Source organism: Dubosiella newyorkensis, from assembly GCF_001945605.1.
GTDB classification, from domain to species: Bacteria; Bacillota_I; Bacilli_A; order Erysipelotrichales; family Erysipelotrichaceae; genus Dubosiella; species Dubosiella newyorkensis.
This window is the reverse complement of the sequence record NZ_MPKA01000058.1, coordinates 1-57,671: the sequence shown is the minus strand read 5'-3', so window position 1 is coordinate 57,671 and position 57,671 is coordinate 1. Positions and strand designations below refer to the sequence as shown.

General features: G+C 42.3%; 54 protein-coding genes (1 of these 54 running past the window's edge). 26 read left to right on the top strand and 28 right to left on the bottom strand.

The window, feature by feature from the left end; genetic code table 11:
* The 4 genes from BO225_RS04760 to BO225_RS12000 form a co-directional block, all read left to right on the top strand.
* A protein-coding gene (locus tag BO225_RS04760; protein WP_198936098.1) for an Mrp/NBP35 family ATP-binding protein crosses the window boundary here: on the top strand, window positions 1-438 show its 3' portion. Its footprint begins 393 nt before the window's first position; only the last 438 of its 831 coding nucleotides appear in the window; its start codon lies beyond the left edge, outside the window; its stop codon occupies window positions 436-438.
* Complete coding sequence (locus BO225_RS04755; protein ID WP_076341126.1) at window positions 413-1,033, top strand: M48 family metallopeptidase; 621 nt, start codon at window positions 413-415, stop codon at window positions 1,031-1,033. Before BO225_RS04760 ends, BO225_RS04755 begins: the two co-directional genes overlap by 26 nt.
* A gap of 73 nt (window positions 1,034-1,106) precedes the next feature.
* Window positions 1,107-1,274 carry a helix-turn-helix domain-containing protein gene (locus BO225_RS12005; RefSeq protein WP_083632085.1) on the top strand — a complete coding sequence of 56 codons (168 nt, stop codon included), beginning with the start codon at window positions 1,107-1,109 and terminating at the stop codon, window positions 1,272-1,274.
* A gap of 14 nt (window positions 1,275-1,288) precedes the next feature.
* Window positions 1,289-1,549 (top strand): zinc ribbon domain-containing protein, encoded by a 261-nt coding sequence (locus tag BO225_RS12000; protein ID WP_143356768.1) that lies wholly within the window; start codon window positions 1,289-1,291, stop codon window positions 1,547-1,549.
* 19 nt (window positions 1,550-1,568) lie between these two features.
* Here BO225_RS12000 and BO225_RS04745 read toward each other — a convergent pair whose 3' ends face one another.
* On the bottom strand, window positions 1,569-2,123 hold the full coding sequence (locus tag BO225_RS04745; protein WP_083632083.1) for a TetR/AcrR family transcriptional regulator: 555 nt from the start codon (window positions 2,121-2,123) through the stop codon (window positions 1,569-1,571).
* Between the two features lie 229 nt (window positions 2,124-2,352).
* Between BO225_RS04745 and ppk1 the strand changes: the two genes are divergently transcribed.
* From ppk1 to larB, 6 genes are all read left to right on the top strand, one after another.
* A complete protein-coding gene (gene ppk1, locus BO225_RS04740; RefSeq protein WP_076341124.1) occupies window positions 2,353-4,470 on the top strand; it encodes a polyphosphate kinase 1 in 2,118 nt (705 codons plus the stop codon).
* 74 nt (window positions 4,471-4,544) lie between these two features.
* Entirely contained in the window at window positions 4,545-5,528 is a 984-nt protein-coding gene (locus BO225_RS04735; RefSeq protein ID WP_158023787.1) for a FecCD family ABC transporter permease, read from the top strand.
* Window positions 5,525-6,292: an ABC transporter ATP-binding protein gene (locus BO225_RS04730; RefSeq protein ID WP_076341123.1), complete on the top strand. Its 768-nt coding sequence runs from the start codon at window positions 5,525-5,527 to the stop codon at window positions 6,290-6,292. Before BO225_RS04735 ends, BO225_RS04730 begins: the two co-directional genes overlap by 4 nt.
* Window positions 6,289-7,200, top strand: a complete 912-nt coding sequence (locus BO225_RS04725) for an ABC transporter substrate-binding protein (protein WP_076341122.1) — start codon at window positions 6,289-6,291, stop codon at window positions 7,198-7,200. Before BO225_RS04730 ends, BO225_RS04725 begins: the two co-directional genes overlap by 4 nt.
* Window positions 7,197-7,970, top strand: a complete 774-nt coding sequence (larE, locus tag BO225_RS04720) for an ATP-dependent sacrificial sulfur transferase LarE (protein WP_076341121.1) — start codon at window positions 7,197-7,199, stop codon at window positions 7,968-7,970. The genes BO225_RS04725 and larE overlap by 4 nt, the downstream gene beginning before the upstream one ends.
* Window positions 7,957-8,634, top strand: a complete 678-nt coding sequence (larB, locus tag BO225_RS04715) for a nickel pincer cofactor biosynthesis protein LarB (RefSeq protein ID WP_076341120.1) — start codon at window positions 7,957-7,959, stop codon at window positions 8,632-8,634. The genes larE and larB overlap by 14 nt, the downstream gene beginning before the upstream one ends.
* 268 nt (window positions 8,635-8,902) lie before the next feature.
* Here the strand turns inward: larB and purB are convergent, their stop codons facing one another.
* Both purB and purC read right to left on the bottom strand, forming a co-directional pair.
* Window positions 8,903-10,339, bottom strand: a complete 1,437-nt coding sequence (gene purB, locus BO225_RS04710) for an adenylosuccinate lyase (RefSeq protein WP_076341119.1) — start codon at window positions 10,337-10,339, stop codon at window positions 8,903-8,905.
* Between the two features lies 1 nt (window position 10,340).
* Window positions 10,341-11,054: a phosphoribosylaminoimidazolesuccinocarboxamide synthase gene (gene purC, locus BO225_RS04705; RefSeq protein ID WP_076341118.1), complete on the bottom strand. Its 714-nt coding sequence runs from the start codon at window positions 11,052-11,054 to the stop codon at window positions 10,341-10,343.
* Window positions 11,055-11,168: 114 nt separating this feature from the next.
* Between purC and BO225_RS04700 the strand changes: the two genes are divergently transcribed.
* From BO225_RS04700 to BO225_RS04690, 3 genes are all read left to right on the top strand, one after another.
* Window positions 11,169-12,485, top strand: coding sequence for a Mur ligase family protein (locus BO225_RS04700; RefSeq protein WP_076341117.1), 1,317 nt, complete (start codon window positions 11,169-11,171; stop codon window positions 12,483-12,485).
* Window positions 12,482-13,231, top strand: coding sequence for a type 1 glutamine amidotransferase (locus tag BO225_RS04695; protein WP_233120288.1), 750 nt, complete (start codon window positions 12,482-12,484; stop codon window positions 13,229-13,231). Before BO225_RS04700 ends, BO225_RS04695 begins: the two co-directional genes overlap by 4 nt.
* A 95-nt stretch (window positions 13,232-13,326) precedes the next feature.
* Window positions 13,327-14,190, top strand: a complete 864-nt coding sequence (locus BO225_RS04690; RefSeq protein WP_076341116.1) for a DegV family protein — start codon at window positions 13,327-13,329, stop codon at window positions 14,188-14,190.
* Window positions 14,191-14,262: 72 nt separating this feature from the next.
* Here the strand turns inward: BO225_RS04690 and BO225_RS04685 are convergent, their stop codons facing one another.
* On the bottom strand, window positions 14,263-14,775 hold the full coding sequence (locus BO225_RS04685; RefSeq protein WP_076341115.1) for a DUF1836 domain-containing protein: 513 nt from the start codon (window positions 14,773-14,775) through the stop codon (window positions 14,263-14,265).
* Window positions 14,776-14,882: 107 nt separating this feature from the next.
* Here BO225_RS04685 and BO225_RS04680 point away from each other — a divergent pair, with 107 nt between their 5' ends.
* Both BO225_RS04680 and BO225_RS04675 read left to right on the top strand, forming a co-directional pair.
* Window positions 14,883-15,731, top strand: coding sequence for a DegV family protein (locus BO225_RS04680; protein WP_076341114.1), 849 nt, complete (start codon window positions 14,883-14,885; stop codon window positions 15,729-15,731).
* A 51-nt stretch (window positions 15,732-15,782) separates the two neighbouring features.
* Window positions 15,783-16,706 (top strand): hypothetical protein, encoded by a 924-nt coding sequence (locus BO225_RS04675; RefSeq protein ID WP_076341113.1) that lies wholly within the window; start codon window positions 15,783-15,785, stop codon window positions 16,704-16,706.
* 142 nt (window positions 16,707-16,848) lie between these two features.
* Here the strand turns inward: BO225_RS04675 and BO225_RS04670 are convergent, their stop codons facing one another.
* The 15 genes from BO225_RS04670 to BO225_RS04600 all read right to left on the bottom strand — a co-directional run bounded on the left by BO225_RS04670 (window position 16,849) and on the right by BO225_RS04600 (window position 31,662).
* Window positions 16,849-18,075 carry an alkyl sulfatase dimerization domain-containing protein gene (locus BO225_RS04670; protein ID WP_076341112.1) on the bottom strand — a complete coding sequence of 409 codons (1,227 nt, stop codon included), beginning with the start codon at window positions 18,073-18,075 and terminating at the stop codon, window positions 16,849-16,851.
* A gap of 129 nt (window positions 18,076-18,204) precedes the next feature.
* On the bottom strand, window positions 18,205-19,005 hold the full coding sequence (locus BO225_RS04665; protein ID WP_076341111.1) for a M15 family metallopeptidase: 801 nt from the start codon (window positions 19,003-19,005) through the stop codon (window positions 18,205-18,207).
* 17 nt (window positions 19,006-19,022) lie between these two features.
* Window positions 19,023-19,553, bottom strand: coding sequence for a peptide-methionine (S)-S-oxide reductase MsrA (gene msrA, locus BO225_RS04660; RefSeq protein ID WP_083632081.1), 531 nt, complete (start codon window positions 19,551-19,553; stop codon window positions 19,023-19,025).
* A 35-nt stretch (window positions 19,554-19,588) separates the two neighbouring features.
* Window positions 19,589-19,882, bottom strand: coding sequence for an HU family DNA-binding protein (locus BO225_RS04655; RefSeq protein WP_076341110.1), 294 nt, complete (start codon window positions 19,880-19,882; stop codon window positions 19,589-19,591).
* A gap of 1 nt (window position 19,883) precedes the next feature.
* Window positions 19,884-20,879, bottom strand: coding sequence for an NAD(P)H-dependent glycerol-3-phosphate dehydrogenase (locus tag BO225_RS04650; protein WP_076341109.1), 996 nt, complete (start codon window positions 20,877-20,879; stop codon window positions 19,884-19,886).
* A gap of 12 nt (window positions 20,880-20,891) precedes the next feature.
* Window positions 20,892-22,196: a ribosome biogenesis GTPase Der gene (gene der / locus BO225_RS04645; RefSeq protein ID WP_076341108.1), complete on the bottom strand. Its 1,305-nt coding sequence runs from the start codon at window positions 22,194-22,196 to the stop codon at window positions 20,892-20,894.
* A gap of 15 nt (window positions 22,197-22,211) precedes the next feature.
* Window positions 22,212-22,868 carry a (d)CMP kinase gene (gene cmk, locus BO225_RS04640; protein WP_076341107.1) on the bottom strand — a complete coding sequence of 219 codons (657 nt, stop codon included), beginning with the start codon at window positions 22,866-22,868 and terminating at the stop codon, window positions 22,212-22,214.
* Complete coding sequence (locus tag BO225_RS04635; protein WP_076341106.1) at window positions 22,868-23,776, bottom strand: hypothetical protein; 909 nt, start codon at window positions 23,774-23,776, stop codon at window positions 22,868-22,870. Before BO225_RS04635 ends, cmk begins: the two co-directional genes overlap by 1 nt.
* 102 nt (window positions 23,777-23,878) lie before the next feature.
* The gene (gene efp / locus BO225_RS04630) at window positions 23,879-24,439 is read right to left on the bottom strand and encodes an elongation factor P (RefSeq protein ID WP_076341105.1); all 561 of its coding nucleotides are present in this window, start codon (window positions 24,437-24,439) and stop codon (window positions 23,879-23,881) included.
* 289 nt (window positions 24,440-24,728) lie between these two features.
* Window positions 24,729-26,120 (bottom strand): NADPH-dependent glutamate synthase, encoded by a 1,392-nt coding sequence (gene gltA / locus BO225_RS04625; protein ID WP_076341104.1) that lies wholly within the window; start codon window positions 26,118-26,120, stop codon window positions 24,729-24,731.
* A gap of 1 nt (window position 26,121) precedes the next feature.
* On the bottom strand, window positions 26,122-26,961 hold the full coding sequence (locus tag BO225_RS04620; RefSeq protein WP_076341103.1) for a sulfide/dihydroorotate dehydrogenase-like FAD/NAD-binding protein: 840 nt from the start codon (window positions 26,959-26,961) through the stop codon (window positions 26,122-26,124).
* 99 nt (window positions 26,962-27,060) lie between these two features.
* Window positions 27,061-28,038 carry a zinc dependent phospholipase C family protein gene (locus tag BO225_RS04615; protein WP_076341102.1) on the bottom strand — a complete coding sequence of 326 codons (978 nt, stop codon included), beginning with the start codon at window positions 28,036-28,038 and terminating at the stop codon, window positions 27,061-27,063.
* A 2-nt stretch (window positions 28,039-28,040) separates the two neighbouring features.
* Window positions 28,041-29,537, bottom strand: a complete 1,497-nt coding sequence (locus BO225_RS04610) for a DUF2779 domain-containing protein (protein ID WP_076341101.1) — start codon at window positions 29,535-29,537, stop codon at window positions 28,041-28,043.
* A 9-nt stretch (window positions 29,538-29,546) separates the two neighbouring features.
* Entirely contained in the window at window positions 29,547-30,494 is a 948-nt protein-coding gene (locus BO225_RS04605; protein ID WP_076341100.1) for a helix-turn-helix transcriptional regulator, read from the bottom strand.
* Window positions 30,487-31,662 carry an AI-2E family transporter gene (locus tag BO225_RS04600; RefSeq protein ID WP_076341099.1) on the bottom strand — a complete coding sequence of 392 codons (1,176 nt, stop codon included), beginning with the start codon at window positions 31,660-31,662 and terminating at the stop codon, window positions 30,487-30,489. The genes BO225_RS04605 and BO225_RS04600 overlap by 8 nt, the downstream gene beginning before the upstream one ends.
* 123 nt (window positions 31,663-31,785) lie before the next feature.
* Between BO225_RS04600 and BO225_RS04595 the strand changes: the two genes are divergently transcribed.
* The 4 genes from BO225_RS04595 to BO225_RS04580 all read left to right on the top strand — a co-directional run bounded on the left by BO225_RS04595 (window position 31,786) and on the right by BO225_RS04580 (window position 36,635).
* The gene (locus tag BO225_RS04595) at window positions 31,786-33,411 is read left to right on the top strand and encodes a CTP synthase (protein WP_076341098.1); all 1,626 of its coding nucleotides are present in this window, start codon (window positions 31,786-31,788) and stop codon (window positions 33,409-33,411) included.
* 23 nt (window positions 33,412-33,434) lie between these two features.
* Complete coding sequence (locus BO225_RS04590; protein WP_076341097.1) at window positions 33,435-35,519, top strand: glutamine synthetase III family protein; 2,085 nt, start codon at window positions 33,435-33,437, stop codon at window positions 35,517-35,519.
* A 59-nt stretch (window positions 35,520-35,578) separates the two neighbouring features.
* Complete coding sequence (locus BO225_RS04585) at window positions 35,579-36,043, top strand: PQQ-binding-like beta-propeller repeat protein (protein ID WP_076341096.1); 465 nt, start codon at window positions 35,579-35,581, stop codon at window positions 36,041-36,043.
* Window positions 36,044-36,146: 103 nt separating this feature from the next.
* Window positions 36,147-36,635, top strand: coding sequence for a hypothetical protein (locus BO225_RS04580; RefSeq protein WP_076341095.1), 489 nt, complete (start codon window positions 36,147-36,149; stop codon window positions 36,633-36,635).
* A 95-nt stretch (window positions 36,636-36,730) separates the two neighbouring features.
* On the opposite strand, the gene BO225_RS11995 is transcribed toward BO225_RS04580, so the two are convergent.
* The 6 genes from BO225_RS11995 to BO225_RS04550 all read right to left on the bottom strand — a co-directional run bounded on the left by BO225_RS11995 (window position 36,731) and on the right by BO225_RS04550 (window position 41,948).
* Window positions 36,731-37,687: an NlpC/P60 family protein gene (locus BO225_RS11995; RefSeq protein WP_083632080.1), complete on the bottom strand. Its 957-nt coding sequence runs from the start codon at window positions 37,685-37,687 to the stop codon at window positions 36,731-36,733.
* A gap of 196 nt (window positions 37,688-37,883) precedes the next feature.
* On the bottom strand, window positions 37,884-39,194 hold the full coding sequence (locus tag BO225_RS04570) for an alpha-amylase family glycosyl hydrolase (protein ID WP_076341094.1): 1,311 nt from the start codon (window positions 39,192-39,194) through the stop codon (window positions 37,884-37,886).
* On the bottom strand, window positions 39,187-39,630 hold the full coding sequence (locus tag BO225_RS04565) for a PH domain-containing protein (protein ID WP_076341093.1): 444 nt from the start codon (window positions 39,628-39,630) through the stop codon (window positions 39,187-39,189). Before BO225_RS04565 ends, BO225_RS04570 begins: the two co-directional genes overlap by 8 nt.
* Window positions 39,631-39,697: 67 nt before the next feature.
* Window positions 39,698-40,186 carry a Cys-tRNA(Pro) deacylase gene (gene ybaK / locus BO225_RS04560; RefSeq protein WP_076341092.1) on the bottom strand — a complete coding sequence of 163 codons (489 nt, stop codon included), beginning with the start codon at window positions 40,184-40,186 and terminating at the stop codon, window positions 39,698-39,700.
* A complete protein-coding gene (locus tag BO225_RS04555) occupies window positions 40,183-40,764 on the bottom strand; it encodes an ANTAR domain-containing protein (protein WP_076341091.1) in 582 nt (193 codons plus the stop codon). Before BO225_RS04555 ends, ybaK begins: the two co-directional genes overlap by 4 nt.
* Window positions 40,765-40,769: 5 nt before the next feature.
* Complete coding sequence (locus BO225_RS04550; RefSeq protein WP_076341090.1) at window positions 40,770-41,948, bottom strand: glutamine synthetase family protein; 1,179 nt, start codon at window positions 41,946-41,948, stop codon at window positions 40,770-40,772.
* Window positions 41,949-42,161: 213 nt separating this feature from the next.
* Here BO225_RS04550 and BO225_RS04545 point away from each other — a divergent pair, with 213 nt between their 5' ends.
* The 5 genes from BO225_RS04545 (at window position 42,162) to BO225_RS04525 (ending at window position 53,217) form a co-directional block, all read left to right on the top strand.
* Window positions 42,162-44,255, top strand: coding sequence for a glutamine synthetase III family protein (locus BO225_RS04545; RefSeq protein WP_076341089.1), 2,094 nt, complete (start codon window positions 42,162-42,164; stop codon window positions 44,253-44,255).
* A 52-nt stretch (window positions 44,256-44,307) separates the two neighbouring features.
* Window positions 44,308-45,891: an asparagine synthase B gene (gene asnB / locus BO225_RS04540; RefSeq protein ID WP_076341088.1), complete on the top strand. Its 1,584-nt coding sequence runs from the start codon at window positions 44,308-44,310 to the stop codon at window positions 45,889-45,891.
* A gap of 11 nt (window positions 45,892-45,902) precedes the next feature.
* Window positions 45,903-50,375, top strand: coding sequence for a glutamate synthase large subunit (gene gltB / locus BO225_RS04535; protein WP_076341087.1), 4,473 nt, complete (start codon window positions 45,903-45,905; stop codon window positions 50,373-50,375).
* An 11-nt stretch (window positions 50,376-50,386) separates the two neighbouring features.
* A complete protein-coding gene (locus BO225_RS04530) occupies window positions 50,387-51,853 on the top strand; it encodes a glutamate synthase subunit beta (protein WP_076341086.1) in 1,467 nt (488 codons plus the stop codon).
* Between the two features lie 197 nt (window positions 51,854-52,050).
* Complete coding sequence (locus BO225_RS04525; protein WP_076341085.1) at window positions 52,051-53,217, top strand: hypothetical protein; 1,167 nt, start codon at window positions 52,051-52,053, stop codon at window positions 53,215-53,217.
* Between the two features lie 408 nt (window positions 53,218-53,625).
* On the opposite strand, the gene BO225_RS04515 is transcribed toward BO225_RS04525, so the two are convergent.
* The 3 genes from BO225_RS04515 to BO225_RS04505 form a co-directional block, all read right to left on the bottom strand.
* Window positions 53,626-54,477, bottom strand: a complete 852-nt coding sequence (locus BO225_RS04515; protein WP_076341084.1) for an AraC family transcriptional regulator — start codon at window positions 54,475-54,477, stop codon at window positions 53,626-53,628.
* A gap of 241 nt (window positions 54,478-54,718) precedes the next feature.
* Entirely contained in the window at window positions 54,719-55,177 is a 459-nt protein-coding gene (locus BO225_RS04510; RefSeq protein WP_076341083.1) for a RidA family protein, read from the bottom strand.
* Complete coding sequence (locus BO225_RS04505) at window positions 55,178-56,608, bottom strand: 6-phospho-beta-glucosidase (RefSeq protein ID WP_076341082.1); 1,431 nt, start codon at window positions 56,606-56,608, stop codon at window positions 55,178-55,180.
* 102 nt (window positions 56,609-56,710) lie between these two features.
* On the opposite strand from BO225_RS04505, the gene BO225_RS04500 reads away from it, so the two are divergent.
* Both BO225_RS04500 and BO225_RS04495 read left to right on the top strand, forming a co-directional pair.
* Window positions 56,711-57,337 carry a peptidylprolyl isomerase gene (locus BO225_RS04500; RefSeq protein WP_076341081.1) on the top strand — a complete coding sequence of 209 codons (627 nt, stop codon included), beginning with the start codon at window positions 56,711-56,713 and terminating at the stop codon, window positions 57,335-57,337.
* 83 nt (window positions 57,338-57,420) lie between these two features.
* A partial coding sequence (locus tag BO225_RS04495; protein ID WP_143356765.1) for a transposase occupies window positions 57,421-57,671 on the top strand: 251 nt, incomplete at its 3' end.

Genomic DNA, 57,671 nt, shown 5'->3' with positions numbered 1-57,671 from the left:
TATACAGATGTTTTGTGGGAAGATCTTGATTACTTATTGATCGATATGCCTCCTGGAACGGGGGATGTCGCTTTGACAATTTTGCAGGAGTTGCCAGTTGAAGCGGTTTTGATGGTTTCAACTCCACAGCCAATGGTCAGCATGATCGTTACAAAAGCAATCAAAATGTGCGATGAAATGCATGTTCGTGTTTTAGGGGTCATTGAAAATATGGCTTACTTAGAATGTCCATATTGTCATGAACAGATCAAATTCTATGATCAAGAGGAACTCGATCAATTCGAACAAGAGAGTCATACGAAGATCTACGCGAAACTTCCGATGCTTGATCTCATTCGCAATGTCCATCAATATGAAACGTATGATCTTAAAAATCAAGAACATACGCTTTCGATCATGAACGAAGTGGCTGATGAAATCATTTCCGATTTGTCCTGATCTAAAGATCGTTTCCAGCAAGCGGAATAAAAGAATGGTCCTCTCGTATAAAGAGGGCCGTTTTTTCTTAAGCGTTCCGTTGTTTGTCGATGAAAAAACGATCGAAGCCTTTCTACAGGCAAACGCTTCCTGGATCCAAGAAAAGAGAGAATCGAAAGTTAAAGAAGGAGATACGGTCTTCTTGTTCGATCGATCGTATCATGTCTGTTTTGCGGATCAAAGCTGGATCAAGGACGACACTCTTTTTTATGATCCGCAAAGCTGGCTTTCGTTTATAGCGCATTTTGCTCGACCAAGACTGCGCCAAGAATTTGAGGAGACACGAAAAAAATTTGGTTTTCCTTATGTCGAGCTTCGTTTTGGTCACTATCGATCGAAGTGGGGAAGCTGCACGCCTATGAAAAACATCATTGCGTTGAATATTAAGCTCGCTTTCGTTTCAAAAAAAGCAAGAGAGGCGATCTATGTTCATGAATTGACGCATCTTGAAGAAGCGAATCATTCAAAGGCATTTTATGAGCGTTTATATTTGCGGTTGGATGATTATGACGAGAGGATGAAAGAGTTTAAGAATCTTCATCTTCCGCTGCTCTAAGAGGAAACAAACAGTTGCTTGTTTCTTTTTTTTTTGTATGGGCATACTGAAAACATAGGGATGAGGAAAAACTATGAGCACTGGAACAATGATAAAATCACTTCGCGAAGTTTCTTTATTAAGTCAAAATAGCTTAGCGGAAAAACTATGTATCACTAGACAGGCGATCTCTCGCTGGGAAAATGATGAAACGATACCGGATCCTGATTTGTTGTTGAACTTATCGCATATTTTGGAGTGAGTGTGGATGCGCTTTTGAAATCCAAAGAAATTCGATATTGCGAGTATTGTGGAATCCCGCTCGAATATTCGATCATGTCTAAAACGAATGAAGGAGAAATAGATTCTAGGTATTGTCAATGGTGTTTGGACAATGGGAATTTTGTGTATCAAGATTTTGAGCAGATGCTTGATTTTCTTGTATTGAATCTGCCAAGAGAAGGGATGGATGAAGAGGAGTCGAGAAAATATTATTCTGATTATTTAAGAAATTTGCCATATTGGAGAAACCGATAAAAAAAGACCGTTTCCGGTCTTAATCATGCATAGTTAGACAAGGATCGTTTTCGTAGATTCGGATCCAATCTAAGATTTGATCTACAGATTCTTTGCATCCGTTGCGGACCCATCGTGAAATCAAAGACGTCAAACTTCCTGTTTTATAGGTGAGCTCATAAAGCGTTTTAGGATCATCGACATCGGCGTGATCGTATTTCCGCGTAAACTTTTGGACCGTTTCAAACAAGAAGGAATTGCTTGCCTTGGAAAGTTCAGGGGTTTCAAGGATCTTTTCGATCAGCATGCGATCTTCATAAACAAATTCTAACAAAACTCGATACCATTCAATGCGAGGTTTCTTTCCGATAGCCGGGTCGATCTCTGTGATCTCTTGAAGCTTTTCTTTAAAATGCTGGATCACGATATCTTCTTTAGAAGAGTAAGTCCTATAATAGGTCATTCGAGATACGCCGGCTTTGTTAGCAATCTCTGAAACAGTGATCTCTTCATATCTTTTTTGCTGCAGCAAAATCATGAGTGCCTCAAAGATACAACTTCTAAGAAACTGGCTGGATTTTTTCTTTTTAACCATTGGCACCCCTTTCTATGAGTGTGCTAGTGTAAAACGACGAATTTTGCTGTGCTGTGCAATATCTATATTATAACAGACCAAAAAAAGCAGTGTCTGTAAGTGTGACAATAAATTACATATTCCATAAAATGTAACCAAATAAGTTTAAATTGTCGGTTTCATTCAAAAGGCATTTTTGTAGAAGCATGCTATAATTAGATTGAAATCAATGAATTTGGAGTGAGTTATTATGCAGGAACACCTATATCCATATATGCAGAATCGAGAATTATCATGGCTTCGATTCAACCAGCGCGTCTTAGAAGAGGCCGCTGATCCTAGCGTTCCTATCTTTGAGAGATTGAAATTTTTAGCGATCTTTACGAGCAATCTCGATGAGTTTTTTATGGTGCGTGTGGGCTCTTTGAAAGATATGGAATTGTACGATCCCAAGAAGATCGACCAGAGGACGGGAATGAATTCTCAAGAACAATTGTCCGCGATCTATGAGCAAACACGTGAATTATATGCGATGCGCGATACGATCTACAAAGAGCTCAATAAAACGATGCTCGATCTGCAAATGTCGAATGTCTCATGGAAATCATTGAGCAAAAAGCAAAAAAAATATTTTACCCGATACTTTGAAGACGAGATCTTGCCGCTTCTATCCCCGCAGATCATGGATTTTCATCATCCATTTCCACATTTGAACAATAAACAGCTTTATATCTTTATCGAACTGATGGAAAAGGATGTCAAAAAATATGGCATCATCCCGATCCCAGTATATTTGGAACGCATCTATCCGATCCCGGATATGGAAAACAATTTTTTGCTCCTAGAACAAGTCATCTATCATAATGTCGACCGGATCTTTACCCAATCGAGTGTGATCAATAAAACGACGATTCGAGTCACCCGAAACGCGGATATCTCGTTGAACGAAGAATCGCCAGAGGATGAGGACTATCGCAACTATGTAAAAAAAGTATTGAAGAAACGTCCAAGGCTCGCCCCTTTACGTTTAGAGATCTATCGGGATATCCATCCTAGCTCTTTGAACTATTTATGCGAGCACTTGAACATCAGCAAGTCGCAAGTCTTTCTTTCAAAGATCCCATTGGATCTGAAATATGTGTTTTCTTTGATCGCGAAAGCGCCAGACGCACTCCGTTCCACTTTGACCTATCCGCCTTTCGAATCGCAGGGCTCAAAGCGCTACGATCCTAGCCGTCCATTGATCCCACAGATCCTGCATCACGATATTTTGCTCAATTATCCATATCAAGATGTCGGGATCTTCTTAAAACTTCTAAAAGAAGCGGCTGTGGATCCCAATGTCGTCTCGATCAAGATCACGATCTACCGTCTGGCTTCGCCAAGCAAAGTGCTCGAATATTTGATTCGCGCTTTGGACAATGGGAAAGAAGTCACTGTGCTTATGGAGCTAAGAGCTCGATTTGATGAAGACAACAACATTAAAGCCGCCGAATGGCTTGAAGAAGCTGGATGCAATGTGATCTATGGCTTCGAACAATATAAAGTACATTCGAAGATCTGCTTGATCACCTACAAAACAAAACGCGAAACTCGGTGGATCACCCAGATCGGAACAGGGAACTATAATGAAAAGACAGCGAGACAATATACCGATTATTGTTATATGAGCGCAAGAAATGAAATTGGACAAGACGCGGTCGCTTTTTTCCAGAATATGCTCATGTCAAATGTTTTCGGTAAATATGAAAACCTTCTCGTTTCGCCAGTTTCTTTGAAAAAAACAGTCATGGAACAATTGGATGAACAAATCGAACGTGCCAAACAAGGACTTGATGCCCAAGCGTTGTTTAAGATCAATTCCATCACAGATATCGATATCATTCAAAAGATCTCTGAGGCGAGTCAAAGCGGTGTAAAGATCATTTTGATCGTTCGAGGGATCTGCTGTATTTTGCCGCAGGTTCCTGGTTATACGGAAAACGTGAAGATCTTTTCGATCGTAGGACGATTCCTAGAACACTCCCGGATCTATATTTTTGGTCCGCTCAACGCATGCAAGGTCTATATCGCTTCGGCTGACTTTATGTCTAGAAATACGGAACGTCGAGTCGAGGTCGCTGTTCCGATCTTGGATCCAGCGCTTAAACAAGAAGTGATCGATTATTACCAAAGACTTCTCAAAGACAATACCAAGCGAAGAGAGTTGCAAAGCGATGGAACGTATAAAACGATCGATGTTGGAGAAAATGGCCGATACGATTCACAAGAAGAGGAGATCGAATGGGCGAAAAATCAAAATTATATTCCTGAAAAAACCAGTCCTACGTTTACGAGTTGGTTGCGTCGCTTCCTAAAAAAGAAATAGTTGTCACTAGACTATACTTTAATGATAAGATTTAAAAAGAGTGTATGATCACTCTTTTTTTAAGGAGAAGAATTATGAAAAAAAGAGGAATCTTGCTTCTTGTTCTTTGTATGGCTTCTATATGGATCGCTCCGTGCTTAGGCGCAAGTCTATATTCCTTTCAAGATATTTTAAGATCCATCTTGCATCCAGCTAGCAATGATCTGATCTTCATGCTTCGGATTCCTCGAGTTCTGCTAGGAGCGCTTATAGGCGCTTCTTTATCGGTTTGCGGAGTCGTTATGCAAGTTTTGGTACGAAACGAACTCGCCGATCCGTTCTTATTAGGGATTTCCTCAGGAGCGGGCGCTTTTGCGACTTTGGATCTTCTTTTTGACGTCTTCGCTTTTTTAGGGGTCTTCCGTTTGCCGCTGAGCGCCTTTATGGGAGCGATGTCTGCGATCTTGCTCGTATTTTCAATTAGCGTATCCAAAGGGACTGTTCAAATATCGACTCTTCTTCTTTCTGGTGTAGCGGTCTCGATGATCATGGATGGGTTGACTCGTTTGATCACGCTGCTTGCTCCGAATGCACTTGGACTCCATAACGCAACTTTTTGGTTGTCTGGATCGCTAACAGGCGCAAGATGGGATTACTTAGGGCTGCCTTTGGTCGTTTTGATGGGTTGTATGCTGCTTTTATATTTATTTCATCGTCAGCTTGATTTGATGAGTTTGGGAGAAGCGCAAGCGAAAACGCTTGGTGTCTCGGTCAAGAAAATGCAGATCGTTTTGATCGTGATCGCCTCTTTATTAGCTGGGGTGAGTGTCGCGTTGAGTGGCACGATCGGCTTTGTTGGATTGATGTGCCCTCATTTTGCGCGAATGCTTGTTGGCTCGAAACATCAATATGTACTCCCGTTTTCGGCTTTAATCGGAGCGATCTTGGTTATTTGGACCGATGTACTGGCTCGTTGTCTATTCGCTCCGGAAGAAGTGCCGATCGGCGTGTTGACAGCGATCATTGGAGGACCCATCTTCATTGGTATGCTTAAGCATAAAAAACGGAGGAGCAAATGATCGAAGTCAAGAATCTAGATTATACCTATCCATGCGGACATGGATTAAAAAAACTTTCAATTACGATCCGCTCAGGTGAATTCATAGGTTTGATCGGCCCAAATGGTTCTGGAAAGTCGACTTTTTTAAAAAACCTATATCGGGAACTGGAACCAGATGAAGGGTCGATCGTGTTGGCGCAAAAAGAGCTTTCTACATATTCATACCGAGAGTCGGCCCTCTTGATGGGCGTTTTGAGCCAGCATCACGAATGCGCCTACGATTATACAGTGTACGAGATGGTCGAAATGGGACGAACTCCATATCGAGAAAGCTCGCACGATCCAGTTCGAAATGCCAAAATTGAATTCGCTCTCAAGCAAGTTGGGATCGAGTCCTTGTGTGAAAAAAGCTTTTCCGCTCTTTCTGGTGGGGAGAAACAGCGTGTTTTATTAGCAAGGGCGATTGCCCAAGATACTCCGATCCTTCTTCTTGACGAACCGACCAATCATTTAGATATCTATTATCAGATCCAAGTCTTTCAGCTTGTCAAGTCGTTAGGCAAGACAGTAATCGCGGCGATCCATGACTTGAATATTGCGAGCATGTATTGTGATCGATTGTATGTGATGAACGAAGGGAAGATCATACAAGAAGGAAGCGTGGAAGAGGTGATCACACAAGAAATGATCCAAAAGATCTTTCATGTTCCGAGTTTGATCGTTCCTCATCCGCAAACAAAAAAACCAGCTGTGATCTATTTAGAAGAAAGAGAGAATGTATGAATTTGAGATTAAAGAGTAAATTTACAAAATTTAGTGTTGTGTTCGGTTTATTGATCACAGGATGTGCGCCTTCTCCAGTTCAAAATCAAGACGTATCCTCGATCCCAGAGCGCGTTTTAACTTTTGGTCCGAATTGTACAGAGCTATTTTGTGCATTAGGATTACAGGATCGTGTCATTGGCTCGACTTTAAACAATCATTCTCGAGGTCCCTTAGAACGTTATAAAGAAGAGTATGCTTCGATTCCGCAGCTGACGTATGGAAGTGCGACTCGAGAAGCGGTCATGGGCAGTGGGGCGGATTTTATATATGGGATCGATTGGGAATTTGGAGAAGAAGGGATCCGACTCGATGAGTTGGAGCAATTTGGGATCAAGGCGATGATCAATGATGCACAAACAATCGAAGAAGAGTTTGAGGAAATCGAAGAATTAGGGAAACGATTTCAAATCGAGGAAAAAGCCGATGCTCTAATCCAAGATCAAAAGGATCGGATCCAAAAAATCGAGGATCAACTAAAAAATAAGGAACCTATGAACGTTCTTGTCTACGATAGCGAAGCTGGAGGAGTAAAAAGCGCGAGTGGCTCGAATTTTGAATCACGACTCATCGAAAAAGCTGGTGGACGAAATATTTTTCATGATCTTCAAGATCGAGCTTGGATCACGATCAGTCCAGAAGAAATTCTGCATCGAGATGTGGATGTGATCGTGATCCATGATTACGACGTCCCTTCTTTGGAAGAGAAGATCGAAACGATCAAATCGGATCCCGCTCTATCACAGCTCGAGGCGGTGCAACAAAATCGTTTTGTGCCGGTTTCATTGGAAAATGTGCTTCCCGGGTCTAGAATGGCGGATACGATCGAGCTTTTTTACCAAGGATTTCAAAATGGAGGACTTCAATGAATCAACTTGATGAATTAAAACAATCGATCGCAGCCTATAAAAAGGTTGCGATCGCGTATAGTGGCGGATGCGATTCAAACTTTCTTTTAGCGATCTGTAATGAGGTGTTAGGTAAGGAAAACGTTTTACCTATCTTTGTAAAAGGTTGTATGGTTCCCAATCGAGATCAGGAATGCGCGCTAGACCAAATGAAAGCGCAAGATCATTTGGTCTTAGATATGGATGTATTTTCCATCCCTGATTTTCAACACAATACTCGAGATCGTTGTTATTCGTGTAAAAAGAAAATCATGGCAGCCGTTCTAGAAGAAAGTGAAAAGCGAGGTTTTTTTGTCGTTTTAGATGGTCAAAATCAAGATGATCAAAAAGAATTTCGTCCTGGACAAAAAGCATGCCAAGAATTAGGAATCGTCTCTCCTTTGTCAAGGTTGAGCAAAAAAGAGATCCGTTCATATTCTAAGCAGTATGGTTTAACTTCCGCGTCTCGTCCAGCCAACGCTTGTCTTGCTTCTCGATTCGACTATGAACGTCTTCTTGATCCTGCTTTATTAAAAAAAGTCGAATCTGGAGAGGATCTTCTACATCAAGCCGGGATCGAGGATGTTCGTTTGCGCGATCATGGAGAGCTTGCTCGAATCGAAACTGATCTAAAGAATATAGAGAGAGTGATTATGGAACCCAAATTGATCCAAGCAATCAAAGCGCTAGGATACCGATATGTGACCTTTGACTTAGAAGGACTCAAAAAAGGAGGATATGATCGTGGATGAATTTATGATCGATTATGAGCGCCAAAAAAGAACAGGTGTTTCAGAAATTATTTATGGAGAAGGAAAAAATGTGGAACAGATCGAGCACATCATTGATGATATGTTTCAACATGATCAAAAGGAGATCTTTATATCGAGAGTTTCACAAGAAAAAGCGAATGTTTTAAAGAATATATTTCCTAAATTTACATATAACGAATTATCTAAAACGTTTTACTGGAAAGAAGACGAGACTTTGATCAACTCAGGCAAAATCGTTGTCGTGTGCGCAGGCACTTCCGATTTGCCAGTAGCTATGGAGGCGGTCGATATTGCCCGTTTTCTAGGCAATGATGTCGATTTGATCTCTGATGTGGGCGTGGCTGGGATCCATCGTCTATTTTCAAAGCTCGATCAAATCCGGCATGCGAATGTTTTAGTTGTGGTCGCGGGTATGGAAGGGGCTTTGGCGAGCGTTATTGGAGGTTTAGTGGAGGCTCCGATCATCGCGGTTCCTACTTCTGTGGGCTACGGCGCTAATTTTCATGGTTTGTCCGCCCTTTTGTCAATGTTGAATTCTTGTTCGAATGGAGTGAGCGTCGTGAATATCGATAATGGATTTGGTGGCGGCTATATGGCTCATTCGATCAATTCGCTTGCCAATAAAAAAAGCGGTATCGAATGATACCGCACACAAATAATAAATGTAAAGATGTATTTTGAATACGAGAAATTTATGTAGAATAGGGGGTTTATTCCACTATAATTTCTTTCGCTTTACATTTATCCACGCAAGGCAAAAATTTGTAAAAAAAGAAGGAATACGGCTGAATCCTTCTTTTTATTTCATTCTTTTGTAGGTAAAGCCGTAAATCATTGTAAATACATCTTGTATTTACAATTCAATTTTATGGCCTTTTTTCCATTCTGTCAAACTGTTTCTTTAAAAACGATTAAATATTGATTTCTGCCTGCAAGCCTAGATCGTCACGATTGGCTTCAAGGACTGGATCGATATAGTCTTTAAAGAATTCTTTTGTTTGTTGCGGCGCTCTTCCAACGAAGTTTTTAGGTTCCATGATCTTCATGATCTCTTCTTTGCTCATCATGAAACGTGGATCGTTCGCGATCCGATCGATCAAGTCGTTTTCTTTACCTTCTTGCTTGATCCGTTTAGCGGCTTCCATAGAATGCTCGCGGATCGCTTCATGCAGTTCTTGACGATCGCCTCCTGCCTTGACGGCGTCCATCATGATATTTTCTGTTGCCATGAAAGGAAGTTCTTTCAATAGGTCGGATTCGATCACTTTTGGATAGACGACAAGTCCATCTGTAATATTTAAATAAAGGTCGAGTATTCCATCGATCGCTAAAAAAGCTTCCGGGATACTGATCCGCTTGTTTGCTGAATCATCCAACGTTCTCTCGAACCATTGCGTGCTAGCGGTCAAAGCCGGATTCATCGCGTCGCAGATCACATAGTTGGCCAACGCAGCCATTCGTTCCGAACGCATTGGATTGCGTTTATACGCCATGGCCGAAGATCCGATCTGTCCTTTTTCGAAAGGTTCTTCGATCTCCTTCATATGCTGGAGAAGACGAATATCATTGCTGAATTTATGAGCGCTTTGGGCAATTCCCACTAACGCTTGTAGAACACGGGTATCGTATTTCCGAGTATAAGTTTGTCCAGATACAGGGAAGTAGTCTTTATATCCGAGCTTATCGCAAATGATGCGATCGATCTCTTTGGCTTTGGATGCGTCTCCATCAAAAAGCTCCATAAAACTAGCTTGGGTCCCAGTCGTTCCTTTTTGTCCTAATAGACGTTTATGGGACAATAAATACTCGATTTCTTCATAATCCATCAATAGGTCCTGCGCCCAAAGAGCCGCTCGTTTGCCGACTGTTGTTGGTTGCGCTGGCTGAAAGTGGGTAAAGGCTAAGCAAGGCAGGTCTTTGTATTCGAGAGCGAAATGTTCAAGGGCCGCCAAGACATTGACGAGTTTTTTCTTGATCAGCTCTAGACCTTCATGCATGATGATCAAATCGGTATTGTCTCCAACATAGCAGCTTGTCGCGCCTAAATGGATGATTCCCTTTGCTTTTGGGGCTTGAACGCCATAGGCATAGACATGGGACATCACGTCATGGCGGACGATCTTTTCTCTTTCTTGAGCCACTTCATAGTTGATATCGTCTTTGTGATCGATAAGTTCTTGGATCTGTTCATCGCTGATATCGAGTCCTAGTTCTTGTTCGGCTTGGGCTAGAGCGATCCAAAGCCGTCTCCATGTTTTGAATTTTTTATCGTTGGAAAACAACTCTTTCATTTCTTTTGAGGCGTAGCGTTGGGAAAGAGGTGAAATATAAATGGATGTATCGCTCATGTTATTCTCCAAATCCTAGTCTTTTGAATACTTCTTTATAAGCGCCTTCAGGATCGCCTAGATCTCTGCGGAAACGGTCTTTATCGAGATGTTCTCCTGTTTCGATATCCCAATAGCGGCAAGTGTCTGGCGAGATCTCGTCGGCAAGCACGATTGTTCCATCGCTTGTTTTTCCAAACTCCAATTTAAAGTCGATCAGCTCGATGCCGATTTCTTTAAAGAACGCTTTGAGATAATCGTTGATCTGAAACGCGTATTTTGAGATCGTGTCGATCTCCTCTTTTGTTGCCGCGCCGATCGCGATCGCCATATAATCATTGATGAGAGGATCACCAAGTTCATCATCTTTATAAGAGAATTCGAGCGTCGAGCACTTGAGTGGGGTTCCTTCTTGGATCCCAAGGCGTTTCGAGAATGATCCAGCCGCTTTGTTGCGGATGATCACTTCAAGAGGGATGATATCTACTTTTTTCACATACGTTTTATTCGTATCGATTTCTGAGATTAAATGCGTTGGAATGCCCGCTTCTTCGAGCTTTTTCATCAAGAAATTGCTCATGCGGTTGTTGATAGCTCCTTTACCGACGATCGTTCCTTTTTTTAGACCATTGAAGGCTGTCGCATCGTCTTTATAGTCTACGATCACGACATTCGCATCGTCTGTCGCGTAGACTTTTTTCGCTTTTCCTTCATAGATCATATCCAGTTGTTCCATTGATTTTCCTCCATTTTCTTTCTTTGACATTATACCCGAATTGTTGTAAAAAACGCAATTTGTCTTTTGAAGAAGCAGTTTGTGGTATAATTTTTCAGATGAAAGGAGTTCGATATGCGATTTTTATCGATTTTAACAACGAAGTCAAGCGCCTATCTTTTGCAAAAGATCGGTCGAGGTGGCTCTCTTCCTGGTCAGCTTGGCTTGAAGTTCGATCCAGATATATTCAAAAAACTAACTTTTAAAGGGCCTGTCATCGTTGTGACAGGGACGAATGGAAAAACGAGCACTGCCAATATGATCGCGGATCTTTTTGAACGCGCTGGAAAGAAGGTCGTATCCAATCGAAGAGGAGATAATTTACGAGAAGGGATCGCGACCACATTATTAGCGAACGCCAACTTGCAGGGGGTTGTCCAGGCAGATGTTGTCGTTCTTGAAGTTGATGAGCTGAATGTGAAATATATTTTGCCTAATCTTCCTGTGAGTGCTTTTGTCGTCAATAATTTCTTTCGCGACCAGCTCGACCGTGCGCGAGAAATGGAGCAATTGATCGAAAGCATAGAAAAGGTGCTTCCGAATTATGACCAAACGCTCATCTTGAACGGGAATGATCCAAACGTCGTGCGTTTAGCGCTCAAAGCTCCAAAAGCCAATGTCGTCTATTTTGGTTTAGGCCGAAACAAATATTCGCAAGAGACGACCAATGAAGCAAGCGAAGGTAAATTTTGTCCTGTTTGTGGGAATCGTCTTGAATATTCTTATTATCAATATTCGCATATTGGATCGTTCCATTGTGCGAAATGTCATTTTAGAACACCGATCTTGAATGTAGAACTTCATGATATCGATCTAGAAGATCACACTTTTTACTTTCATCAAGAAAAGTTCAAGGATCCTTATCAAGGCATGTATTCGATGTATAATTGTGCGGCGATCATTGCGGTGGCGGAAGTCTTTTGTATCGGGTTTGATGTTGTGCGTCAAGTATTCGCTAACGCTCCGCAGCCAAAAGGAAGAAACGAGAAATTTATCAAAGATGGTCGAGAAGTCGTTTTAAACTTGATCAAGAATCCTACAGGAGCCAATGAAGTCATGAAGGTGATCGAACACGATCCTGCGGATCGTTTAATCGTCATCGTGCTCAATGATAAAGAACAAGATGGTATCGATATTAGTTGGATCTATGATACGTATTTTGAAAAGCTCATGAGCAAAAATACAAAAAAGATCGTCACAACCGGAACGAGAGGAACCGATATGGCGCTCCGTTTATATTATGGAGGGTATCAAGGTGTGCTCGAAACGAAAGAAACCATCGAAGAAGCGCTCCAAGAAATTGGAAATGATCACGATAAACTCTACGTGATCGCGACCTATACAGCGCTTCTTCCAAGTCGCACCGCGATCAAAAAGGAGCTGGGGTTATGAATCGAGTAATGAAAGTCGCATGGATGTATCATGATATCATGGATCTATATGGCGATAAAGGAAACATGATGGTGTTGAAGAAACGCTGCGAAGATCGAGGGATCGATTTTATATTGCATACGATCGGGATCGGTCAAGAAGCGGATCTAAGCGATTATGATTTGATCTTTTTAGGAGGAGGCGCAGATAAGGAGCAAATGTCGCTGATTCCTGACCTTCTAAGCCGAAAAGAGAATATTCAAAAAGCGATGGATGAGAACACTTTTGTTTTATTGATCTGTGGCGGATATCAATTGTTTGGAAAATATTATGAGGCCGCAGATCATTCTAAGATCCCTGGACTTGGTTTCTATTCTTATTATACCGATACGGGGAAGGAAGGATCTCGCTGTATCGGGAATGTCGTGATCGAAGCCGTTCTGGATGGCAGAAAGACAAAAATCGTAGGCTTTGAAAATCACGGCGGCCAAACTTTAGGGGTAGAACATCCGCTTGGCGCAGTGATCAAAGGATATGGCAATAGCTTTGATGCGGGGCAAGAAGGTTTTTATGATGGAAAGATCTTAGGGACGTATTTACACGGTCCTTTGCTTCCTAAAAATCCGGAAGTCGCTGATTTTGTCATTTATAAAGCGTTGAAAAAAAGAGATCCGGATTTTCGGTTTGAGGATCTTGCGCCTTTGAGTGATCATTGGGAAAATTTAGCTCGAGAAGCTATATTTAAAAAGCTAGAAATTCAAGAATAGAAGAGGTCTTGTACGATCTCTTCTTTTTATTAGCATTTGAGAGCGATATCGCTATCGAGTACGTTATACTTAAAGAAAGAAAAGAGGTTGTGCGTATGATTCAAATCATTTCGGATTCTGGCACTTTATATTCTCAAATTGACGCAAAGAATAAAGGCTTGTATGTTATTCCATTAAATATTATTGTTGACCATAAAAGTTATCGAGATTACGATACGATCTCGAGCACAGAGCTGCTTAAAATGATCGATGAAAAAAAAGTTCCTTCCACTTCTCTTCCAAGTGTCGGAGAGAGGATCGATCTGTATAATTCGTTGACCAACCAAGGGGATACGGTGATCGATATCACGATCGCGAGCGGACTTTCGGGAGCTTATCAATCGGCTGTTTTGGCAAAAGAAGAATGCGAGCATCCGGAAATGGTGTATGTGGTCAATTCACAAACGTTAGCTGGTCCGATGCGCGCGATGGTCGATCAAGCGTATACGATGGCGAAGGAAGGAAAAAGTGTAGACTCGATCTTAGCGATGCTTTCGAGCTCGATCCAAACCGAAGTTTCTTTTTTGATTCCGCAAGATTTTTCGTTTTTAAAGCGCGGTGGTCGTGTTTCTTCCTTTGAAGCTGTTTTGGGCGGTATACTGAAACTACTTCCTGTCATGATCCGAAGAAAGAAGAAAGACAGCGATGAATCGCATTTGGAAAACTTTACTTTAGCTAGGACGATGAAGAAAGCCTATACCAAGATGGCGGAATATATGAAGGAAAAAGGTGTTGGAGAAGGATACTATATTTTTATTTCGCATGCGAATAATATTGACGATGCTTTGAAAGCGGAATCGTATTTTAAACAGCAATTTCCGCAATCTAAGATCGTTGTCATGCCCCTTTCACCGGCTTTTATTACGCAAGGAGGGCCAAAGTGTTTAGCGGTACAGGCAATTAAAATCGTTCAAGAATAGGTGAGAGATCATCTATTTTTTTGTAAAAAAAAGTAAAACGAATAACTAAATCGTTTTACTTTTAAAATAAATTCACTCGCTCATGGAGTGAAGCAATGATTGACTATAAATTTTATAGACGACCGTACGGATCGCAGATTCCATGAGCTGCTGTTCAGGAGAGGGCGATTCGTACGTCAGGTTTGGAAGCGTATTGCTCAAAAATATTTCTTTCAAATTTTTTTCGAAGATCGAAATGAAACGATTATAGTGGAGCTCAATATGATCGTCTTTCATATTTCGATAAATGTTGATCATTTTAGAAATATCTTTTAACGAAAAGCAGCACTTTAATATACAGACGACGATCAAATATCCGACGTGATAAGGTTTATAATATTTTTTGATTGGCTGAGGAACCATAGAATGCTTTACATAGTTGTTGACCATACTTTTGGTAATGACCATCTCTTTGCCCTCCAAATCTAGAAACGATAACGTTTGATTGATATACGATACGACTTGGTCGACATAGAGATCCATATTGGGAAAATCTTCCCATAGCGGAAGTTTTATTTTTTGGATTTTTTGATATATTTCTTGCATAGTCTCATAGTAACATAGTTTCTAGAATGCAACAATCTAGTTTCTAAAACTAGGTATATTGACATTTAAAACTATGAATCTATAATGATGCATAGAAAGGGGCATTTATGCTATCAATTATTACGGATACTTCTTCTTTATATACACCCGAACAAGCTAAGGAATTAGGCTTCCACGTAGTTCCGCTTCATGTGCTTTATAATGGAATCTCAAAACGAGATCTTGTGGAAATCGATGGAAACGGACTGCTGGAGGAAATCAAAAACGGAGCAGTTCCTTCTTCTTCACAACCCTCGATTGGAGAAAAGATCGACCTCTATGAGCAATTATCCAAACTGGGTGCCGTTTTAGACATCACAATGGCGCAAGGCTTGTCGGGAACGTATGATTCTGCTTTGATGGCTAATGAGCAGATCGATACTGTATATCCTGTTACTGTATACAATTCGATGACTTTATGTGGACCTCAACGCGCCCTTGTTGATCTTGCGTTTGATCAAGCAAAAAAAGGAAAAACGATCGAAGAGATCGTATCGGTATTGGATCAGGCATCGCAAACGGATCGATCATTTTTGATTCCTAGAGATTTTGATTATTTGAAAAGGGGAGGACGGATCAAAAATCTAGAAGCGAAAGTGGGCAGCTTTTTAAAGCTCATTCCGGTAATGAAAAAAACAGCGGATGGACAAGCGCTAGAAATTTTCAGCATCGATCGTACATTCAAAAAATCTGTCTCTAAAATCATCGCTTCGATGAAAGAGCAAGGAGTTAGCGTGGACTATCGGTTTTATATTGGTCATGCCGATAATTTTGACGATGCGCAGAAAGCGAAAGCGCTGCTAGAGAACGCTTTTGAGAACGCGCGTATTGAAATCGTGGAATTGACACCTGTTTTTATCGCGCAAGGCGGTCCTGGATGCGTCAGTATTCAAGCGATCCAGATCGATTCTTTGTAAGTATTGGCTTCCTAAGTTTTTTCTGTTACTATTGAGTGGGTGATAGTAAATATGAAGAAATTTTGGAAGCTTCTTTTGGCTTTCGTGCTTATGCTTTCTCTTTCAGCCTGTTCAAAAGGGGAAGGAAAGGTCGAAGTCAAAGATGGTGTGGATTTTGAATTGTTGGATGCTGTGCGTGTAACTAACGATTCAACGAATACAGTGTATTATTATTTTTTAGCGAGTTTGACAAATAATTCGAAGTCGAATTATAGCATTTCCGAATTATCGTATAATGTAACGGATGGCGAGAATCATGATGTTCATGCGATCGATCGTCAACAAACTACGATCACGCAAAGTCTTGCCCCCGATCGTTCTACATTTGTCTATGGGTATGTAGGTTATCCGAACAACAACCAAAAGGACATGGGGATCTATTTTCCAAAGAATAAGCAATTTTTATCGTTCAAATCCATTGATTTAAGGAATATCAGTGATAAAAACGTTAACTATTCAACGAGTGATCAATTTACGTTATACGAAGACAAGACTTTTGAATTTGATGTAGATTCCTCGAAAATGAAGTATTCCTTTGAAAATGGAAATTCTGTGGTCCGCGGTTTAAAGATCACATATATCAATAAGACCAATAAACCACTTGTCGTGCCTTATATTTCGCCAGTCGCGACACTAAAAGGTATCGATTTGAATCAATACAAAGATCGAGGAAATTTTGCGGAGATGGATCTTGAACAAATCAAGGGTATTGATTTTAAGACGAACGATATGCAGCCTAAGATCGAAACGATCAATGGCGCGGTCACTGGATATGAATGTTTTTATTTGACGGAAAACCAAGAACTGACATGTACGATCAATTTTACATTCGAACATGCGATCCCAAATTTCGCAAGCTATAATCCGAAAGCGATCACGATCGATTTGAATTCGGCACCATTAGGTTATTCGCAAGAAATCAATGTGAAATACTAAGAAGATCTGGAGAGATCTTCTTTTTTATTTGGAAATTGAAACTGCGTATAACCTTTATTCTGTGTAAATAATAAATATTATTTACTACATAATATACATTATGCGAAGTAGTTGACCAAAAGAAAAACGGCAAGTTTGCCGTTTATAGTTCATTCGCACGTGCTAGAAAATAATGCCTGGCGTTCGCGTTCGCTACTTGAGTCGCTCTTCCTTTCAGCGCGATCTTTTCCAATTGATCATCCTGTAAAAACCAGTTCAGCTGCAATGCCATCTGATAGTTTTCTAAAAAGATACATTCCTTGATCTTTGCGCGAAGCAGATCCTCGCCAATCAAAGAAAGCATCGTTTCTCGATACTCTTCATCGCTTGTTGGCATCAATTTGCTGACAGTTCCATCAAACCACCCTAGATATCCAGTATAGATCGCTTTGACAGCCCATTCGACCAATGAGAAGTATTCTCCTAAAAAAGGAGTTTGCAAATGATCTGGCAGCTTTACCGCTTCGGCGCATTCATTCATCGATAAACCATTGTTCATGCATTCCAATGTCTTCATCAAAACATATTCCAGTGCGTCTCGGAAGTTCTTCAAATTCTTTTGCACTTCCGCTTTTCCAATGAGCGGATTCGTATGTCCTGGAAGCACGACTTCTGGATCTAGCGCTAAGATCGAATCGATCACGTCGATCCAATTCGCTACATCTCGATACGAGGATCCACGAACACTATACATATTTGGAAAAACACCATAATAATTATCCCCCACCATCATGATGTTTGATTCAGGCAGCAAAATCGAAATCGAATCTTTTGTTTCCCCCGGCATCCGGATCAATTTGAACGGAATCCCATCAATTCGACGTTCGACAGACTTTCCTGTATAAATCGTTGTCGGCTCAAGAAAAGCACGTTGCGCCCCCTCCTTGATAAAACCTTCACGAGGACCCATTCCATGCGTGATGGCATCGATGTCCGACAATCCATAGCCTCTAGCGAAAACCTTTCGCATATTGATAATATCTTCAAGTTTGTCATAGTACTTCAAATCTTCAGTCAGTTTATCAAAAGCGATCACCTCTTTTACAGTATCCTTAAAAACTCCCGCTCCACCCATATGATCTGGACATCGATGAGTGTAGATGATCGTTTCTACAGGTTTTGTAGTAATCGATTCCAACTCCTTTTTTAGATCTTTCGCAAAGAGATCACAATCCAGAGTATCGACCAAAATGATCGATGAATCTCCTATGATCGCTGTAACATTGCTGTTGCCGAATCCAACAAAATAATAGACATTTTCTTGGATCCGATAAACCTTTTTCGCAAAATTTTCCTTCGTGAATTCAATCAATAACTGCTCACCAGTCATGTTTTTCCCCCATTCCTTTCTGCAATCATGAATTCCCAATTTAACTTTCAATGAAACTTCTACTCCCATTATAACGGAATTACGCTAAATTATGTTAAAATATAAAAATAATTTAAAAAAAACTCGGACTTATCCCAAGTTTTCTTCTAAAGTTTCATGATTTTGTGCCAGTCGGCGTGCTGTTTCCGGACCAACATAACGTAAATGAGTCGGCATCGAAGGAACTAGCGTATACTCTTCTTTCCCTTCTGGATAGCGAAGGATAAAGCCATGATCGGCTAACCGTTCGCATAACCACGTATAATTTGGATCGTCCTTGGCAAAATCAGAAGAACCATTGATCGCAATATCTACCGCAAGACCAGTTTGATACTCCGAAAAACAAGGGCGCAGTAATACATAATCATCCACCATGTCCCCCTGCTCTTTCTTCAGATCCTCTTGGATCATGCCAATATTTTCATTGGAAATAAACCCATTTGTTGCCTGAAGATCAAAACCACGCACTTTGGCTTCTTGTACAAGAGCCTCAAAAGCCTGCGCTGACTCTTTTCTTAAACCAACAGGATAGTTTGGGTCTATTGAAGAAACAGGCTCTAGATCTTCTGGCATATATTCAGCAGGAAGTTTCGAGTACGCGTTGACTAAAACCGTATATGAATTCGGATCCTTGACTTCGCTTGCACTCGTAAAAGGTTCTTTATCCAAATTCATCTTCACTCGCTTCTTCACTTCATCTTGCGATAAGCTCGAGTTGAGATCCGCATACGCTTTTTCTCGGGTCGTATAAATAGGCTCCGATTTCCCGCTTTCTTTTTTTTCTGTTGTTGTGGGTGTTGGATCCTGCAAAGAAGTGATCATCATATATCCTCCCATAAGCATGCCCGCCACCATTCCTATACATAATAGGATCGCAAATAGCTTCTTCATAATTCGTCTTCTTTCTTTTAATCATCTAGCTTCGCTAAGATCTTCCTTGTATCCGGTAATTGAAAATCATGCATCATCATCGGTGAAATATGACAATACCCATAAGGATTTTTGAGCAAATAATCTTGATGATACGCCTCCGCTGGATAGAAATTAGTCAATTTCTCTACTTCGATCACGATCGGTTTTGAATAAAATTTTTGAGCCTTCTTGACAAAGGACTCGATCGTTTCAAGTTCTTTAGGATCCGTAGTATAAATACCTGTGCGATAATTGGTCCCTATATCGTTGCCTTGCTTATTAAGCGAAGTTGGATCGATGATTTGAAAATAGGCATAAAGGATCTGGATCAAAGAAATCGTGTTCGGATCGTACTCAATCTTTACACATTCGGTTGCTTGCGTGCTTTTCGAAACCACTTGTTCATAGCTAGGGTTGGCGATGATCGAATTTGCATATCCGACCCCAGTCTCCTCTATTCCTTCAAACTGAGAAAAGAAATGCTCCACACCCCAAAAACAGCCGCCAGCAAGATAAATCGTTTTCATAATATCTACCTCCTAAAAAAGATTAAGGACATTCCTTAATCTTTGCGATTGCATTTATTCTTCAATGTCTGCGATGGTTTAAATTTTGGAAGTTTGCTGGCTGGAATTTCCATTCTCTCTTTCGTGACAGGATTGATACCCATTCTAGCTTTACGATCAAAAATCACAAACTTACCAAAACCAGTAATATCGACAAGACCCTCTTCCGCAAGCGCGTCACTCATTTCATTAAAAATGATGTCGATGATCTTGATCGCTTCTTTTTTTCTTAATGTCGTATCTTGCGCAAGTTTTTGAGCAAGAGAATCTTTAGTAACATATTTAGCCATATTAAAATTCCGCCTTCAATTTACGGATCATGAGATCATTCGCACAATGTTCAGGCTTCTTGCCTTCGTATAAGATTTGATACACTTCTTCGCAAATCGGCATATCGATCCCATTTTCTTTTGCCACATCGTGAACGATCTTCGCTGTCCGTACACCCTCTACTGTTTTTTTATTATTTTTTAAAAAGTTTTCAACTGTATTTTCTTTTCCAATTTGATATCCTGCCTGAAAATTACGAGAATGTACGCTCGAGCAAGTGACGATTAGATCGCCAATGCCCGTAAGTCCAATAAATGTTTGCGGTTTTCCGCCAAAATGCGTTCCATACCGAATCATTTCCTGCAAGCCGCGAGTGATCAAAGCCGCGCGCGTATTATCTCCATACCCTAGACCAGCCAAGATCCCAGAAGCGATCGCCATGACATTTTTGATCGCAGCCCCTAATTCGCTTCCGATCTCGTCGTTTCCGGTATAGATCCGCATATAATGATTCGAAAACAGCTCCTGAACAGCTTTTGCATCCTCTTCCTTTAAAGAGATCGCATCGATCGAAGTGAGCTGCCGTAACACGACTTCTTCGGCATGACTAGGACCGATCAAAGAAACAACACTGGAAAGATGATCCTTCGAAATCGTTCGACGGATCACTTCAGACATTCTTTCATTTGTTCCAGGTTGAAAGCCTTTAGAAACGTTGACAATGATCGCTTTCTTTTCAAGAAGCGGATCGATCTGTTTACAGATAGGCTCGATCGCGATCGTTGGAACCGCCAAAACGATCATATCCGCATCCTTGACGCAGTGAATATCGTTTGTCGCTTTCAAGTCAGGATTTAGATCGACCCCTTTGAAATATTTCTCATTTCGATGATGCTCGTTGATATTTTCGATCTCATTTTGATCAACACCATAGAGCAGAACATCCTGATTATTATCCGCTAAAGTTTGGGCAAGCGCAGTTCCCCAACTTCCGCTCCCAATAACAACTATTTTCATATCTATCACTTTCTATTTTTTGCGCACCATGATATGCAATGGAGTTCCTACGAATCCGAACGCTTCTCTCAATTTATTTTCAAGATAACGCTTATACGAGAAATGGAACAATTCCGGATCATTGACAAAGAGCACGAAGGTTGGTGGTTCTACGGCCACTTGCGAAGAATATAAGATTTTAAGCTGTCTGCCGTTGTGAGGTTTTGGAGGATTCATCATTTGGGCGTCCAATATGACATCGTTCAAAACATTCGTAGCGATCCGCATCGTGCAGTAATCGTGGACCGTATCGATCAGAGGGATCAATTGATTGACTTTAGATCTCGTTTTGGCGGATACGAAAGCGATTGGCGCATAATCTAAATATTTAAAATGAGCCCGGATCTCTTTTGTGATCTTATTCATTGTTTTATCGTCTTTTTCGACCGTATCCCATTTATTGTAAACGATGATCACACCTTTTCCAGCTTCGTGAGCAAGACCTGCCACGTGCTTATCTTGTTCCCGGATCCCAAGTTCGCCATCGATCAAAACGAGAACGACATTCGCTCTCTCGATAGCGCTTTGGGCACGAAGGATCGAATACTTTTCAATATTCTCATAAATCTTTCCGCGCTTTCGGATACCCGCAGTATCAATGATCATATATTCTTTATCATTAAATTTAAAAGGAGTATCGATCGCATCTCTTGTCGTACCTTGTACATCGCTGACAATGACACGATCCTCTTTCAAGATCGCGTTCACAAGCGAGCTTTTTCCAACGTTTGGACGGCCAATGACACAAAACGAGGTAATCCCTTCGTAATCGGGGATCTTTTGATCTGGCATATCTTTAACCGCGATATCCATCAAATCACCCAAGCCTAAACCATGAGCTCCGCTGATCGGGATCGGATCGCCCAAGCCAAGCTCATAAAATTCATAAATATTCATGCGAAGCGATTCATTATCCGCTTTATTCACTGCCAGGATGATCGGTTTATTCGATTTCTTGAGTTTGCGCGCGATTGCCACATCATCGCTTGTGATCCCTTCTTTGGCAGAAACGATCATGACGATCACATTCGCTTCTTCGATCGCGATCTCGACTTGCATATTGATTTCTTCACTGAACGGCTGATCTTCGATTTGGATCCCGCCCGTATCGATCAATCGATACTGTAAAGTGAGCCAATCAAGGATCCCATAGATCCGATCGCGCGTTACTCCAGGCGTATCTTCCACGATACTCTTTCTTTGTCCGATCAAGCGATTGAAAATTGTCGATTTTCCAACATTAGGGCGTCCCACCAACGCAATAGTTCCACGTATCATTTTTATGCTCCTTTCCTAGAGCTTTTTATCCATTATCTCCTGAATCACCTCTACGACTTCATTGATCGTCATATCCGAAGTATCGAGCTGATAGGCGTCTTCACTGGCGCACAGCGGCGAAATCTCGCGATGCGAATCTTGGTAGTCGCGGGCTACGATATCTTGATATATCGTTTCATAATCGCATTCGATCCCCTTCATCATATATTCATCATATCGACGCTGCGCTCGTGCCTTTGGAGAAGCGGTCAAAAAGATCTTCACTTCCGCGTTTGGAAGAACAGTTGTTCCAATATCACGCCCATCGACGATATAATTTTTATCTTTAGTGATCTCTTGCTGCAAAGCGACCATCTTTTTCCGTACTTCAGGAAGCGAAGACACTTTCGAAGTGAAATTCGAGATCGCGTTTGTCCGGATCTTTTCCGAGACATCTTGGCCATTCAAAAAGACCTTCGATCCCTCGAAGCGGATCTTCAAAGTATTCAATACATGTTCAACGGCCTCGTGATCACGCAAGCTTACTCCATTTTCCTTTAAAGCAAGAGCGACACAGCGATACATAGCCCCTGTATCGAGATGAATCATTTGATTGTCTTGCGCAAGACGATCAGAAACGCTGCTTTTTCCTACACCGCTGGGGCCATCGATCGCAACATTGATCTTATGCATTAAAGAACTCCCATGCCTCGAATAAAGTAGAATGTCATGAAGATCGAGACGATCAACAAGACGATCAAGACGATCAAGACGATATTCATGATCGTATTCGATTTTTTCGATGTCTTCTCTGGAAGATCATTCTCAAAATCCTCCGCTCGCATCCGCATTTTGGCGCTAGGCATTTCGTCCTCAACGATCGCTTTTTCTTTCTTGGCCGGACGAGAAGATTTCTTTTTCTTTTTAGAATTTGTTTTTCTTGGTTTTTGAACGACTGGTTCCTCATTGAATTCTTCAACAGTATGCTGTTTTGTCGTCAAGACAGTCAGCTGATCGGTATCCGCTTTGTCATCCGCCAAAATATCGTTGCTCGAAAGAACGATACGCTCCGTGGCTGGTTCTTTTTCTTCTGGTTCGATCTTGACGCTTTCCAGTTCGACTTCTTTTACCCGAACGGGATTGATACGAGTCAGCTTTTGATTCGAAGGCATCAAAGAAGCCATCGCGGCTTCGTCTTTCAAGCCTTTTGGAAGCTTCATCGTCGTTCCGCCTTCATCCTCGTCATCATCTTCCATTTCCACGAAATGCGCGGTACGCTTTTGAGATCCTTGCGGCTGGTCTAGCTGACGAAGGATGTTAATTTGCGTATCGTCTGTGATTCGGGTTCCGTTATCAATATTATATTGTTTCACTTCGCCAAGAAGCTCATCCATGACCGGACTTGTTTGAAATTCGTTGGATTTGCTCGAAAGCGCGTTTTCTTCTTCGTGCGAATGAAGCGGTTTATTTGCATGCGATAATGAATGGTTTTGGACCCTTGAGAGTCTAGGACGTACCGGAGCGCTTTGTGCAGCAGTTGTTTCTTCATCCAGTTGGTCTCTCAACGGTTGATATTTTTTGGTTCTTGATAATTGAGCCATAATGACCTCCCTTAAGTAATCTTTACTATTATACACGAATAAAATTTAGAGTTAAAGTTGACGAAAAGAAAAAGATGCAGGAGGACTGCATCTGAATTGTTATTATTTTGCGCGTCCAGAATACTTTCCATCACTCGTATTGATGACGATCATTTCGCCCTCTTCGATGAATAATGGAACTCGTACTTCTAAACCAGTTTCAAGCGTAGCGTTTTTAGAAGCGTTCGTAGCCGTGTCCCCTTTGACCGCTGGTTCGCATTCAGTCACCTGCAAAACGGCTTTATCTGGCAAAGAAATACCAATGATCTCGCCATCATAGCTCGAAATATTGACATTATCGTTTGCTTTTACGAATTTGCGTTCCCATTCTAGACGATCCATCGGGATCTCGACTTGTTCATACGTTTCGTTGTCCATGAACACCATCGCATCATCCGTATCGTACAAATACTGCATTTCTTTTTTCTCGATCATTGCAGGCTCGACCTTTTCGCCCCCGCCCCAAGAAAGCTCAACGTTGCTTCCTGTACGCAAATTACGCACTTTCGCTTTTACGACCATGGCCGAACGTGCTGTTTTATTTTGTGAAATATCCAATACGACATAAATATCGCCATCTACATTGATCGTTTGACCTGGTTTTAAATCATTCGAGTTAATCATTCTCTAATCTCCTTTAAGTACATTATAAATGTAGTGAATTGTCTTTCATTTGTCAACTCAAGAAAAAAAGCACCGCAGTGCTTTCTTTCTGTATCGAAAGGAATCGATATGAATAAATAAACTCACATACTTAAGGAAGGATGTATGTATGTGAGAGGTTGAGACTGAGCCTTTTCTCAACTTTATCCGCCTCTATAATACAACTTCCCTCTTTAGATGTAAACCCTTACAATTGTCAAAAAACAAAAAAAGCATGTTCCAACATCAAGAACATGCTTTCGAGATGAAATTATGAATTCGAACGAGCCTTGATATAGGCGTCGATCGATTGAGCGCCTTTCTTGCCAGCTCCCATTGCAGAAATCACAGTCGCAGCGCCAGTCACCGCGTCTCCTCCTGCATAGATCCCTTCACGACTCGTCATTTCTTGGTCATCGACGATCAAACATCCACGACGATTGACCTCGAGTCCTTGAGTAGTATGACGAATGAGCGGATTTGGAGAAGTTCCGATCGCCATGATCATACAATCCGCATCGATCAAAAAATTACTGTTGGCAATCTCGATCGGTCTTCTTCGACCAGAAGCATCCGGTTCTCCAAGTTCCATACGAACGCATTCTACTTGTTTGACCCAGCCTTCCTCGTCACCGATCACTTGAACTGGGTTGCATAATAAATCAAAAATAATGCCTTCCTCCATTGCGTGCTCGACTTCTTCTTTTCTTGCCGGAAGCTCTTCAAGAGAACGACGATACACGATATGGACTTCCGAACCGAGACGACGGGCGCATCGAGCCGCATCCATCGCCACATTTCCCCCGCCGATCACGACTGTTCTTTTTGGATTTTGGATCGGCGTCGGCGAACCTGGAACATACGCTTTCATCAAATTGATCCGTGTCAAAAATTCATTAGCCGAATACACGCCCTTTAAATTCTCGCCAGGCATATTCATAAAGTTCGGCAGGCCTGCCCCTGAACCAATAAAAATCGCTTCAAAGCCATCATCGATCAAAGAATCGATCGTATCGCTTCTTCCCACCACAAAATTTGTCACGATATCGACACCAAGTTCTTCAAGGTGTTTGATCTCGGCTTGAACGATCTCTTTAGGAAGACGAAATTCTGGAATTCCATACATTAAAACGCCCCCAGCGACATGCAGTGCTTCAAAAACAGTCACTTCATAGCCCATTTTGGCAAGATCGCCAGCAGCCGTTAAACCAGCAGGCCCAGCACCTACGACAGCGACCTTATGACCATTGGAAATAGGACGCTCTAAAGGCGCGTCATTTTCTTTTCGATGCGTATCCGCCACGAAGCGCTCTAAACGTCCGATCGCGACCGCTTCTGTCTTGATGCCCCGAACACAATATTTTTCACATTGGCTCTCTTGAGGACATACACGTCCGCAAACCGCAGGCAAAGAAGAAGTTAAGGAGATAATACGATACGCTTCCTCAAGATCCCCTTCTTTGACTTGTTGGATGAAATCAGGAATATTGACATTGACCGGACATCCTTGCACACATGGCTTGTGAGCGCAATGAAGACAGCGTTCTGCTTCTTCTTTCGCCATTTCTGGTGTATACCCGATCGCGACTTCTTCGAAGTTCTGGATCCGCACCTCTGGTTCTTGAACGGGCATCTCGACTTTTTTTGGAGACATATTTGGCATATTAATGAACCTCCTGATTCAAAAGATTACAAAATTCATCACGTTCATGCTTCTCGAAAGAGGCATACGCGCGATTCCGAGACATCGCTTCGTCAAAATCAACAAGATGACCATCAAAATCAGGACCATCGACACAAGCGAACTTGATTTCATCGCCTACCTTCAAGCGACAGCCTCCGCACATGCCTGTTCCATCGATCATGATCGGATTCATTGAAACAACGGTAGGAATGTTGTACTTTTTTGTGACTTCGCAAACAAACTTCATCATGATCACAGGACCGATCGCGATCACTTTGTCAAATTGAACCCCATTTTGGATCAACTCTTCCAGCTTGTTGGTCACAAGACCTTTTTCCCCAACACTTCCATCATCCGACATTAAATAATAGTGATCGGATACTTCTTTGAACTCGTCTTCCAAGATCACGAGATCTTGGTTTCTAAAACCGACGATCGTGCTCACTTCACTGCCCGCATGATGGAACGCTTTCGCGGTCGGATAGGCAATGGCACATCCGACTCCGCCACCAATCACACAAACTCTCTCGCCTTCGATCTCGCTAGGCTGACCAAGTGGTCCTACAAAATCTTGAAGAGCTTCGCCTTCTTGTTTTTGATTTAAAGCCATCGTCGTTTTTCCAACGATTTGGTAAATGATACTCACTTCTCCAGTTTCAGGATCGGCATCCGCGATCGTAAGAGGGATCCTTTCCCCTTGCTCATCGACACGAAGAATGATGAATTGGCCTGCTTTCGCTCTTTTAGCGACATTGGGAGCTTGAATCACCATTTTTGTGACTGTAGGATTCAAGATCTCTTTTTTTAAAATTGTATACATCAAGTCACCTCTCTTTTTTGTGTTACCAAATCATTATACTGAAAATTGTTTCATCGGTCTATAGTAAAAGTTTCAAGAAAAAAAGAGCGTTTACACGCTCTAAAAGAAATCGCATACATCGAAATTTTTCATTTCTGGTGGATTCTTTATTCCTGTATTATAGTTGCGATCCCCTAAAAACTCTAAAAACTCCTCTTTGTTTTTCGGATCTTGCACCGCTTTTAGAAAGAGAGCGATCGCATCCAAAGCTTTCTTCATCGCTTCCTCATACAAATCAAAAAAAGATTTTGTATAAACTAAAGAAGCATCGCAAGGATGACTCCAAGCTCTATGCAGCAGATTGCACACATCATAATTATCTTCCGGAACATTTGGAACGATCAGACCACTAGCCATATTCTTTTTCCGAAGCCCCTTTTCTATCTTTTTCAGTGAACTCAACTTATGGCCGCTAGGATCATATTCCGCCTTTTGAATAAAATGCCAATTGTCGAGTGTTTCTTTGATCATATGGGGTTCGATTTTTGTATTGAAGATCGAGGTGATCGCAGGAATATAGACTCTAGCGATCGCTCTAGATTCTGACAAGGAACAATTCGCGATCGCAGGCGTATAAAAATCCTTGATCGTGGTGTTTTTCTTGACTTTCAATATGATCGAATCCAGCACCGATTCCATGCGGTGGTGGTTGAAATTGTTTTGAAGATGTCCTTTCCCTGTTCGGTAATAAACATAAGGATGTACTGTCGAATCCAATGCCCAATGACATAAATGACCACAAACATAAGCCATCATATCGAGCTTGATGCTTGGATCGCTTTCTTTCGAGATCGAATCGAGAGCGCTTGCATAAAAGGCGTTGACATTTCCTTTATGAAGCTTGCCTCCGATCGCTCGGAGCACATTTTCCTGCTCACGGTTCGAGAATAAAGCTTTTGGCTCAAGACCAGAAAAAAAGAGAAAATCGGGACCATTGCTTCCGATCGTGTAAAGATGCTCTCGCTCATTCAGCCATTTTGCGTCCAAGCTATTTAATAGCTCCTGAGCAAATAAAGAATGCGTAATAATATTTGGCATGATCAATCCTCGCTTTTCATGATTTGTTTTTGATATTGTTCAAGTTGATGCTGCAGGCCATGAAAAATGACATATTCAGCATAAGTGTCCATCATACAATAGACCCGGATCGCATGTTGGATATCCGCCTGTTCGCTCGCGCTGCTTTTTTCATAATTTCGATACGCATATACAGCGCTCATCCCGTTTTGAATATCGAGATCCTCATACGTATAATCAGCACGAAAAACAGGAAGCAAATTTTTCAAAGAATAATGTCCACGCATGCGGCTGTCGTAGTAGATCCCTTGCTCAAAAGGCTTGCTCAGATCGATCATCCGCTCGCAGATCGCCATCAGATCCTTTTCGTACTCAGGAAATTGTTCGCTCAACTGGATCAGTCGCAGCTTCTCAGCACCATCCATATTGTAGACTAAAATCGTTCCTTCTTTTGGAACATTTTCGATCAACGATTCGATAAAATCTTTGCGGCAATCTCCTGTTCCAAAAAAATCAACATGTCCTAACGTTCCGTTTTTTCTTTCAATATGCAAAGAATATTGAAAACACAAGACATCGAAAGGATGCATATTTTGGTAAGGAGGGATCGGAAAAGTGTCCCATTCAAAATCTAGATACGAAATCGGATACTCGATCTTCGACAACCATGTTTGCAGCGCCAATCCATCGATGAACGTCCGATTCATTTTCGAAGCCATATATTGAGCGTATTGAAGAGGAAAGCCCTCCAGCAAGGAAGGGTCGAGCTCCTTGATTTGCGTGACTCCCCTTTCATAAGCCTCTAGCTTGTTTTGCGAAGTCGACAAAAACAAGATCGAATCGTTCGGCTCCTTTTCTTCTTCTTGAAAGCATAAATCATAATACGAGCACTTTCTTCCTTGGGTGCAGATGCGCGAATGAACGACGCTAGGCGCCGAAGAGGAAAAAAGCGTGTCAAGAAGGTCGATCTCAAGATCTAGATCGACTTCGATCTGATCGATAAGCTCTAAGATCGGCTTGCTTGGCTTGTTGCGCCGATTGAATAAATGATCGCTCAAAACAAAGAGTTCATTCAGATCGAGCGCATCCTTCCGGCAATACTCTTTATTCAAGGATAACGCTTTGATCGCTTTGATCTTCAAACCCGCTTCTTCTAAAATAAGCGTATCGATCTTGATCCTGAGTGCTTCGCTCTCTTTTGGATTCGCGCTTAAAAAAGGATAGATCAAAACAATTCCATCTTCTTCTTGGATCAAGACAGGGATCTTCGTTCTTAGTTCTTTGTAGGAGAACCGGGCGTTCTTGAGGACTTTATGCTTGGCAAGAAGTTGAAAAGTCTTCTCATTCGAATCTCCTACCTTTCCCGAACCAACATCCTCTATATTTAAATAAGCGCTCCATAAGTGGGAATACGGCGTTTTAAGATGATAAAAAGGTTCATGTTCGATTTTTTCGTATCGACAATTATAAGCAAAACGTTCACAACGTTTTGCGTGGATCAAGTCGCTGACATGCAGCATAGATATCACCTACTTTATTTGATCGTTCTTATTATTATAGCATAGAAGCTCTTTGAGCTGAGCACGAAAGGAATCGACAAGCTCTTTTGGAGCCACAAGATGAACGCTTCCTCGCATCGCAAAGATTCGGTTCAAAAGCTGACGCGTGCTTGGGGTTTTAAAAGAATAAAACAATTGAGACGGCGTCTCTTGGACGATCTGCATCTCTTCTCCCCAATATTCTTCTAAAAAAAAGCGGATCGAATCGCGATTGATCGCTAGCGTGACAAGAGCCTCTTCTTCTTCGCCCACCTCTTTATGATAAGGAACGTCATCCCTAGCTAAAAAATGAGTCGCAAGCAAAGCACATGAAAGCCACCTTTTATCTGAAAAGCGGAAATAACGATAATCGTCCTTTTCCCGATCATAAGCCAGCACATAATTCTTTTCCCGCTGATTGATCAGCGCGTAAGGTTCGATCGTTCTCGTTTTAGGAAACGAATCTTTCCGTCCTTGATAAACGATCTCGACGAGTTTCTTTTGTTCGATCGCTTCCTCGATGATCTTGACATGCGTTTGCTGAAAAAGAGAAAGAGGAAGGCGATGATCCGATTTGTAAAACGAGTTCTGTTGCGAATCGATCCGGTCTTGATTCGCGATCTTGATAAAAGCGTTCGTATACTCTTTTCCGTACGCGAATTCTGGATGCGCTTTTAAAAACCGTTCCGCTTGTTCAAGAGCTTTCCTTTCTTCGACACTGAGGGCAAGCGAAGGAAGAAATGTCGATTCTTTTAAGGAATATCCACCATATCTTCCCGTTTTGTGTTCGATTTGATAGCCCGCGGTTTCCAGTTCCTCTTTAAAAGCGCGGATATTTCGAGGTTTTGTATCAAGAAAATCGGCCAATTCATCGATCTTAACACGAGAATGGCTCGCCAAATACATCAACATCCGGATACATAGTGCGCTCCTATTCATCGAATACGCCTTCTTTTTTATCTTTGATCTCGATTCGCTTGCTCGCGTCCTCCTTGATCAATTGATAGAGACACGAAAAGATCGGAATAAAAAACACCATTCCTAAAATACCCGCGACATTCGCCCCTAGAGTCACAGCGATCATCACATAAATAGGTGGGATGCCTACCGATTTCCCTACGACATTTGGATAAATAAAATTCCCTTCCACTTGCTGGATGCAGATAAATAAAATAATGAAGTATAGTCCTTCGATCGGGGTATCAACAGCGATCAGCAGAGCGGCGATGATCGCGGCCGCCAAAGCGCCAAACATTGGAATGAGCGCGCCGATCCCTACAAGAATCCCAGCCAAAAACGCGAAAGGGATCTGGAATAGCGAAGCGAAAAACATTACGAGCGTCGCTAAAATAATGCATTCGGTACAAGTCCCACCAATATAGGAAGTGAACGTATTGCGGATCAAGCTCAAGATATGGACTGTTTTCGCATAACGCTTATTCGAAAGATACGCGCGCATTAAATAAAAGCCCTCTTTGACGACCGTTTGCTTATTGAACAAGACGATCACAGCGAACATGATCGAAACAAGAGTAGAAAAAAGCAGACTGAACGTGTTGGTCAGAACAGAATAGACATTTCCGATAATATCGTTCGCGCTTCCCGAAATCACCCACGAAAACAAACTTTCGAGCACTTGCGATATATTCCCTGGATCGGCGTTGATCGTGCGCAGCCATTGATGGACATAAGGGATCGGTTTTGACGCATAATAAGCCCAATGATAGATATTATGGATCGTTTGCGGCATAAGGGAAAGCAGCGTTTGAAAAGAAGAGATCACTCTAGGCATGATCAAAAATAAAAACAAAGCCAACAAGAGCACGAACACCATGATCGACAATATATTGGCGATAAAGCGGATCACTTTGTTTTCCGACCGATGGGATATAAGAGAATAAAAATTGATCAAATTATTAGCGATCGTATTCCAAATAAAAGCGATCGCTCCTCCGATAATAAAAGGCATGCATATATTGACGATGATCGAAACGATCCATAAAATCTTTTCAAAATAGAGAACGAGCATGAATAACCCGACCGCGAACAAAAGCAGTCTTCGGTATAAGTTTTCTTTTTCTTTCAATGTTTTAGGTATATGGAACATGGAAGCCTCCAATCATTTCTTCTTATTCTATCATATCGCAGAAATGGAAATGAAAAAGTTCTGAAAACTTTTTGACAGACAAATAGTGAACCTCTAAAATGTTTTCATAGGTAGGTATAGAATATGAATACAAAATACATCTTCGTAACTGGAGGCGTCGTCTCTGGTCTTGGAAAAGGGATCAGCGCCGCTTCTTTAGGCCGCCTTTTAAAAGCAAGAGGCTATAAGGTGACTTCGCAAAAGCTCGATCCATATATCAATGTCGATCCTGGCACGATGTCTCCTTATCAACATGGTGAAGTGTTCGTGACCGACGATGGATTGGAAGCCGATCTTGATTTAGGCCACTATGAACGGTTTATCGATGAAAATCTGCATACATATTCCAACTTAACGACTGGAAAAGTCTATTGGAATGTAATCAATAAAGAACGTGAAGGCAAATATTTAGGTGAAACAGTTCAAGTCATTCCGCATGTGACCAACGAGATCCGTAATTTCGTCATCCAAGCTGGAAAACACGCGCAAGCGGATGTCGTCATCACCGAGATCGGAGGAACGACTGGCGATATGGAATCCTTGCCTTTTCTAGAATCGATCCGACAAGTTCCCCTTGAAGTCGGCCGAAACAATTGTTTGTTTTTGCATGTGACATATATCCCTTATATTTCAGGAAGCAAGGAATACAAATCAAAACCAACCCAGCATTCTGTCAAAGAGCTGCAATCGCATGGGATCAATCCAGATATGATCATCGCGCGCTGCGATGAGAAGATCCCGCAATCTGTTCTCGATAAGATCTCTTTATTTTGTAACGTTGAAAAAGACTGTGTGATCGAAAACACGACTCTCGATTCATTATACGAAGTTCCTTTGATGCTCGAAGAACAAAGAATGGCGGATATCGTTTGCGAAAAACTCGATCTAGAAGTCCGTAAACCTGATCTTGAGAATTGGAAAAACATGGTCGAGCATATCCACAACTCGAAAGAAAGCGTCACGATCGCATTAGTGGGAAAATATGTGCAACTTCACGATGCCTATCTCTCCGTTTCGGAAGCGCTCTATCACGCTGGATTCCAATTCGAGACCAAAGTCGATATTTGCTGGGTCGATTCTGAAACATTGGAAGACCAAGATCTCGATGTCGTATTTGAAGGAGTCGATGGCATTATCTTGCCTGGCGGCTTTGGAGGCCGCGGCGTCGAAGGAATGATCAAGGTCGCCAACTACGCCAAACACCATCAGATCCCTTATTTAGGGATTTGTTTAGGGATGCAGATCGCGGCGATCGCCTTTGCCAGGGATGCGCTTGGCTATGCAGATGCGAACAGTTATGAATTCGATCCAAAAAGCACGCATACGATCATCGATTTTATGGAAGACCAAAGCGATACGATCAAAAAAGGCGGAACGATGCGCTTAGGCGCCTATCCGTGCGCGATCCATCCAAATTCTATGCTTTCCAAATACTACGAGAAAGACTTGATCGAAGAAAGACATCGTCATCGTTATGAATTCAACAATTTATACCGCGCTGAATTTGAGCAAAATGGAATGATGATCACCGGTAATTCTCCAGACAAGCAGCTCGTAGAAGCGATCGAATATAAAGATCATCCATTTTATGTAGGTGTGCAATACCATCCTGAATTCAAATCGCGACCAAACCGCGCTCACCCATTATTCGTCGGTTTGATCGAAAACAGCATTCAATATAAAAAAGAAAAAGAAAACGCCGATCAATAAAAAGAAGAAAGGAAATTTTGGCAATGAAAACTGTGGATGAATATTTTGCGTGCAACGTCTTCTCGAAACACGAAATGCAGAAGTATTTACCAAATTCTGTCTTTAAAAAGCTTAATCAAGTCATGGAATATGGAGAGCCTCTTCCTGCCGAGATCGCCGATGTGGTCGCCAACGCGATGAAAGACTGGGCGATGGAAAAAGGCGCCACCCATTATACCCATTGGTTTCAGCCAATGACAGGGATCACCGCTGAAAAACATGACGCCTTCATCAATCCGACAGGAGAAAATTCGATCCTTTCTGATTTTCGCGGAAAAGAACTGATCAAAGGCGAACCGGACGCTTCCTCCTTCCCTTCCGGGGGTCTTCGCGCGACATTTGAAGCGAGAGGATATACGGCATGGGATCCGACGAGCTACGCGTTTGTCAAAGATAAAACATTGTATATCCCGACTTTATTCTGTTCTTACGATGGAAGCGCGTTGGATAAAAAAACACCTCTTCTCCGCTCGATCGAGGCCCTCAATGATTCCGCGATCCGCTTATTCGATTTAATGGGCTATAACGTCAAGAAGATCAACATCACAGTCGGCCCAGAACAAGAGTATTTCCTGATCGATGAAAAGATGTATAAGCAACGGATCGATCTAATGGTGACAGGACGTACGCTCTTTGGCTGCGCGCCAGTTAAAGGACAAGAACTCGACGACCATTATTTCGGCAATATTGATGAAAGAGTCAAAGCGTTCATGGAAGAAGTCGATGAGGAATTATGGAAGCTAGGCGTATTCGCTAAAACCGAACATAAGGAAGTCGCTCCTTGTCAATTCGAGATCGCTCCTGTCTATACGTCTACGAATTTAGCCAACGACCAAAACCAGCTAACGATGGAAGTGCTTCAAAAATGTGCGAAGCATCATGGTTTTGTTTGCCTGCTTCATGAAAAACCTTTTGATGGGATCAACGGAAGCGGCAAGCACAACAACTGGTCGTTCTCGACCGATGAGGGTGAAAACATGCTAGAACCTGGCGATTCGCCACAAGATAACATCCGCTTTTTAACGGTCCTTACTGCGATCATCAAAGCGGTCGACGAATATCAAGACCTTCTTCGTATTTCTGTGGCGAGCGCTGGCAACGATCACCGCTTAGGAGGCAATGAAGCTCCGCCAGCGATCATTTCGATCTACTTAGGCGAAGAGCTCACAGCGATCTTGAAGGCGATCGAAGAAGGCAGCGAATATGTGGATCAGATCGATAAGAAATTGGAGCTCGGTCTTCAAGTGCTCCCTAGCTTAGCTAAAGACTCGACGGACCGCAACCGCACCTCTCCATTCGCTTTTACGGGAAATAAGTTCGAGTTTCGGATGCTTGGCTCGAATTTGAACATATCGTGCCCGAATACGATCTTGAATACCATCGTAGCGGAAGAATTCGATCAGTTTTCAACCGAGCTGGAGTGCTATCCAGAACACAAAAGAACGGAAGCGCTGATCCAGATCATTCGACGGACTTTAAAAGAACACAATCGGATTTGTTTTTCTGGAAACGGATACAGCGATTCTTGGAAAGAGGAAGCTAAGCGGCGCGGCCTTCTTGAATTAAAAAGCACAGCGGATGCTCTGCCTCACTATACAGATCCAAAAAATCTTTCTCTTTTTGAAAAACATAATGTCTATTCTCCGCAAGAGCTTTATGCAAGAGAGAATATCTTGCTGTTGAACTATTATCAAGTGATCATCATCGAAGCCAAGACCATGGTTTACATGCTTCGAAAAGAAATATTGCCGGCGATCTTTGATTACGAGGCGAAACTTGCTCAAATCATCCAAACAAAAAAGGCATGCGGCATCCAAGCGCCTATGGAAGAAAAGATCCTGAAACAGATCAACGAACCGCTTGAGATCGTTTCCGAACACGTCGGAACACTTGAACGATTGATCGAGACCCCACTAGAAAATGAAAAAATCATGGCTCGCTTCGCTTGCGATGAACTGCTTCCGCTCATGGAGACGATCCGTAGGCTGACGGATCTGATCGAAAAGAATGTAAGCAAATCGGATTGGCCACTTCCGGATTATAATGATATGCTTTTTAAGTCTTTTTGAGTTAAATATTTGTATTCATCTATTTTTATAGTACAATAGGTGCGTAGGAGGTAATGAGAATGAATAAGAAACTCATTTTAGGCACGTTGTCTTTGTTCTTGTTGGCAGGATGCGCAAGTAACGATACAAAAAAAGAAGAAACAACAGATGAATCTGTAAACACAACTACAGATGAAGCTGGTGGAGCACAATCCTCTGCAGAAGTAACAGATGCAGATGGTAATGTTACAAAAGCGGATATCGAAAAAGAAAACGGAAAGATCACTTCGATCACGATCGACCAGATCAAAGACGGTTCTTCTAAAAAAGAACTTGGCGATGACTATAAAATGAAAGAAGCTTCTAGCATCGGTAAAGAATGGTATGAACAAGTAAAATATCTTGAACAATTCATCATCGACAACGGTGTTGACGCAGTTAAATTGGACAAAGATGGTTATGCAGAAGATGAAGATCTAAAATCTGGATGCACGATCAATTTGACTGACATCATGGAAGCTGTCAAAGAAGCAGACGCGAAATAAATTTACAATGAACGAGGCTGAGAAATCAGCCTTTTTTTTATGAGCATCAACATTGAAATTCGTTCAACTCCGTTTAGAATTAGGGTTATAGGAGGCTTACACCATGAACAAAAAATTAACTTTAACCGCTCTCTCCTTACTTTTATTGGCGGGCTGCGCAAATTCAAGCACAGAAACCCCAAAAGACGATAGTGCCAAAGAGGACAAAACAACGGAAACAACAACGGAAAAGAAAGAGCTTAAAGGCACTGCTGTCTATGATAATGGAGGAACTGTCAACGCTACGATCGTTAAAGATGGCGATCAGCTTTCGGATGTGATGATGGAATTCGTCGATCAAGATGGAAACGCGATCACTGAACTCGAACAGCTCTATGGACCAGACAAAGACACACAAATGAGCATCGATACAGATTGGCTTGATCAAGTCGAATATGTAGAAAACTTCATCAAGGAAAACGGTGTTGATGCCGTTACAGTTGACGAAAACGGAAAACCAACCAATCCAGAGTTGAAAGATGTCGTAGATCTTGATATCCGACCAATGCTCGCAGCAACACAAGATGCGATCGGTTCTGAAAAAGACGACTAGATTCTATATATTTTGTGAAAAAGAGGACCACCTTCATAATGGATCCTCTTTTTTTCGTAAAAAAAGACTCCCTATAAGAGAGTCTTGATGAAATATTATGGTTTACGAACGTGAACGAACCCGATCAAAGGTTTATCGCATTCCACCGATGCAATCACGGTTTGGTTTCCATTCCAACCGCCATGAACGACTTGTCCATCTCCAATATAAAGTCCAACATGACCCGAATAGACGACAATGTCTCCAGGAACTGGATCATTAGTCAAATCACCAAGCGATAAATACTCTTCTGGCCAACCGTGGAAATTGATCCCAACCGCTTTTAAAGCGTTTGTCACAAGCATCGTGCAATCTTGATAAACCCCAAGCTGCGCTTTGGCCGCTTGCGCGATGCGATCATAAAAGTCGTCTTTTTCAACATCGACTTGGATTGTTTTTTGAGTTATGTTCCCGCTGGCATCTTTTGCTTGCACATTCAGAGTATAGATTCCAGGGATAGCGTAGTTGACTTCCCCATCGATTTGAACATCGACGTCTCCAGAATTATCCGTTGCTTCGATCAAAGAATCGATATTGATTTCTTGGTTTTCTTGTGTCTTTAGCGTTTCAGGAACTGTGAGCTCTGGAGTTTGCTCATCTTTGATCTCGATCAATGCTTTTTTGATGTTGACGATATCTTCATTTTGGGCAAGCGGTTTCGCGCTCGCTGGCAAGAGCGGCGAGAGTTCTTTCTTTTTCGTTGTCATCGCCATCTTTACCATTTGGAATCCTTCTTGCTCTAGATCGACACCATTGACATCGATGATGATTGAATCCGATACAAATTGGATTCCTTTTTCCGTTTCTTTCTTTTCAAATTGTTCAATATCTTTGTTAAAGGCTTCGCTGACCACAGCATGAAGCGAGTTTTCATTATTTAATTCAACTTTATAATATTCCATCGCTTTTCCGATCCCGAGGCCGTCTTGTTTCTCAGCAGCCATGACAGGTGTGAAAAGTTGAAGGGACATGAGTAATGCAGTGGCCAATCCTACTTTTGAAATATTTTTCATCCTTAGATTTCCTCCTGTTTTTTAGTCCGAATTCGTACTTCGAATTCACAAGTCCAAACTTTACAGGAAGGATCTCAGTTTGTAAAGCATATCCCTTGATTTTACAAACTTTATGTGCATTTCACATTTATATCAGTTATATTTTTATAGAAATTAAAAAAAGAGGGGAATCCCTCATTAATAAGTACAAATGCAATTAAAAAAGCAAAACTTTTGCGGATTGCGATCCCAAATGCACTGTATTTTCGATCTTCTCTTTTTCATTGCTGAGAAGCTCTTCCATATTTTGATCGACATTGACAGGAAGATCGACCGGATTTTCATCCAAGTTGATACAGCACCAAATCGTCTCCTCGGCATTCTTTCTTTGATAGATACACGCGGTATTCGTCAAGGCGATCTGGGAATAATCGCCATCGATCAAAGCCGAATGATCATGATGGATCTCGATCAGTTTTTGGATACGGTCTGTCAAAGCGTTCCATTTCAACGACTCGATATTTGGACGAATGTCCCGATCCATATTGCCTTTTTTCCCTTCGATTCCCCATTCGCTTCCATAATACAGGCAAGGAATACCCGGCATCGTAAAGAGCATCGTATAAATCAGCGGCAAATTGGCCTTTACATCTAAGATCGAAGCAATCCGCTCAACATCATGGTTATCGACAAAATTGAATAAATGCTTTCCTTTATAAAGGCACCATTGCTCATTGCCGAATTGCCGATTGAACGAGTATAGGATCTCAAAGAAGTTTCGAGTGTTGAAGCTCGAATACAATCCCTTATAGCACTCGTAATTCGTACAAGAATCGAGCATTTGTTCGTTGACCCATTGGTTATAATCGCCATGCAGCGTTTCTCCTAACAAGAAGAAATCCGGTTTCAAGCTTTTCGCGAACGTATGCAGTTCTTTTAGAAAATCTGGATCCAAACAATACGCCACATCCAAGCGCAGACCATCGATATCGAATGTATCGACCCAGAACTTGACGACATCGAACAAATAGTTTTTGACCTCTGGATTTTTTAGATTCAACTTGACAAGATTGGAATTCCCCTCCCAATCTAAATAAGATAAATGATCGTCATAGCTGTTGTTTTGATTCATGTCAATGTGAAACCAGTTCAAGTATTTTGAGGCTTCCCTATTCTTGAGCACATCTAAAAAAGGAGGAAACTCTCTTCCTACATGATTGAACACACTATCGAGAATGACGCGCATCCCCTTCTTGTGACATAGCGATACGTAGTGGCTCAAATCTGCGTTGTCCCCTAGACGAGGATCGACTTTTTTATAATCGATCGTATCATACCCATGCGATGTTGAATCAAAGACAGGATTCAAAAGAATGCAATCGATCCCTAGCTTTTTTAAATTGGGGATCCACTCCTCCAATTGTAGAAGACGATGCACTTCTTGATGATCATTTTCATAGGGAGCGCCTGTAGCCCCTAATGGATAAATTTGATAAAAAACACTTTTGTTGTACCATGGTTCATTCATTTTTTGATTCCTCCGATCGTTTTGGAATATGAGCTGAGATCTCGTCAAACATTTTTTCTGTCTCTGTAGCGCTCTTTTCGTTATAAAGGATCGTTTTATCCTTGGTCTTCAAAACGATAAAGTTCGGATTGGAAATATAATAAAAAACATCACATTTTCCATAGCCTATAACTTTTGTATGCCCACATACATAGTTTTTATATTCAAGACCATCGAGTTTACCGCTTCTTCGAATCTCTCCATTTCGAATATAATCGATCGAGCGTATATTGGAATATGGAATCTGATCATAGATCAAACCGTCGAACTCCACAAAATAATCATTGCAGACTACAGCGGCAGGCTCCATACGATTTGAAACGAGAGAAGCGATGATCATAAAGAACAAAAAGCCAAACATAAAGCTATAAACGATGACCCAGCTCAATTTTTTCATATTATGATTCTAGCATTGTCGATCGCGCGATTCGAGAAACAAGCTTAAAAAAAGGACCAAGTGGTCCCTAGTTTGCGCTTTTGATCAGATCGGCAAATTCAATATCGATCACCTTCGATAGATCGTTGGCGTTTGCCTCGATTTGTAGACCGATCTTTCCTCCTGAAAAAAAGATCGTGTCATAAAGCATCGCGTCCTCTTGGATCCATGTCTTGAAGACTTTCTTCATTCCTAAAGGCGAACATCCTCCACGAATATATCCGGTGGTCTTCGTAAGATCTTTAAGAGGGAGCATTTCGATATGTTTGAGATGTGCTGCCTTGGCGCATTTTTTTAGATCCAGCTCTTGATCGACCGGGATCATGAAAACATAATTGTCTTTATCGCTTCCCGTACATACTAATGTTTTATAGACACGTTCTACAGGTTCTCCGATCGTTTGCGCAACATGGATCCCATCGACTGGATCGTCTTTACGATGCTCGTATTCATGCTCTATATAAGGGATCTTGTTGGATTCTAGTATTCGCATCGCGTTCGTTTTTTGTTTTTTCATGCATTCGCTTCCTTTTTTAATTCGAGTTTCGCTAGGATCGTATGCGCGATCTGCAACTTTGAAACGCCTTGATCCATTGCGCATTTTTCCATATAATGATGTGCCTTATCTTCGTTCCAATGAAAATAGTGCATCAATTCCATCTTGCAGCGATCGATGATCTTGATATCTTTCAACTTTTTCTGTGCAAGGAAAAGCTTTCGTTCTAACGTTTTTGTCTTTTCGCTGAATTGTTCCACCATCGAGACGACTTGGCTCATTGTCGATCGAGAAATCGGGAACGAGAATACGAAAACGCGTGCATCCCGCATTTGATAGGCAACTTGATCATAGATCGTCGCTTTAACAAACAAAAGGACCATCGTATTGTAGACCATCGCGATCTCTTTAGCTTGCTGTACTTGAAGCAATCCCTGGATCCAAATGAGATCGAAATGCTCAGAAGCTAGCTTGTGTTTAGCTTCGACAACACTTTCATAGATCGTCAATGGCGCATAGATCGAAGAGGGAAAAAGCTCTTTATACGGAGCCTTCTCTTTGATCTTTCCGATGATCATGACTTTTTTCTTTTCTTTCATACCGATTATCGATACAGCTCGATCAATTCGCGAGGCACGATGGAAAGGAGCCATTGATCGTTGATCGCGCAAGCATACGCCTCTTCCTTGTTTTTAGGAAGCCGTTGGATCGTCCCAAGATCACAAGTCGCCCCAAGCGGCCTTTCCAAGACGAGATCTTGAGCGATCCCATCCATACCGGCCTTGATCAATAATGAAAAGCATAAATATGGATTGCATTGCGGATCCGGAGAGCGGAGCTCAAAGATATGTTTGTTTTTCGGATCGATATGAATGAGCTCATATGGAAACTCGTAAGACCATGTGATATGGTCAGGCGCTTTCTCTTTGCCAAAACGCGCATAAGAGGCGTTGATCGGATTTAAAAACAAAGTCATTGCGCGAATATGCTGTAGGATCCCCGCGATGAACGATTCGATCTTTTTCCTGTTTTCATGCTTCGAAAACGAGAATTTGATATGCATTCCGTTTCCCGGACCATTTTCTAAAGGCTTGGGCGAAAAATCAGCGAACAATCCATTCGCGTTGGCCAAGATCTTGACGACCCATTTAAAGATCATCGCCTCATCCGCGGCTTGAAGCGGAGAGGAACTGTGAAAGTCGATCTCATTTTGCCCGAAACCCGCCTGATGATAGCTTGCCTGAGGCTGCAAGCCCATTTCAGAGAGCGTCAAACAAATATCCCGGCGTATATTTTCCCCTTTATCTTCAGGAGCGACGTCCATAAAAGAAGCATAATCGAGAGGACGATGGGTATCGTTTCCCATTTCATCCTGCAAAAACAAATAAAACTCGAATTGAGTCGACAAGTTCAAAAACAAGTCGCTCTGAACCGCCTCCTTCAGCGTTTCTTGAAGCATTCTTCTTCCATCGTATGCACATGGCGAGCCATCCGCTTCATAGATCGAGCAGATCAAAGAAATCACATTGCCTTCATTAGAACGCCATGGCAATACGCTCATCGTTTTTGGATCTGGCTTTAAATATAACGTATTTCCCGATCGAGCACTCAGCGAAGGGATCGCAAACGTATCGATCGCGATCCCCTCCTGCAATGCGCGAGGAAGCAGATCTGGCAAGATCGAGATATTCTTTTGAACGCCATACATATCATAAAAGGTCAACCGAATAAAGCGGACATCCTCTTCTTCGAGAAAACTCAATAATTCATCTATCGTATCCATAAAAATCTCCTGTATCTTTCTAATTATACGCAATGACGGATCTTCTTTCAAACAATGAAAATATTTTTCATCTTTTTTCAGAAAATTATTGACAAGAATATATATCTCGTTATAATAGAACCAGATCAACGGCAAAGGCGTCGTAAACATCCCTTTTTCAAGGGTGGATACTAGGCCTTTGCTTTTTTTTGTTGAATAAGAAGGAGAATCACTATGGATAAAGTTTCAGAAATGTACGGAACGAACGTCTTTAACGAAAAGACGATGAAAGAACGCTTACCGAAAGAAACATTCAAAGAATTAGAAAAGACGATCCAAGATGGAAAACCGCTCAATATCAAGATCGCCAACGCAGTCGCTCACGCGATGAAAGTTTGGGCAATCGAAAAGGGCGCGACCCACTTTACCCACTGGTTCCAGCCAATGACAGGTGTGACCGCTGAAAAGCACGATAGCTTCATCGAACCACGAAACGATGGAACGGTCATCATGTCTTTTTCTGGAAAAGAGCTCATCAAAGGTGAACCAGACGCGTCTAGCTTCCCGAATGGCGGACTGAGAGCCACATTCGAAGCTAGAGGATATACAGCTTGGGATCCAACAAGCTATGCCTTTATCAAAGATGGCGTTCTTTGCATTCCTACAGCCTTCTGTTCCTATACAGGTTTCGCTCTCGACAAAAAGACGCCGCTACTTCGATCGATGGAAGCGATCAACAAGCAAGCGCTTCGCATCGTAAAGCTTTTTGGGCACGACGATGTCAAAAGCATCAAGACGACCCTTGGTCCAGAACAAGAATATTTCTTGGTCGATAAAGAGTATTATGAACAACGCAAAGACTTGATCTATACAGGTCGAACGCTCTTTGGCGCGATGGCTCCAAAAAACCAAGAAATGGAAGACCATTACTTTGGAACGATCAAATCCCGCGTGCAAAAATTCATGAACGAGCTGAACGAAGAGCTATGGAAACTTGGGATCAGCGCCAAGACAGAACACAACGAAGTCGCTCCAGCACAACACGAACTCGCTCCTGTCTTTTCAACAACGAACATCGCAGTCGATCATAACCAACTAACAATGGAAATCATCCAGAGAGTCGCTAAAAAACACGGTCTTGTCGCTTTGCTTCACGAAAAGCCATTTGAAGGCATCAACGGAAGCGGCAAGCACAACAACTGGTCCATTTCCACAGATACAGGGATCAACTTACTGGAACCAGGAGAAACACCAAGCGAAAACGCGCAATTCTTGCTCATGCTAGCAGCTATAATCAAAGCTGTCGACGAACACCAAGACCTGCTTCGTCTTTCGGTCGCAACGGCTGGAAACGACCACCGTTTAGGTGCCAACGAAGCACCTCCTGCGATCATTTCGATCTTCTTAGGTGATGAGCTGACTTCGATCTTAGAATCGATTGAAAACGATACACCATATATTGAAGGCGAGCACGAATATATGAGGATCGGCGCGAGCGTGTTGCCAAATTTCCAAAAAGACACGACCGACCGTAACCGAACTTCCCCATTCGCGTTTACAGGCAATAAATTTGAATTCAGAATGCCTGGTTCCGCTCTGTCTGTTGCACAGCCAAATATCATGCTGAACACCGTCATCGCCGATGCGCTTCAAGAATATGCGGATATTTTAGAAAACGCCGAAGATTTCGATACCACATTGCATCAACTGATCCAAGAAACACTTAGAAATCATAAACGAATCATCTTTAATGGAAATGGGTACGATGATTCTTGGATCGAGGAAGCAAAAGCGCGTGGCCTTCTCAATCTAAAAACAACCGTTGACGCGCTTCCTTACAGCATCTTGCCAGAAAATATCGAACTCTTTGAACGCCAAGGCGTCTTAAGCAAAGACGAGATCCTTTCACGCTACGAGATCATGATGGAAGAATATACAAAGATCTTGAATATCGAAGCGCTGACGATGGTCGATATGGCGAAAAAACAAATCTTGCCTTCGATCATCCGCTTTGAAAAGGAATTAGCCGACACGATCTTGTTGAAGGCAAGCGTATCGCAATCGCTTCCAGTTGGTTATGAAGCGAGCACGCTAGAAGCCATATCCAATGAGCTTGAACAAGCAAATGAAGCGCTCCTTACCCTGCAAAGCGATCTCGATAAGCTGCATGCGATCGATAACTTTGAACTTGCCGCTGCCTATGTCCGTGATCGTATCATCCCAGCCATGGATGCTCTAAGAAAGCCATGCGATAAACTTGAAATGCTCACAGGCAGTGAATATTGGCCATTCCCAACGTATGGAAAACTCCTCTTTGGGATCATCTAACAATTAAAGACCGACAGGATCCTGTCGGTCCAATTTTTCAGGAGGTATAATTATGTGTACGATTTTCGTGACAACCGATCAAACAATCACTCAAAAACAAATTGAACAAGCGTTCATGCCTACGACATCCCGCGGGCCCGATGCGATGCGCATCGAAAAAACGGATCATGGCTGGATCGCGTTCCAACGATTAGCGATCATGGGTCTTCACCCCGAAGGAATGCAGCCGTTCAGCTTGAATCGCTCTAAAATCGTATGCAATGGTGAGATCTATGGCTTCAAGCCGCTCAAAGAAAAGCTGATCCAGCTTGGATATACGTTCGGTTCCGAATCGGATTGCGAGATCTTGCTGCCGCTCTATCAAGAATACGGATGCAAGATGTTCTCGATGCTCGACGCGGAATATGCGTTAGTCCTATATGATGGAAAGAGCAACGAGTTGATCGCGGCTCGCGATCCGATCGGCATTCGGCCACTCTATTATGGCTATACGCAAAACGGCTCGATCGTGTTTGCTTCCGAGCCTAAAAACCTAGTGGCTCTTTGCGAAAAGATCTTGCCCTTCCCTCCAGGTCATTATTATAAAGACGGGGAATTCATTTGTTATAAGGATGTCAGCCAGGTCGATTCGTATCTCGATGACGATCTGGAAACGATCGCGAAAAACATTCACGACAAGTTGATCGCTGGTGTGGAAAAACGGTTAGATTCCGACGCGCCTATCGGCTATCTTCTTTCTGGCGGGCTGGATTCATCGCTTGTTTGCGCGATCGCTCAATCCAAAAGCAGCAAGCCGATCGAAACCTACGCGATCGGAATGGATCAGGATGCGATCGACTTAAAATACGCCAAAGAAGTTGCTGAATATATACAAAGCAATCATCATGAGATCATCATCGACGAACACGATGTCCTCTCTTCCCTTGAAGAAGTCATTCAAGCGTTAGGGACCTATGACATCACGACGATTCGCGCGAGCATTGGAATGTATCTTATCTGCAAAAAGATCCACGAAATGAGCGATGTCCGTGTTTTATTGACCGGGGAGATTTCCGATGAAATGTTTGGATACAAATATACGGATTTCGCTCCTAGCGCGCAAGCGTTCCAAAAAGAAGCGGAAAAACGGATGCGCGAGATCCACATGTATGATGTTTTGCGGGCGGATCGATGCATCGCTTCCCATTCTATGGAAGCGCGTGTTCCTTTTGGGGATCTCGACTTTGTCGATTATGTCATGCATATCGATCCGGCAAAAAAAATCAATACGTACAATAAAGGAAAATATTTACTTCGTCACGCGTTTGAAGGCGACGACTTGTTGCCGTATTCGATCTTGATGCGTGAAAAAGCCGCGTTCTCGGATGCCGTCGGACATTCTATGGCCGATTCGATCAAGCATTTCGCAGAAGCATTCTACAGCGATGAAGAATACGAAGAGAAAAGAAAGCAATACAAGCACGCAACGCCATACACGAAGGAGTCGCTGCTGTATCGCGAGCTTTTTGAAAAATACTATCCTGGCCAAGACGAGATGGTCAAAGATTTCTGGCTCCCAAATCAAAATTGGGAAGGTTGTCAAGTGAGCGATCCGAGCGCTCGCTATTTATCGAACTATGGAGATAGTGGAATTTAAGGAGGAAGTCTATGCATTATTTGAATCACGAACACGATGCTTGCGGAATTGGCGCCGTCGTTCAAATGAATGGGATCAAAAGTTATTCGATCGTCGATCAATCTTTACAGATCGTAGAAAAGCTTGAACATCGAGCTGGAAAAGATGCGAGCGGTAAAGTAGGCGATGGTGTCGGGATCTTGCTACAAATCTCTCATTCCTTCTTTTCCCGACTTCCCCTCGATTTAAAAGAAGAAGGCGATTATGGTGTGGGCATGTTCTTTTTTCCAAACTCCACACTAGAAAGCGCCCAATCGATGAAGCTCTTCGAAACGATCGTCGCGAAAAAAGGGTTGCGCTTTTTAGGCTGGCGTAAAGTGCCGTGCCATCCAGAGATCTTAGGCGAAGCGGCTTTAGAATGCATGCCCTTGATCTATCAAGGATTCATTGAACGGCCTGATTCGATCGAAAAAGGTCTCGATTTCGACCGTCAGCTCTATTTAGTGCGCCGCGAATTCGAAAAGTGCGCCAAAGATACGTATGTGGCTTCTTTATCGAGTCGAACGATCGTCTACAAAGGCATGTTCTTGGTCGATCAGTTGCGTGCTTTTTATGACGACCTGCAAGATACAAACTATCAAAGCGCGATCGGGATCGTCCATTCCCGTTTTTCGACCAATACGACACCTTCCTGGAAAAGAGCCCATCCAAATCGTTTGATCGCCCATAATGGCGAGATCAATACGATCCAAGGCAATGAAAACAGGATGATGGCGCGAGAAGAAAGCATGCATTCTTCGCTTATTGAATCCAATTTTCAAGAGATCCTTCCCGTGATGGATGTGACTGGATCCGATTCCGCGCGTCTGGACAATACGCTTGAATTTTTGATGATGAATGGTATGGATCTTGTCAAAGCGCTCATGATCCTTGTTCCTGAACCCTATAAACATACAAATATGTCGAAAGACAAATACGATTTCTATCATTATTACGCGACCATGATGGAGCCTTGGGATGGTCCTGCCGCGATCCTTTTTTCGGATGGCGAGATCGTGGGCGCTCAGCTCGATCGAAATGGGCTCCGTCCTGCGCGTTACTATATAACGAAAGACAACACCTTGATCTTGTCTTCCGAAGTGGGTGTCTTAGACCTTCCTGCCGATCAAATCGTGGAAAAATCACGATTAGAGCCTGGCAAGATGTTGGTGATCGATACGAAAGGCGCTGGCTTGATCGAAGATGAAGCGCTCAAAGCAAAGTATGCGAAAATGCATCCTTATGGAGAATGGCTCCACCAATCTCTTCTCCATTTAAAAAGTCTTTCAGCGCCAGACAAAAAAACCCGGATCCATACCCAGGAGCAACGAGATCGTCTTTATAAATATTTTGGATATACGTATGAAGATATGAAAGAGCAGATCTTGCCAATGGCCAAGATGCATAAAGAACCGATCGCGAGCATGGGAACCGATATTCCATTAGCGCCATTCAGCAAGCTTCATCCGAATCTATTCCAATATTTTAAGCAATTGTTCGCACAAGTCACCAATCCACCGATCGATTCTTTACGTGAAGAAGTCGTGACGGATACAACTGTATATATTGGTTCCGACGGAAACTTGTTAGAGGATGTTAAAGAAAACTGTCGCGTTCTTGAAATCGAGCATCCGATCTTAGATAGTCAAGATATGGATAAGATCAAAAATCTCGATAAGGAAGGCTTCAAACCATATGTCTTATCGACTCTCTTCTATCGTGGGATGCCTTTAAAGGATGCGATCGAGCACTTATTCGTAGAAGCGGATCGAGCATATCGGCAAGGCGCCAATATCTTGATCTTATCGGATCGCGGCGTTGATGAAAGCCGCATGGCGATCCCTTCCCTTTTAGCGGTTTCCGCTCTTGAACAACATTTGATCAAGACGAAAAAGAAAACAGCGATCTCGATGATCGTCGAAAGCGGCGAACCAAAGCGCGTTCATGATTTCGCTTGCTTGTTAGGCTATGGAGCGAGTGCCATCCACCCATATTTAGCTCATGAATGTATCGAGGAAATGATTGATCTAGATATACTCGATAAAGAACCATCGAAAGCGATCGCAGACTACAATGAAGCGATCTTGATGGGAATCGTAAAGATCGCAGCCAAAATGGGAATTTCTACGCTTCAATCATATCAGGGGGCACAGATCTTTGAAGCGATCGGTATTGGTAAAGAAGTGATCGATACATATTTCACGAATACGGTTTCCCGCATTGGTGGCGTTGGATTAGAGGAAATGGAACGCGATATCATCTATCATCACGACCATGCCTTCGATCCACTTGGTTTAGGCACGGACGCCTCGCTCGATTCGATCGGCTTCCATAAGCTAAGAAGCGGACCAGATAAAGAAGATCATCTTTACGATCCTAAATCGATCGTTCTGCTTCAAAGATCTTGTTGGGAAAACGACTATTCGCTTTTCAAGGAATACTCTTCTCGTCTCAACGCAGAACATCATCCGCATACGCTTCGTTCTTGTATGGATTTTGTTTATGAAAGAGAAGCGATCGACATCGAAGAAGTCGAAAGTGTCGAATCGATCGTAAAACGTTTTAAGACGGGTGCGATGTCGTATGGCTCGATCTCTCAAGAAGCGCATGAATGCATGGCGATCGCGATGAATTCGATTGGCGGAAAATCGAATTCTGGAGAAGGCGGCGAAGAAAAGGAACGTCTATACACGAATAAAAACAGCGCGATCAAACAAGTCGCTTCAGGTCGTTTTGGGGTGACGAGCGAATACCTTGTTTCTGCCAAAGAAATTCAAATCAAGATGGCGCAAGGCGCAAAACCTGGCGAAGGAGGACATCTACCAGGAAATAAAGTGTATCCTTGGATCGCAAAAACGCGCTGCTCGACGCCTGGCGTCACACTGATTTCTCCTCCTCCTCATCACGATATTTATTCGATCGAAGATCTCGCGCAGCTGATCTATGATTTAAAATGCGCGAACGATCAAGCGCGTATTTCTGTCAAGCTCGTGTCCGAATCGGGGGTTGGAACGATCGCTTGCGGCGTGGCGAAAGCGGGCACTCAAGTCATCTTGATTTCGGGGCACGATGGAGGAACGGGGGCCGCTCCGCAAAGCTCGATCCATCATGCAGGTCTTCCTTGGGAACTTGGCGTGATCGAAACGCATCATGCGCTTGTAGAAAACAATTTGCGTGATCGTGTGTACGTGGAGACAGATGGAAAGCTCATGACAGGTCGCGACGTGGCGATCGCCGCTCTTCTTGGAGCGGAAGAATTTGGTTTCGCAACAGCTCCTCTTGTTACGATGGGATGTCGGATGATGCGGGTATGTAATTTGGATACTTGCCCATTCGGGATCGCGACCCAAAATAAGGAATTGCGCAAACGGTTCAAAGGAAAGCCTGAATATATCGTACACTTTATGGAATTTATCGCTCAAGAGCTTCGGGAGATCATGGCTTCGCTTGGCTTTAGGACACTCGATGAGATGGTTGGTCATAGTGAATGCTTGCAGATCCGCGAAGAGGATGAGGAAAATTTGCATATCGCTCGGTTAAAAGAAATGATCAAGAAGCCTGTCTACTTGTCTTCGGGCGAAAAAACATTCTTTGATTTTAAATTGGATGAACGGCTCGATATGGTGGATGTTTATCCAGCTTTCAAACCATTCATGCTCTCCAATCCAATCCCTCACCAGGAGCGTTTGAAGATCAGTTCTTTGGATCGCGCCTTTGGTACGGAATTTGGCTCCATGGTCACTCGTAAATATCAAAACACGTTAGAGGAAGACACGTTCACGTTGCATTTAGAAGGTGTGGGCGGCCAAAGCTTTGGCGCTTTCCTTCCTAAAGGTGTTACTTTTGATCTTGTCGGGGATGCCAACGACTACTTTGGAAAAGGATTGTCGGGTGGAAAGCTCATCGTTTCTGTCGATCCATCTTCTCCTTTTGAGGCCGATCAAAACGTGATCATCGGCAATGTGGCTCTTTATGGAGCAACAGAAGGAAAAGCGTTGATTCAAGGAAAAGCGGGCGAAAGATTCTGTGTAAGAAATTCTGGTGCGACAGCCGTCGTAGAAGGATGTGGAGATCACGCGTTAGAATATATGACTGGAGGAACCGTTTTGATCTTAGGCCGCACTGGAAAAAATGTGGCTGCCGGTATGTCGGGAGGAATCGCCTACATTTATGATGTTGAACACGATTTATATGAACGCCTCAACGATGAGCTGGTCGACATGGAAAACGTCTCACATAAACAAGATGTAGAAGCGATCTACAGCTTATTGAAGGAGCATTACGAAGCGACACATTCAAAAAAAGCGAAAGAGCTTTTATCACATTTTGATGAAGCGCTGCCGCATTTTAAAAAGATCATTCCAAGAGATTATAAAAAGATCAAAAACGAGATCAAATCGCTGATCGATCAAGGTTTCGATCAAGATGAGGCGGAACTCAAGGCATTCCGCTCGATCCATGCATAGGAGGTCATAGAATGGGAAAACCAACGGGATTTTTAGAATTTGAACGAAAAGAAAATGGGAAACGCTCGGTTTCAGAGCGCATCTATGATTTTGAAGAGTTGTATATAGATCAAGATGAGGCCGTTCGAAAAGAACAAGCGGCTAGATGCATGAATTGCGGCGTTCCGTTTTGCCAATCCGCGATCGAGCTCAAAGGTCGAGTGACAGGATGTCCATTGCACAACCTCGTTCCAGAATGGAACGAGGAAATCTATCAAGATAATATCGCCTATGCTCTAAATCGATTATTGAAGACCAATCCATTTCCTGAATTTACTGGTCGCGTATGCCCTGCTCTGTGCGAGAAAGCCTGCTTGAATGGCTTGGAGGGGCTTCCTGTGTGCATTCACGATAATGAGAAATTTATTATTGAATCCGCTTTTGATGAGGGGTTGATGAAACCGAAGATCCCGACTGTGCGCTCTTCAAAAAAGGTCGCCATCATCGGTTCTGGTCCGAGCGGTCTTGCTCTTGCGCATACGCTCAATCAAAGAGGTCATATCGTTCGTGTGTATGAACGAGAGGATACGCCTGGAGGTCTTCTCATGTACGGGATCCCCAACATGAAGCTGGAAAAAATGATCGTGAATCGAAGGATCCAGCTCATGAAGCAGGAAGGGATCGAATTCTTTACCAATACGGAGGTTGGCAAAACGGTCAGCTGTTCTGAATTGCTCGAGGAATTTGACGCGATCGCTTTATGCGCGGGCGCTAAAAAGCCAAGATCGATCCTCGAGGCGATCGATGAAGTCGATGGCGTTTACTATGCGGTCGATTTCTTGAGTGAGGTGACAAAAAGCTTACAGCTCCAGCTTCCTTTATGTGATCTTCAAAACAAAGCGATCGTGATCGTAGGTGGTGGAGATACGGGAAATGACTGTTGCGGAACAGCTGTTCGTTTAGGTGCGACAAATATCACCCAATTAGAAATGATGCCAGAACCTCCTAAAGAGAGGCTAGATTCTAATCCTTGGCCTGAATGGCCTAATGTCTTGAAGACCGATTATGGACAAGAAGAAGTCGCGTATGTGCAAGGAAGCGATCCTAGACTTTACAATACAACTGTGGAATCGATCGATGTGATGGATGGGCATATTTGCCAAGTCCATATTTGCAATGTCAAAATGGGTCCTCATGGTCCTGAAAAGATCGAAGGAAGCGAACAAGTCCTTCCTTGTGATGTGCTCTTAGTCGCAGCAGGCTTTGTCGGGATCGAAGATTCTTTAAAGGAAAGCTTTGATTTGGAAGTGACGCCAAGAAATACGATCAAAACGCTTCCTTTGCATTATCAAGTGGATGAGGAGCTGCCTTTGTTCGCGGCAGGAGATGCAAGAAGGGGTCAATCTCTTGTGGTTTGGGCGATCCACGAAGGGATCGAATGCGCAAAAGAGATCGATCAATACTTGATGGGATACTCCAATTTAGAAGGATATAAATAGTAAGTTTAGCCATCGATCCAAAAGGATTTGTGGCTTTTTTTACATTTCTATATAATAAAAATATGAATATAATTCGTTGGCTTCAAACTAAGCTTTTTCAATTTTTCGCTCTCTTCTCTTCTAACACTGAGCAATCGAACGCTACAAAGAAACGACCCTCGAGACAGTATGAACCTCGTGAGATATGGTTCTGTACAATGCCTGTTGAAGAGGAGGATCTTCGATGGATTCCTTCTGGACATGAAAAACGCCCTTATCTTGTTGTAAAGGTGGGAGAAGATGGATTTTGGGGATACCCGATGAGTACAAGTCATAAAAAGTATCCTTTTGATAAAAAAATGTTTTGTAAAAACTTGTATGGTTCAAACGGAGTCGTTAAAGATTCTTATATTTTGTTTTTCCCGTCCGTATATATTCCGGAAGATCATGTTCTCTACTTTGATTCAAAATTGCCTAAGCAATGGGAGCACGCGATCGATCGGCGTATCTTGTGTCAAAAGCATCAACATTTTTATCAACAGTATTTTACTTTTCATTCCAATCCTGGTTTCGAAGTGGGCGATCTTGTGAAAAATAAAACGGGTCAGTTGTGTTTCTTTTACAAGAAATTATCAGGTGGAAAGAATGAAGTGTTTTTGATGTGTCATAAAAGAACGACTGATCTATCCATCATGATTTCGTTTCGCAAGCACCATTTTTGGATCGATCCATCGGACCCGAAGTTTTATGAGGAGAATGAGATCTTTTTGTTTTCGATCATGCAGAAAAACGAAGTCAATGAAATTATAGGTTCCATTCAGAAAGTGATAAAGAAAATCACAAAAAGCTTGTTGATCAAAGAAATAAATGAGGAAAATATAATTCCTGAAAAGATTTCCTTTCTTTATGAACCAGGAACTGTTTTTGAAGATATCAACTCGAAAGAAACCTACATCTACTTTTTCTCTTATAAGGAATTCCACTATTTTCTTCCTGATTCTTGGTATGAGAACGATCGATTTAGTTTATACGAAAGCAAGCTGCTCTTCAATTCGCCAGTCGCTAGCGTAAGCGATTATGAAATGAAAACAATGCTTGCACGCTTGAAATCTGTCCACGGGAAATATTATCTAGCTTTAAAAAAAGTGGAAAAAGAATATTGGGAAAAGTATTCTTTTTCATCTCTTCAAAAAGAAAAAGGTATGGAAGAGCGTTCTCCTGCCTCCTTAAAGCCTAAAATTAATATGAAAATCGTTCATGAATCGTTTGGAGAAGGTGTGATTCAAAAGATCGATGGAGATCATGTCCTTGTTTTATTTGGAAACGATACGAAGACTTTGAATTGGAAATTTTTGGTCGATCATCATAAATTCTACATTTTATAACAAATAAAAGAGAAGCAGGATCTTTTATTTTTAATCCACTTCTCTTTTTTTTGAAATTAGTCGATCTCAACGATCATTTCGATCTCGATTGGAGATCCTAATGGAAGCTCGGGAACCGCGAGAGCTGTTCTCGCATGTCTTCCCTTGTCGCCAAAGACTTCTTGTAAAAAGTCACTGGCTCTATTGGACACGACATGCTATCGTCGATACTAGTAGACCCTTGTAAGCTGATGGAGTGGTCCACTATCTTTGAGACGCGATCATGGATATAGCTGATTTGTGGTCTAAAAATCTTTGTTTTTAAGATTCTTATTCATTTTGTCATTTCCTAAAAAATTGAACTGTATTCGCTCTATCTTCTTTATTGGGTCGCCTTTGTGCTTCTCAGGATTTAAATCCATGAGGCACTTAGTAATTCTTTTTTGACACTGGGATCCATACTTCATACTTAGCGTTTTGCGGGTCTGGATTTAAATAAACCTCAATATCGGGCGCGTTGGCATATTCATATCCAGATGTAGGTAACCACTCGGTTATGATCCGCTGCTCCAATTCCTGGATAGATTGATTTGTACCTGTTCCAGAAAATATCGCCCAAGTTGATGCAGGTACGATGTATTCTTCAAACTCATCGCTCGCTTTTGTACTGGAAACCGCAATAAAATATTTCCATTGTTCCACATCGTTGCAGACACTCACGCCTAAAAGTCCTTTAGGCGACGAGTCCATCATTGTTGCCAATTTCTGTATTGTTTGATTTTTAGCGGCATCCTCCCACATCTTTGGGACTACCATAAAGTTGTTTTCGATTTCCTTTTCAAGTGGTGCAGATACACCAATAATGCGGAAAGATTCTTTTGTTTCAATTCTATAATCCATTTCTGTCGCTCCTTTTATACTCATTCTAAACACAATGGGAGAAAATGATTTCACGGAAATTCCCTCGTCTTTCACGGACGAGGGGGCGATCCCATGAAAAGACTGGAACGCTCTGTTAAATGCAGTCGGAGAACGGTAACCGTATTTTTGTGCAACATCAATAATCTTTGCCTCTCCACCCTGCAAATCCACCGCTGCTAAAGACATTTTTCTTCTTCGGATATACTCTGCCAAAGTGATTCCCGCCATATAGGTAAACATTCTTTGATAATGGTACGTAGAACAGCAAGCTATTCGAGCAAGCTGATCATAGTCAATTTCATCTGTCAAATGTTCCTCAATATAATTCATGCTTTGATTTAATCGTTCAATCCATTCCATAAGACCTCCTTAATCACATAGACTATACTGTATTTCAATGAATACACTTTTATTATAGATTTATTCTTTTATTCTTTCCTCTCTATTCTTGCACAATAAAGAGAGATTACAATTGAGTAATTGGAACATCATCACAACGGATCAAAAAGAAAAGCGACAGAGTTTTTTATACTCTGCCGCCATATAGCGTGATCATTAAAAATGCATTCTTTATCACTCAAGTGACGATCAAAAGAGTGCATCAATCGATCTCAACGATCATTTCGATCTCGATTGGAGAACCTAATGGAAGCTCGGGAACCGCGACAGCTGTTCTTGCGTGTCTTCCCTTGTCGCCAAAAACTTCTTGCAAGAAGTCGCTGGCTCCATTAGTAACGACATGTTGTTGGGTAAAGTCTGGTGCGCTGTTGACAAAGCTTTGAAGCTTGACGATCTTTTTGACTCGTTCCAGATCGCCTAGACTCGCTTTGAGTGCCGCTAACGAGTTGATCATGCAAAGTTTGGCGGCTTGACTCGCCTCTTCTAGACTGACTTCGCTTCCTACGTGGCCTGTATAGATCAAGGCGTTGTTTTTTGTTGGAAGCTGTCCGCTTAAAAATAATAAATGACCTGCTTTTTGAACTGGAATATAGCTTCCTTTGGGCGCAGCCATTTCGGGAAGCTCGATCCCAAGTTCTTTTAATCTTGATTCAATACTCACTTAAAGCTCTTCTCCATTCGTCTCGATCACATGTTTGTACCAATCGAACGATTTTTTCTTCATGCGATCCAATGTGCCGTTTCCATCGTTGTCTTTATCGACATAGATGAATCCATAGCGTTTCTTCATTTCTCCAGTGGATGCGGATACGATATCGATCGGTGCCCACATCGTATAACCTAGTAGATCGACACCTTCATAGTTGACAGCATCCCGCATCGCTTCGATATGGCTAGCGAGATAGTCGATGCGATAATCGTCTTCGATCGTGCCTTCCGGAGTGATCATATCGACTGCCCCAAATCCGTTTTCAACGATCATCATCGGCTTATGCCAGCGATCCCATACCCAGTTGAGCGAATAGCGTAAACCAAGCGGATCGATCTGCCATCCCCACTCGCTCGCTTTGACATATTCGTTTTTCACAAGGTCTTTGGATTCGGTATAGTCGAATGTCTTATCGTTTTCATCTTTGTCTTTTGTAGCGAAAGACATGTAGTAAGAGAATCCTACGTAATCCACCGTTCCTGACAATAAGTCTTTTTTCTCTTCTTCGCTCAAGTCGATATGAAGATCATCCCGTTCCCAAAGCTTTTCGATCATTGTTGGAACTTTTCCTGTGCAATGTACGTCGCCAAACCAATACCGTGTATTCATCGCGTTGTAGGCTTTCATGATATCTCTAGGATTGCAGGAGTAAGGATAGATCGGGCAGAATGCGATCATGCATCCGACCATCATGTCTGGATCGATCTCGTGTGCGGCTTTGACAGCTCTTGCGCTAGCTACGAGTTCATTGATCGCCGCCTGGTACATGAGCTGTTCTTGGTTGTCGCCTTCTTTGACTAGAATTCCACTGTCCTGGATCAAATGATGCGCGCTTGTCCAATCTGTTTGGTTATTGATTTCGTTGAAGGTCATCCAATATTTGACTTTGCCTTTATAGCGTTCGAAGCAAACTTTGGCAAAACGTACGAACAAGTCGATCACTCTTTTATCGGCGAATCCATTGTATTTTTTAACGATTCCCCATGGCATTTCAAAATGCGACAAGGTGATGACTGGCTGGATGCCTTGCGCTAAGCAAGCATCAAAAAGGTCATCGTAAAACTTCAAGCCTTCTTCGTTTGGTTCTTCTTCATCGCCATTTGGAAAGATCCGCGTCCAGGCGATCGATGTACGGAACGCTTTGAAGCCCATTTCTCCAAAAAGCTCGATATCCCCTTTATAATGATGATAAAAATCAATCGCTTCATGGTTCGGATAGTTTTCGCCTTCGATCACTCCATCTGTGATTCGGCGAGGAACGCCATTTGCGCCAGCCGTCATGACATCGGCGACGCTGATTCCTTTTCCGCCTTCTTGCCATCCACCTTCAAGCTGGTGAGCCGCTACAGCTCCGCCCCATAAAAAATCTTTTCTAAATCCCATAGATTAATTCCTCCTATTGCTTCTATTATCCAATGAATTGTGTGGAATTAAAAGGGTTGATTATTCAAAATGCTTCGATAAAATGTACACAAGGAGATTATTATGAAACAGAAAAACATTCTTTATAAATTCTCGTTAGTCGCTTGTATGCTTGTAGCCTTCTTTCTTGTTGGCTGCGCTTCAAAAGCGTCGTCGGAAGAAAAAGCGGCATTGAAGATCGATCCAAACCAAAGCTATGTGGCGGATATTAAAGTCAAAGACTATGGAACGATCAAAGTCCAGCTAGATCCTTCTCAAGCGCCGATCACTTGCGACAATTTTATTCAACTAGCCAATGAGGGTTTCTATGATGGCTTGACATTCCATCGGATCATGCAAGGGTTCATGATCCAGGGCGGCGATCCAAACGGAAATGGGACTGGCGGATCGGATCAAACAATCAAAGGCGAGTTCAAAAGCAATGGTGTCGAAAACGAACTTTCGCACACGCGAGGCACGATTTCGATGGCTCGCTCCAACGATCCCGATAGCGCGAGCTCGCAATTCTTTATTTGCGACGCGGATGATCCATTTTTAGATGGAGACTATGCGGCCTTCGGGCATGTGATCGAGGGGATGGATGTGGTCGACAAGATCGCCTCGGATGCGAAGCCAACCGACAACAACGGCACGATCCCTGAAAAGGAACAGCCTGTGATCGAATCGATCAAGATCACTGAATCAAAATAAAAGACAGGAAACATTGATAAGCTCCCCTAATAGTAGACACGCCAAACAACTAAATTTGGAGGTCCTATTAGGGGGCTTTTTATATGGGAAGAAAATCAAAATACACTATAGATTTTAAATTATCTGTTGTTGAGCGCTATTTAAATAAAGGAGAAGGATCCGTCACGATTGGAAAAGATTTAAATCTTAATCCAAACACTGTAATGAAATGGGTAAAACAATTTCAAAAGTCGGATGCTGAAGCTTTTCTGGAGAAACCAAGAAATCAATCCTATTCAAAAGAATTCAAAATACAAGCGATTGAGGAATATTTGACAGGAGGATGTTCGTATCC

Excerpts from the sequence above, each read along its gene's own strand:
- BO225_RS04755 (WP_076341126.1), top strand. The coding sequence starts at position 413 with ATGAAATCATTTCCGATTTGTCCTGATCTAAAGATCGTTTCCAGCAAG.
- BO225_RS12005 (WP_083632085.1), top strand. The coding sequence starts at position 1,107 with ATGAGCACTGGAACAATGATAAAATCACTTCGCGAAGTTTCTTTATTA.
- BO225_RS04745 (WP_083632083.1), bottom strand. The coding sequence starts at position 2,123 with ATGGTTAAAAAGAAAAAATCCAGCCAGTTTCTTAGAAGTTGTATCTTT.
- ppk1 (WP_076341124.1), top strand. The coding sequence starts at position 2,353 with ATGCAGGAACACCTATATCCATATATGCAGAATCGAGAATTATCATGG.
- BO225_RS04735 (WP_158023787.1), top strand. The coding sequence starts at position 4,545 with ATGAAAAAAAGAGGAATCTTGCTTCTTGTTCTTTGTATGGCTTCTATA.
- BO225_RS04730 (WP_076341123.1), top strand. The coding sequence starts at position 5,525 with ATGATCGAAGTCAAGAATCTAGATTATACCTATCCATGCGGACATGGA.
- BO225_RS04725 (WP_076341122.1), top strand. The coding sequence starts at position 6,289 with ATGAATTTGAGATTAAAGAGTAAATTTACAAAATTTAGTGTTGTGTTC.
- larE (WP_076341121.1), top strand. The coding sequence starts at position 7,197 with ATGAATCAACTTGATGAATTAAAACAATCGATCGCAGCCTATAAAAAG.
- larB (WP_076341120.1), top strand. The coding sequence starts at position 7,957 with ATGATCGTGGATGAATTTATGATCGATTATGAGCGCCAAAAAAGAACA.
- purB (WP_076341119.1), bottom strand. The coding sequence starts at position 10,339 with ATGAGCGATACATCCATTTATATTTCACCTCTTTCCCAACGCTACGCC.
- purC (WP_076341118.1), bottom strand. The coding sequence starts at position 11,054 with ATGGAACAACTGGATATGATCTATGAAGGAAAAGCGAAAAAAGTCTAC.
- BO225_RS04700 (WP_076341117.1), top strand. The coding sequence starts at position 11,169 with ATGCGATTTTTATCGATTTTAACAACGAAGTCAAGCGCCTATCTTTTG.
- BO225_RS04695 (WP_233120288.1), top strand. The coding sequence starts at position 12,482 with ATGAATCGAGTAATGAAAGTCGCATGGATGTATCATGATATCATGGAT.
- BO225_RS04690 (WP_076341116.1), top strand. The coding sequence starts at position 13,327 with ATGATTCAAATCATTTCGGATTCTGGCACTTTATATTCTCAAATTGAC.
- BO225_RS04685 (WP_076341115.1), bottom strand. The coding sequence starts at position 14,775 with ATGCAAGAAATATATCAAAAAATCCAAAAAATAAAACTTCCGCTATGG.
- BO225_RS04680 (WP_076341114.1), top strand. The coding sequence starts at position 14,883 with ATGCTATCAATTATTACGGATACTTCTTCTTTATATACACCCGAACAA.
- BO225_RS04675 (WP_076341113.1), top strand. The coding sequence starts at position 15,783 with ATGAAGAAATTTTGGAAGCTTCTTTTGGCTTTCGTGCTTATGCTTTCT.
- BO225_RS04670 (WP_076341112.1), bottom strand. The coding sequence starts at position 18,075 with ATGACTGGTGAGCAGTTATTGATTGAATTCACGAAGGAAAATTTTGCG.
- BO225_RS04665 (WP_076341111.1), bottom strand. The coding sequence starts at position 19,005 with ATGAAGAAGCTATTTGCGATCCTATTATGTATAGGAATGGTGGCGGGC.
- msrA (WP_083632081.1), bottom strand. The coding sequence starts at position 19,553 with ATGAAAACGATTTATCTTGCTGGCGGCTGTTTTTGGGGTGTGGAGCAT.
- BO225_RS04655 (WP_076341110.1), bottom strand. The coding sequence starts at position 19,882 with ATGGCTAAATATGTTACTAAAGATTCTCTTGCTCAAAAACTTGCGCAA.
- BO225_RS04650 (WP_076341109.1), bottom strand. The coding sequence starts at position 20,879 with ATGAAAATAGTTGTTATTGGGAGCGGAAGTTGGGGAACTGCGCTTGCC.
- der (WP_076341108.1), bottom strand. The coding sequence starts at position 22,196 with ATGATACGTGGAACTATTGCGTTGGTGGGACGCCCTAATGTTGGAAAA.
- cmk (WP_076341107.1), bottom strand. The coding sequence starts at position 22,868 with ATGCATAAGATCAATGTTGCGATCGATGGCCCCAGCGGTGTAGGAAAA.
- BO225_RS04635 (WP_076341106.1), bottom strand. The coding sequence starts at position 23,776 with ATGGCTCAATTATCAAGAACCAAAAAATATCAACCGTTGAGAGACCAA.
- efp (WP_076341105.1), bottom strand. The coding sequence starts at position 24,439 with ATGATTAACTCGAATGATTTAAAACCAGGTCAAACGATCAATGTAGAT.
- gltA (WP_076341104.1), bottom strand. The coding sequence starts at position 26,120 with ATGCCAAATATGTCTCCAAAAAAAGTCGAGATGCCCGTTCAAGAACCA.
- BO225_RS04620 (WP_076341103.1), bottom strand. The coding sequence starts at position 26,961 with ATGTATACAATTTTAAAAAAAGAGATCTTGAATCCTACAGTCACAAAA.
- BO225_RS04615 (WP_076341102.1), bottom strand. The coding sequence starts at position 28,038 with ATGCCAAATATTATTACGCATTCTTTATTTGCTCAGGAGCTATTAAAT.
- BO225_RS04610 (WP_076341101.1), bottom strand. The coding sequence starts at position 29,537 with ATGCTGCATGTCAGCGACTTGATCCACGCAAAACGTTGTGAACGTTTT.
- BO225_RS04605 (WP_076341100.1), bottom strand. The coding sequence starts at position 30,494 with ATGAATAGGAGCGCACTATGTATCCGGATGTTGATGTATTTGGCGAGC.
- BO225_RS04600 (WP_076341099.1), bottom strand. The coding sequence starts at position 31,662 with ATGTTCCATATACCTAAAACATTGAAAGAAAAAGAAAACTTATACCGA.
- BO225_RS04595 (WP_076341098.1), top strand. The coding sequence starts at position 31,786 with ATGAATACAAAATACATCTTCGTAACTGGAGGCGTCGTCTCTGGTCTT.
- BO225_RS04590 (WP_076341097.1), top strand. The coding sequence starts at position 33,435 with ATGAAAACTGTGGATGAATATTTTGCGTGCAACGTCTTCTCGAAACAC.
- BO225_RS04585 (WP_076341096.1), top strand. The coding sequence starts at position 35,579 with ATGAATAAGAAACTCATTTTAGGCACGTTGTCTTTGTTCTTGTTGGCA.
- BO225_RS04580 (WP_076341095.1), top strand. The coding sequence starts at position 36,147 with ATGAACAAAAAATTAACTTTAACCGCTCTCTCCTTACTTTTATTGGCG.
- BO225_RS11995 (WP_083632080.1), bottom strand. The coding sequence starts at position 37,687 with ATGAAAAATATTTCAAAAGTAGGATTGGCCACTGCATTACTCATGTCC.
- BO225_RS04570 (WP_076341094.1), bottom strand. The coding sequence starts at position 39,194 with ATGAATGAACCATGGTACAACAAAAGTGTTTTTTATCAAATTTATCCA.
- BO225_RS04565 (WP_076341093.1), bottom strand. The coding sequence starts at position 39,630 with ATGAAAAAATTGAGCTGGGTCATCGTTTATAGCTTTATGTTTGGCTTT.
- ybaK (WP_076341092.1), bottom strand. The coding sequence starts at position 40,186 with ATGAAAAAACAAAAAACGAACGCGATGCGAATACTAGAATCCAACAAG.
- BO225_RS04555 (WP_076341091.1), bottom strand. The coding sequence starts at position 40,764 with ATGAAAGAAAAGAAAAAAGTCATGATCATCGGAAAGATCAAAGAGAAG.
- BO225_RS04550 (WP_076341090.1), bottom strand. The coding sequence starts at position 41,948 with ATGGATACGATAGATGAATTATTGAGTTTTCTCGAAGAAGAGGATGTC.
- BO225_RS04545 (WP_076341089.1), top strand. The coding sequence starts at position 42,162 with ATGGATAAAGTTTCAGAAATGTACGGAACGAACGTCTTTAACGAAAAG.
- asnB (WP_076341088.1), top strand. The coding sequence starts at position 44,308 with ATGTGTACGATTTTCGTGACAACCGATCAAACAATCACTCAAAAACAA.
- gltB (WP_076341087.1), top strand. The coding sequence starts at position 45,903 with ATGCATTATTTGAATCACGAACACGATGCTTGCGGAATTGGCGCCGTC.
- BO225_RS04530 (WP_076341086.1), top strand. The coding sequence starts at position 50,387 with ATGGGAAAACCAACGGGATTTTTAGAATTTGAACGAAAAGAAAATGGG.
- BO225_RS04525 (WP_076341085.1), top strand. The coding sequence starts at position 52,051 with ATGCCTGTTGAAGAGGAGGATCTTCGATGGATTCCTTCTGGACATGAA.
- BO225_RS04515 (WP_076341084.1), bottom strand. The coding sequence starts at position 54,477 with ATGGAATGGATTGAACGATTAAATCAAAGCATGAATTATATTGAGGAA.
- BO225_RS04505 (WP_076341082.1), bottom strand. The coding sequence starts at position 56,608 with ATGGGATTTAGAAAAGATTTTTTATGGGGCGGAGCTGTAGCGGCTCAC.
- BO225_RS04500 (WP_076341081.1), top strand. The coding sequence starts at position 56,711 with ATGAAACAGAAAAACATTCTTTATAAATTCTCGTTAGTCGCTTGTATG.